Genomic DNA, 57,671 nt, shown 5'->3' with positions numbered 1-57,671 from the left:
CCGAGCGGTAGGCCGCAAGGGGAATGGCGATGACGACAATGTCGCCGAATGCCGCCGCCTCATCGACCGTTCCGACCTCGCAACCTACGGCGTGACGCATACTGAACAAGGTGTGCGGTCCGCGTGAGTTGCTCAACATCACCCGATGGCCCGCGCGAACGGCTAGCTTGCCTATGGCTCTGCCGACAAAGCCCGCACCGATGATTCCAATTTTCATATCTCGTCTCCGTGTTGATGGTGAGAGAGGTTTAATTCATGTCGGATATGCGATAAATCACCATGATGAGATGACATTCCCAACCAGTAAGAGGCAATCATGGATAGGCTCACCAGCATGGCGGTTTTCGTCAAGGCGTCCGAAGTCGGATCCTTCGCCGCCGCCGCAGAGGCGATGGGCATGTCACCGCAAATGGTTGCCAAGCATGTCGTCTTTCTCGAAGACAGGCTCGGCACAACGCTTCTCCACCGCACGACGCGACGACAGAGCCTGACGGACGTCGGTCGCGCCTATTACGACCGCTGCAAGCTGGTTCTGGCAGAGGCCGAGGCGGCGGAAACGCTGGCCCAGGACATGCGGTCTCTGCCGAGCGGCGTCTTGCGGGTCAATGCGCCGATGACCTTTGGCGCTTTTAGTTTGGCACCCTTCGTCACGCGCTATCTCAGGCGATATCCGCAGATGCAAATCGATCTGACACTCAACGACCGGTTCGTCGATCCTTTGGAAGAAGGCTTCGAGGTAATGGTGCGGATCGGGGAGGTCGAGGACACCTCTCTTGTTGCACATGCACTGGCGCCCTATCGGTTGATTGCCTGCGCGTCGCCGGACTATCTAGCCAAACGCGGGACGCCGCGAACACCATCTGAATTTCAGCACCACGATTGTCTGGCCTATGCCTACTGGTCACCCTCCATCCCTTGCCGATGGCAGTTTACGCGCGCAGGGCAGGTCGAAGAAATTCAGGCGACAGGGAGAATCCGTAGCAACGACTGGAAAACGCTTCTGCATGCTGCAGTGGATGGCTATGGCATCACGCTCGGACCGGAGGGCGTCCTCAGCGGCGAAATCGCGGCTGGCAGGCTTGTGCGAGTCCTGCCCGATTACGAGGGCCCCTCCCGCCCCATGCATGTTCTCTATCCCGCAGGGCGTCGTCCCACAGTGAAAGTGAAGAGCTTCATTGACGCCATTGTCGACGAGTTCGGTTTGAAATGAGGTCGTCGATCGCGACGACCCCTTCGTCATCCGATAGATGAGGCAGCATATCTGCTGGAGGGAATTGCTGGAATTATGAGCCAAGACGGTTTGTAATCCGGCGAAAACGCCGTGTTATAAAAGGTCGCAGTGTGTCATCGACACGCGCAGATTATACAACCCAAGAATGTATGAACTACTTCATCAAACATCCAAAAAAGTAAGATTGTCACTAAAACTTTGTTTTTATTGAAGCTCAAACGTTTCAGATTGGGATTTGTTATAGACGCGACGTAAATTGCTAATGTAACTATAAGTAGTTGCTAAAGTGATGGTGAACGAAGTTCGAACAAAGGTGGTACGATCGGGCATTTGCCCTGGTGCCATATAAAAGGGCAGCGCGAGATGCAAATTTACGCATCCTTTTCTGCGCCAGGGAATTCATGCTTTACCCACTACCATCTCGATCTAGAGTTGGATCAGCCACCAAAAGGAGGATGACGATCATGGATCACGACAATTATGCCGACGAGGACATTCGTCGCATTTTGACCGACACGACAACGATCGCGCTGGTTGGCGCTTCTCCAAATTCCGCGCGCCCCAGCCATGGCGTCATGTCGTTTCTTCTTTCAAAGGGCTACAAGGTTTTCCCGGTCAATCCAGGCCATGAGGGCAAGGAAATCCTTGGGCAAAAGGTCTATGCCAAGCTCGCTGATATTCCTGAGCCCGTCGACATGGTCGATGTGTTCCGCGCATCGGAGCATCTCTCCGGCGTCATGGAAGAGGTGATCCACATGTCACCCCGCCCCAAAGTCGTCTGGGCGCAATTGGGCGTGAAGGATTATGATGCCGCGGCGAAGGGGGAGCATTACGGCGTGGAAGTGATCATGGATCGCTGCCCGGCCATTGAGCATCCTCGTCTCAATATCGAACGATAGTTAGGATAGTTCGCACTTATCTTTCGCCGTCGAAGCGATATGATCCTTTCTGTGCTCGTTTAAAAAGACAGTCGGAGGGACACCATGTCAGACCATACGCCGGGCTTTTCTACCCTTGCTATCCACGCCGGTGCGCAGCCAGACCCGACCACTGGCGCGCGCGCCACGCCGATCTACCAGACCACGGCCTACGCGTTCCGTGATTCCGACCATGCGGCAGCGCTTTTCGGCCTGAAGGAGTTCGGCAATATCTATACGCGCATCATGAACCCGACGCAGGCGGTTCTCGAAGAGCGCGTTGCAGCCCTTGAGGGCGGAACCGCGGCGCTCGCCGTGGCGTCGGGCCACGCAGCACAGTTGCTGGTCTTTCACACACTGCTGCAATCCGGAGACAACTTCGTGGCCGCCCGCCAGCTTTATGGCGGCTCGATCAACCAGTTCGGCCACTCCTTCCAAAACTTCGGCTGGCAGGTGCGCTGGGCGGATGCCGCTGATCCTGCGAACTTCGAAGCCCAAATCGATGAGAGGACGAAGGCGATCTTCATCGAGAGCCTCGCCAATCCGGGCGGCGCATTTGTCGATATCTCTGCCATTGCAGAGGTGGCGCACAGGCATGGGCTGCCGCTGATCGTCGACAACACAATGGCGAGCCCCTATCTCATTCGGCCGATCGAACACGGTGCCGACATCGTCGTCCACTCGCTGACGAAGTTTCTCGGAGGCCACGGCAACTCCATGGGCGGCATCATCGTCGATGGCGGTACGTTCGACTGGTCCGCATCGGACAAGTTTCCGGCTCTCTCGCAGCCGCGTCCGGAATATTCGGGTGTCGTCCTGCACCAGACCTTCGGCAATTTCGCCTTTGCCATTGCCACCCGCGTCCTCGGCCTTCGCGATCTCGGCCCGTCGATTTCCCCCTTCAACGCCTTCCTGATTCTCACCGGCATCGAAACGCTGCCGCTGCGCGTCCAGCGCCACTCCGACAATGCGCTTGCGGTTGCCAAATGGCTGAAGGCGCATCCGAAGATCGGTTGGGTGCATTATGCGGGGCTGGAAGACAGCGACAACCACGCTCTGCAACAACGCTTCTCGCCAAAGGGCGCGGGGTCCGTCTTCACCTTCGGTGTGAAAGGCGGATACCAGGCCGGTAAATCGCTGGTGGAAGGATTGCAGCTCTTCTCGCACCTTGCCAATATTGGCGATACCCGCTCTCTCGTCATCCACCCTGCATCGACCACCCATGCTCAGCTGACGCCCGAGCAGCAGGTTGCTGCCGGTGCAGGCCCAGACGTGGTGCGTCTCTCTATCGGCATCGAGGATGTGAAGGACATCATCGCTGACCTGGAGCAGTCGCTGGCGAAAATCTGACGACCGAAAAACTTGAGAAGTCTCAATCTGAAAGGACAAGATCGCCCATGGCCCTGACACTGAATTTCAAGCCTGACGGCGATCTTTCCACCATTCAGCCGGAGGAGGGCGCTCCGGCGCCCGACAGGCTGATTGCTGGCGATCCGAAATTCACCAGCTGGAACCTGGAGGAGGCCGAAGGCGGTCTCTATGCCGGCATCTGGCAATCGACACCCGGCAAGTGGCGGGTGGAGTATGATGAGTGGGAGTACTTCAACATTCTGGAGGGCCACTCGATTCTGACGGTGGATGGTGGAGAGCCAATTCACCTAAAAGCGGGCGATCGCCAGATCATCCGCCCAGGCTTCAAAGGCACCTGGGAAGTGGTGGAGACGACGCGAAAGGACTATGTCGTCCGGCTCTAGACCAGCCGCAGCCACAAGCGTCGTCTCCATCGCTCATCACGACATTGGCTTGCTCAGCGCAGCAGCGGCAGCTTCATGCTCTGCGACCATAGTGGCGTCATCGGCGGTCACTGTCTGCACGCTCTGACGAGCCCCGATGCGATCCATGTATCGCTGAAAAGCCGGACGGGCTTCCACAAGGCCGAACATCGTCGTCCAGGTAAGCGCGATCCCCCACAGAAGATCGGCGGCTGTGAACCGCTCGCCAAGCAGGTAGGGTCCCTTCTCCAGCTGCACTTCCAGCATGTCGATTAGCGAGTCGTAACTCGCATAGGGCGTTTCATTGAGAGAGCCCGGCTCGCGTTTCATGTAGCGGTCGTAGATGGCCGGTTCAAAGCAGCTGCCATAGATGAACAGCCAACGGACATAGGCGCCGCGATCCGGGTCGGTGAGGGAAGGGACGAGCCCGGCTTGTGGGAAGAGGTCGGCCAGATAGAGATAGATCGCGCCCTGTTCGGTGATCAGCGTATCACCGGCGCGCACCGCCGGCACCTTGCCGAGCGGGTTGATGGTCAAATACTCCGGCCGTCTTTGTTCGCCTGCCTTCATGTTCAGGACGTGCAACTCATAAGGCACGTTCAACTCCTCCAGCAAGATGCGGGCACCGGTGGCACGTGTTTGCGGTGAATAGAAGAGTGTTACTTCGTGGTTCGTCGTCATCGGTCGTCTCCCGTGCTGATTAATCTCGCGATTTCGCGATGACCAGAGATTGCGCTTTCATACCTGTCAGATCATGTCAGGTTGGATTAGACATAAATCGAGAAACAGGATTTTTTCGATGCGTGCGAGCCGATTGATCAACATCCTCACCACCCTTCAAGCGAAAGGGCTGGTGACGGCTGAGGTGCTGGCTGCGGAGAACGATGTCTCTGTGCGAACGATCTATCGCGACATCGATGCGCTTTCTCTCTCAGGTGTCCCAGTCTATAGCGAACGAGGCTCGGATGGCGGGTATCGTCTTCTTGATGGTTATCGTGTTCGCCTCAATGGGCTGACACCGTCCGAGGCGGAGGCCATGTTTCTGTCGGGTATTCCCGGCGCTGCCGCAGATCTCGGCTTGGGGGCGCTGATGGCGGGCGCGCAGAAGAAACTGACGGCCGCCTTGCCGGAGGATTTGCGTGAAAGCGCGCGACGCCTGCAGACGAAATTCTATCTTGATGCACCAACTTGGCTCGCCGAAGGTGAGCAGCCGCATTATCTGCAAGCCATTGCCGGTGCCGTCTGGAGTTCCAAGCGCATCCGCATCCGCTATCGGTCATGGACGGCTGAAAAAAAACGGGTCGCAGATCCGCTTGGCATCGTCATGAAGGGGGGTGCCTGGTACGTCGTCGCACGCGTTGAAAACACACCCCGCACCTATCGCATATCCCGCGTCCTCGATCTCATCGTGACCGATGAAGGCTTCGACTGGCCGAAGGGTTTCGATCTGGCGGCCTATTGGAACGAGAACACGAGAAGGCTCGAACTCGATCTTTATCCGAACTGGGCGACGATACGAATTTCACCCCACGGCTTGAAAGAGATCGAGCATACCGCTCCACCTTACGTCCGCGCCAATATCGGTTTCGTTGGAGAGGCCGACGAGGCTGGGTGGCAGACGGTGCGGCTGCCGGTGGCGCATAGGCATATGGCCGTCCATGAAATGTTGAAACTGGGGCCGGAGGTCGAAGTGATCGACCCGCCGGAATTGCGAGACGCCATGCGTCAAGCGATCGAAACGTTGATGCACCGTTACGCGCGGGGAGCAGACGACCTCACCAAGTGAGGTCGAGCCGTTCCAGACCGTGAAAGTGATAGACGTCCTTGACCTTCGGCTGGCTCGCCAGCGTGAGATGCGGCAAGCGCTGGAAGAGCAGAGGCAGGACGATATTCAGTTCCAGCCGCGCCAGGGGTGCGCCGATGCAGAAATGGATGCCCGCACCAAAGGAGAGGTTCGGGGCCTCGGCACGATCCGGCTTGAAGTTGAGGGGATCGCTGAATTTTAGCGGATCGAGATTGGCGGCGGCGAGGATGAGGCTGACCTTGTCGCCTCGCTCGAATTTCACGCCGTCGATTTCCACCGGCTCCAGAGCCCAGCGCTGAAAGATATGGACGGGGGCACCGATTCGAAGCGTCTCTTCCACGGTCCGTTCGGTCGTCTTCTCGTCGCCGAAGAGCGATTGAGGGTCGAGGCCGCTTTCCAGAATGACGCGCAGCGAGTTGCCGATCTGGTGGACGGTCGCTTCATGGCCGGCGTTGAGAAGGACGATTGTTGTGGAGATCAGTTCATCATCGGTCAGAAACTGACCCTTATGCTCCGTATGGATCATGTGGCTGAGCAGATCGTCCTTCGGCTCAGCCCGACGCTCGGCAATCACGCTGCGCACATAATCGGCGAATTCATTGGCCGCACGGTCGGCGGCAAGCTCGTCTTCGCGACTGCGCTTGAACATGTACATGCCGACATAGGCATGCGACCATTTGAGTAGCTGCGGCCCCATTTCCTCCGGAATCCCGATCATCCGGGCAATCATCGTCACGGGAATGATATCGGCAAAAGAGGAGAGAAGCTCCGTCTGACCGTCCTTTTCGAAGCGGTCGATAAGCCCGTGGGCGAGCGTCTCGATCTCAGGCTTCATCTTCTCCACGTGGCGGGAGACGAAGGCGCGGTTCACCAGGGTGCGAAGCCGGGTGTGTTCCGGCGGCTCGATCTCGAGCAGGGAATGACGCTCTGCCGCATCGAAATTCTGAGTGTGTTCGAGCGGCTCGGGCAGGCCAAGTTCTTCTCGTGTGGCGATGTGAAGGATCTGGCGCCCGAAGCGACGGTCACGCAACAGCGCGTTGACGTGATCATAACCGGTGAAGAACCATTGCTTCTGTTCCTCCCAGTAGAAGGTTGGACAGTGTGCGTGGAGAAGAGCGTATGTGGCGTTTGGATTGCCATAAAACGCCGGGTTACGGGCGTCGAGCGAAACGGAGCGCTGTTGCGCGTCGATGTGGATAAAGTCAGGCATCGTGTTCATGTCCAACCTCTACAGCATCGGCCCGAAAATCGGAATCGATTTTCGGAAAGCACGATGCGTAGATTCAAAAAGTTAGAGCGTCCTTTGTGCGTCCTAAAGGACGCACGGCGCTCTAGCGAAAACATAGCTGACGGGAAAGAGAGGCGAGGCTGAGAATAGACAGTCAGTTGTTACCCATCGCCGCGATGCGGTTGAGTGCCGCGACCTGCCGGTCGGCATTATTGTCGTGCGGGTCTTCACCCCGGTCATCAGCCGGGAGCACGACATTGGCAATGCCGTCATTGACGACCGTGCGATTGCGGCCTGCGGATTTCGCTGCATAGAGCGCCCGGTCCGCCATCTTCAGCATCAGATCCAGTTCCGCCTCCGCGATCGGGGCGGAGTAGATGCCGATACTCACCGTGGAGGTAAAGCTTTCCTCTCTCCCCTCGGTGGAAAGACGAGCGAAATAGACACGCACGCCATCGACGATCCTCAGCGCAGCGTTCAGGTCGTCGTGGGGCAGCAGATAGGCAAACTCTTCGCCGCCCATGCGCACGAAGATGCCCTTTTTGCCGACGATGCGATTGACGAGATCGCAGAACTGAACCAGCACCTCGTCACCGCACTGGTGACCATGGCGGTCGTTGATCTTCTTGAAATGATCGATGTCGAACAAAGCAAGCAGGAGTTGCGATGAGCGATGTTCCGGCGCCTTCCTGATCTCAGAATAGGCTTCCATCAGTCCGCGCCTGTTAAGAACGCCTGTCAGATGATCGGTTATTGAAAGACGGTGCAATCGCCGCTCATTGTCCTCCATGAACATCTTCAAGGCAATCATCATCAGCACGACGAAGCTGAAAGCGGCCGAGTAGGCGACCGGTGCTGTCAGCGGCAGCGTCTGGCCGGCAAGCGAATCGTAGGGAATGATCAGGGCTGCGGTCAGAGGACCGATCAGCGCGTGCACAACGAGGGCTACGGCAAAGATCTTGCGCGTCGTTGAGACCGGCTCTTTGGAGGTTAGCACGACGCCGGCGATGGTGACGTAACCGACTGCCGCGCAGCCATGATAGACGAGAACGCGTGCCAGCATGCTGTCGCGCACCGCCGGCAGGAACATGAAGGCCAGCCACAAAAGCGGTGGAATGAAAATCCACCCCTCGATTTTCCGCCGCTCAAGGCGAAGCAGGCCGGCGAGCCAAAAGCCGAAGGCCGAAAGCGCAAGCGTGTTGCCAACGGTGATCGTCCAGAAATCAGCGAGATAACCCCGTTGCGCCACGAGCGCAGAGCCGGCGCCCACCGCCGCAAAACCGCAGGCGAAAAACAGGTGATGTTTCTTGGAGGACGAATGAAGCCAGAGCACGGCCAGCAATGCAGCGAGAGTCGATGTTTCCAACGACCAGAGAAGCATGCCTGTTTGGGCCTGGAACACAGCGCAATCCTAGTTAAATTTCAATGAGTCGCTTCGTCTGACCGTCGAGTGTGATCGAGGAGTAAGGTCGAGAACGCCACTTCGACGTGTAGTCCTGCGACAGGTAACTTTCAACGAAAAACTCTCACGCAAAGTATCTTCCTTACGTTACGTAAAGAATTCGTCACCTCTCGTTCCGCTTAACCGCTTGTTGACCAGTCCGGCTGTTCGTCGTTGATGAGGAACCGGCGCAAGCGATGAGAGACTGGTCTGCAAGGGATTTCATCTTTAAAGCGGCGCAAGAATTGTCCTCGCTATTAAGGATATCCGCTGCCTCAGTCTTGAAGTGCCGACCAAGGACACTCTATGTAGTGAGTTGACGAATAATGATTCCGGGCGCTCGGAGCTTCCGGGCTAGAATTGGATAAAGGACGGACATGACAAATCCAGTTGATACCGCCATGGCTCTGGTGCCGATGGTCGTGGAGCAAACCAACCGCGGTGAGCGCTCCTATGACATCTACTCCCGTCTTCTCAAAGAGCGCATCATCTTCCTGACAGGTCCTGTCGAAGATCACATGGCTTCGCTCGTTTGCGCCCAGCTTCTGTTCCTCGAGGCGGAAAACCCGAAGAAGGAAATCGCGCTCTACATTAATTCCCCGGGTGGTGTCGTAACGGCCGGCATGGCAATCTATGACACGATGCAGTTCATCCGCCCTGCCGTCTCTACGCTTTGCGTTGGCCAGGCGGCCTCGATGGGCTCGCTGCTTCTGGCAGCCGGCGAAAAGGGAATGCGCTTTGCAACGCCCAACGCCCGCATCATGGTTCACCAGCCGTCCGGCGGCTTCCAGGGCCAGGCATCCGACATCGAGCGTCATGCCCGAGACATCATCAAGATGAAGCGTCGCCTGAACGAAGTCTATGTGAAACACACCGGCCGTACGTTGGAAGACGTTGAAAAGACGCTCGATCGCGACCATTTTATGGATGCCGGAGAAGCGAAGGACTGGGGCGTGATCGACAAGATCCTCACTTCCCGCCAGGAAATCGAAGGCGTTTCCGCGAATTAAGGCGACTGCTTGACGATGCCGGTTTATTGGCCTGATCGTAATTCTGGGCTTTAAACCGGCGAATAAAGCGATAATAGTACATATTAAGGCTATGTTGAATTTTTATGACGTAGTCTGAACCAAGCTCTCCCGAACGACGTAAAGCTTTGAGGGAGAGCATCGGAAGACATACCGGAGCACGCGTGTTCCGGGGTTTTAAGGGGAATTCGTTGCCGCCGTGCGTCAGTTCATATATCTGATACGGCTAGTACCCCGGGAACGAAGCGGATGCGAAGGCCCGAAATGGCGGTCGCATTTGCAGGCGGTAAGTTGACCGCGATCCGCTTTGCGGACCTGCGGCGTGCTGGAAGGAAAGAGATATGAGCAAAGTCAGCGGCAGCAACGGCGGCGACTCGAAAAATACACTCTATTGTTCATTCTGCGGCAAGAGCCAGCACGAAGTCCGGAAGCTGATTGCCGGGCCGACAGTGTTCATCTGCGATGAATGCGTCGAATTGTGCATGGACATCATCCGCGAGGAGAACAAGAGTTCGATGGTGAAGTCGCGTGAGGGTGTTCCCACCCCGCAGGACATCATCAAGATCCTCGATGAATACGTCATCGGCCAGAAACAGGCGAAGAAGATCCTGTCTGTCGCCGTTCACAACCATTACAAGCGCCTCGCGCACGCCTCCAAGAACGGCGATGTCGAACTGGCGAAATCGAACATCATGCTGGTTGGCCCGACCGGTTGCGGCAAGACCTATCTTGCCCAGACGCTCGCGCGCATCATCGATGTTCCCTTCACCATGGCGGACGCAACGACGCTGACCGAAGCCGGTTATGTCGGTGAAGACGTCGAAAACATCATTCTGAAGCTGCTCCAGGCTGCCGACTACAATGTCGAGCGCGCCCAGCGCGGTATCGTCTATATCGACGAAGTGGACAAGATTTCCCGCAAGTCGGACAATCCGTCCATCACGCGCGACGTATCTGGCGAAGGCGTTCAGCAGGCACTTCTGAAGATCATGGAAGGCACGGTCGCATCGGTTCCCCCGCAGGGTGGTCGCAAGCATCCGCAGCAGGAATTCCTGCAGGTGGATACGACCAACATTCTCTTCATATGCGGCGGCGCATTTGCTGGCCTCGACAAGATCATCTCCGCCCGTGGCGAGAAGACATCCATCGGCTTCGGTGCAACGGTCAAGGCAGAAGACGATCGCCGCGTTGGCGAAGTGCTGCGTGAACTGGAACCTGAAGACCTGGTCAAGTTCGGTCTCATCCCCGAATTCATCGGTCGTCTGCCGGTTCTGGCAACGCTCGAGGATCTCGATGAGGATGCGCTGATCCAGATCCTGTCCGAGCCGAAGAACGCTCTGGTCAAGCAGTACCAGCGCCTATTCGAGATGGAAGATGTTGAACTGACATTCCACGAGGACGCGCTTCGTGAAATCGCCCGTCGGGCCATCACCCGTAAGACAGGTGCCCGCGGTCTGCGCTCGATCATGGAAAAGATCCTGCTCGACACGATGTTCGACCTGCCGACGCTGGAAGGCGTCCGCGAAGTGGTGATTTCGGACGAGGTCGTCAGCGGCCTCGCTCGCCCGCTCTACATCTACGCCGATCGTCAGGACGAAAAGGCGAATGTGTCGGCCTGATTGCCAGGCTGATCGCAATCAAATGGAAAAGGCTCGCCATTGGCGGGCCTTTTTTCTGTTTTAAACCTCGAAATAGCGAATAACCGTGCCCGTATCCGATTTTGAGTTGGAGCGGATTATGCTTTGCTGATAGAGTCTTACCAGTGCTTTGTGTGATGGTGTGACGTTGTGGTGAAGGTCGCTCATCGAATCCACCTTCGCGGGCCCGGCGGGGGTGGAGAGTAAAAAGCGTATTCACGCCCATCTTTTTTTCAAAGGTATGCGGCCCCACGATAGACAGCGGGTTGCTGGTTTCCGTGACTTGAAAATGACAGTGCGAAACTCCACTTTCAGTCACGAATAAGAATATGCCGGAAACTTCCCAAGACGTCCGGCAAGCGTCCCGAATAGGGACCATGGAAAGGAAATGATATGACGAACATCACGTCTGCTGCATCTGGCGGTACCTATCCCGTACTTCCTCTGCGCGACATTGTCGTTTTCCCACATATGATCGTTCCATTGTTTGTCGGACGCGAAAAGTCCATTCGCGCATTGGAAGAGGTCATGGGCTCCGACAGACAGATCATGCTTGTCACCCAGATCAACGCGAGCGATGACGATCCGGATCCGTCTGCGATTCACAAAGTGGGCACGGTTGCCAACGTTCTTCAGCTCCTGAAGCTGCCCGACGGTACCGTCAAGGTTCTTGTCGAGGGCAAGGGCCGCGCACAGATCGAAGAATACACCGGCCGCGAAGACTTTTACGAAGCAACCGCAACGATTCTGGACGAGCCGGAAGAAGATGCCGTTGAGATCGAGGCCTTGTCTCGTTCCGTTGTGTCCGAGTTCGAAAGCTACGTAAAGCTCAACAAGAAGATTTCGCCGGAAGTGGTTGGCGCTGCTGGACAAATCGACGACTATTCCAAACTCGCCGATACCGTTGCCTCGCACCTCTCCATCAAGATCACCGAAAAGCAGGAAATGCTCGAAACGGTGAGCGTGAAGCAGCGCCTGGAAAAGGCTCTCGGCTTCATGGAAGGCGAAATTTCCGTTCTGCAGGTTGAGAAGCGCATCCGCTCGCGCGTCAAGCGCCAGATGGAGAAGACCCAGCGCGAATATTACCTGAACGAACAGATGAAGGCGATCCAGAAGGAACTCGGCGACGGCGAAGATGGCCGTGACGAGATGGCCGAACTGGAAGAACGCGTCGCCAAGACCAAACTCTCCAAGGAAGCCAAGGAAAAGGCCGAAGCGGAGATGAAGAAGCTTCGCCAGATGAGCCCGATGTCGGCGGAAGCCACGGTCGTGCGCAACTATCTGGACTGGCTGCTCGGTCTGCCATGGGGCAAGAAGTCCAAGGTCAAGGTTGATCTGAACGCTGCCGAGCAGGTTCTGGATCTGGACCACTTTGGTCTCGACAAGGTCAAGGAACGTATCGTCGAATATCTGGCCGTACAGGCCCGTGCGACGAAGATCCGTGGACCGATCCTGTGCCTCGTTGGTCCTCCAGGCGTCGGTAAGACCTCGCTTGCGAAGTCCATCGCCAAGGCAACTGGTCGCGAATATGTTCGCATGGCGCTTGGTGGCGTTCGCGACGAAGCGGAAATCCGCGGTCACCGCCGGACCTATATCGGCTCCATGCCGGGCAAGATTGTCCAGTCGATGAAGAAGGCCAAGAAGGCGAACCCGCTCTTCCTGCTCGATGAAATCGACAAGATGGGCATGGATTTCCGTGGCGACCCATCGTCGGCTCTGCTCGAGGTGCTGGATCCGGAACAGAACTCCACCTTCATGGATCACTACCTGGAAGTGGAATACGATCTGTCCGACGTCATGTTCGTGACAACCGCCAACACGCTCAACATTCCTGGTCCGCTGATGGACCGTATGGAAGTGATCCGTATTGCCGGTTACACCGAAGACGAAAAGCGCGAGATCGCCAAGCGGCACCTGCTGCCCAAGGCAATCAAGGAACATGCCCTGCGTCCGGAGGAGTTCTCCGTGACGGATGGCGCCTTGATGGCCATCATCCAGCAGTACACCCGTGAAGCCGGTGTTCGTAACTTCGAACGTGAGCTGATGAAGCTCGCCCGCAAGGCTGTCACCGAGATCATCAAGGGCAAGACCAAGTCGGTCGAAGTCACGGCTGAAAACATCAACGACTATCTAGGTGTGCCGCGCTTCCGTCACGGCGAGGCCGAGCGTGAGGATCAGGTCGGCGTCGTCACGGGTCTGGCCTGGACCGAAGTGGGTGGCGAATTGCTCACTATTGAAGGCGTGATGATGCCGGGCAAGGGTCGTATGACCGTGACCGGTAACCTGAAGGAAGTGATGAAGGAATCCATCTCGGCGGCGGCGTCCTATGTCCGTTCGCGCGCGGTCGATTTCGGCATCGAGCCTCCACGCTTCGACAAGAGCGACATCCACGTGCACGTGCCGGAAGGCGCAACACCGAAGGACGGTCCGTCTGCAGGTGTCGCCATGGCGACGGCCATCGTCTCCATCATGACAGGTATTCCTGTTTCCAAGGATGTGGCGATGACGGGCGAGATCACGCTTCGCGGCCGTGTCCTGCCAATCGGTGGACTGAAGGAAAAGCTGCTTGCAGCGCTTCGCGGCGGCATCAAGAAGGTGCTGATCCCGGAAGAGAACGCCAAGGATCTGGCGGACATTCCAGACAACGTGAAGAACGGCATGGAGATCATTCCGGTGTCCCGAATGGGTGAGGTTCTTGAGCATGCTCTGACCCGTAAACCCGAGCCGATCGAGTGGGATGGCAGCATCGAAACGCCGGTGATTGCGACTGTTGAGGGTGTTGATGACGGCGGCCAGACGATCGCACATTAAGATTTTGAGCGATCTATGATGCTAAATTAGCACAGAACTTCTGGAAGGCCGGCGGAAATGCCGGCCTTTTTTGTGAAAAAACCACGAGACCTCTTGTTTTTCAGGCGATTCCGTCGCTTTTGGGTGGCGGTGCGCGAATAGAACTCTATTCTGCGCGGACCTGATTTTGAGTCGTTTCATACCACTGAAAGGGATGGAAACATGAACAAGAACGAGCTCGTTTCCGCAGTTGCCGAGAAGGCTGGCCTGTCCAAGGCTGATGCCGCTTCTGCCGTTGACGCCGTATTTGAAACTGTACAGAACGAACTGAAGGCTGGTGGCGACATCCGTCTCGCTGGCTTCGGTAGCTTCAGCGTCAGCCACCGCAAGGCAACCAAGGGCCGCAACCCGGCGACCCGCGAAGAGGTCGATATTCCTGCTCGCAACGTCCCGAAGTTCTCTGCAGGCAAGGGCCTGAAGGACGCGGTCAACAGCTGATCCGTCCCGACCTCATCTCGCATGAGGTCAATGACAATTCGATATCCTGCAAGCCCGGCCTCCGCGCCGGGCTTTCTTTTTGACCATCTTGCGTTGTGGCTTGGCGTACCATATTTCTATTTCGCCGGTCCTTCCGGCATTCGTTCTCAGGGCGGGGTGTAATTCCCCACCGGCGGTGAGAGGGAAACCTCAAGCCCGCGAGCGCCTGTTCTTCGAAAGAGGGCAGGGTCAGCAGATCCGGTGCAACTCCGGAGCCGACGGTATAGTCCGGATGAAAGAGAATGAGGTCAGGCTGCGCTCTCATCTGCGAAAGCAGGGGGAGGCAGTGCGCGTTTCATCGTGTCCTTGCCGATGCGGTTTCCGTCGTCCTCATCTGTCCTGATTTGTGTTGGTCCTTTGGAAAAGGAAACATGACATGAATCAGAGCACTGTTTCGCTCTTCCGCTCCCGGGCCGTTCTCGGCGCCGGTTTTATGGTTCTGGCGGGTATCGCCTTTGCCGCACTCAACGTCGTCACCCAGGAGCTCGCCATGACGCTCGGCTTTCCGCCGGCATCCACGGCGTTCTGGCAATATGGTTTCGCGCTCATCCTTTCGCTGCCCTTGCTGGTTCGGCTAGGCCTGCGCGCAATGAAGACCGATTATCCCTTCCGCCACATCTTCCGTGTCCTGCTTGCCGCTTTCGGTGTTCAGGCCTGGGTGACGGGGCTGGTGACAGTGCCGATCTGGCAGGCGATCGCGCTTGTCATGACCTCGCCCTTCTTCATCATCATCGGCGCTCGGCTCTTCCTGGGTGAAACCGTCGGCCGCGACAGATGGCTTGCAACACTCACGGGCTTCATCGGCGCGATGATCATCCTGCAGCCATGGTCGGACAGCTTTACCATGGCCGCGCTGCTGCCTGTGCTTTCCGCACTGCTGTGGGGTGGATCGTCGTTGATCATGAAGAACCTCACGCATCACGAGCCGCCCGAGACGGTGACCGTCTGGCTCCTCGTCCTGCTGACGCCAATCAATGCGGGCCTCGCCGCAGCTTCTGGCTTTGCTGTTCCGGAAGGTCTTGCGCTCTGGCTGCTGCTTGCGGCAGGGCTGCTGACGGCGCTTGGGCAATATCTCCTGACGCTCGCTTACAACGCCGCTGATGCGGCCTATGTGCAGCCCTTCGACGATCTGAAGCTACCGTTGAACGTTCTTGCAGGCTGGCTGGTGTTTTGCTACGCGCCGAGCGGCTATCTCTGGCTCGGTGCCACTCTTATCCTCGTCGCGTCACTCTTCCTCATGCTGCGTGAAGCGGGCAAGGAAGCGGTGGTCGTCTCGTGACGGAAAATACAACCACACCGGGCGCGCTACGCCCGGTGCCATGGCTAAACGCCTAAGGCATCGGCCCGAAAATCGGAATCGGTGTTCGGAAAAGCACGATGCGCAGAGTCAAAGCGTGAGACGCGTCCTTTGTGGATCCAACAGGAAGCTTGTCGCGCCAAGCGCTTTGTCAGGCGTCGAAGGTGCTCTTCTCCGATGGCATTCGCCGAGGGGAGGGCACGCACAGGACTTGAGCGGCAGCAAACTGTCCACAAGGCATGTGCGAATGACCTTCGATCAGTGCGAAAACGTCTGTCGGAAAGGGCGTAGTTTTTTAAAGTGAGGTGAGTTTCATAGGCTCATCGCTGCTTGTCCTGATTCTCCGAGTCGTACTGAACCCATCGGAAAAAGAAATAAATAGGCAAGGCAATAAGCGCCAGGGTGGCGAGCGTGTGTACTGACATGGTTCATCCCATTACTCGCGTCTTCATCATGAGGACGACGAGATACTTATGGTGCGAAACCTCTTTATAATTCTTGAATCGCTTGATGAGCGAGTTGTCCGATTCTGGGACAGGGCGTGGAGCGACAAACGCGGTCTCAAACTGAGCTGGCTCAAGCATCGCCGGTTGCTCGGATCATCAGCGAGCGACACACAACAGCACCAGCAGAGCTCGACAAAGACAGCGCAACATCAAGGCTGTCGAAGAGGCAGCCATTTAAGTTTTAAGTGGTGACATCTGGGAAGAAAATGGTGGGCGATGAGAGACTCGAACTCCCGACATCCTCGGTGTAAACGAGGCGCTCTACCAACTGAGCTAATCGCCCTTCGCGTCTTGCAGATCGTGTCCGCCGCGTCGGTGGCCGTGATCTATTCGGATCGGATGGAAACCGCAAGAGCCTTTGTGAAGTTTTTTTGTTTTTTCCGATTTTTTGTCGCGGTGCAAAAGGCAAGTGATTTGGCAGCCACGCAAATTTCCTACGCTATATCAGCTCTTTACCACCCAGGGACCGACCAGCTGTTTCTGATAAACCCAACCGCCCGACGCCAGTGACCTTTTAGCCTGCGATAGCGGAGCCACCACTCTATCCTCGGATGGACCTATCTTCCTTTTCCGCGCGATGACGAGTCAGGCCCCAAGAAAATCTGGACGCGCTAAGGTCCGAAACGGCACAATGTTTGGAGGAGAAAAGGGGAGGAGCCCTCGTCATGGATTCGCGTCAAAGGAGGCGACTCGAGAATGGTCTCCAAGAGTAATAGCGCGGTCTGTGGATAAGATGTTTGAGTTGCACAATTGCGGTTGCTTCGTCGATGGCCCGGAAAGCTGGGCTTTTGGAAGCTGGTCCCATGGCAAAATGCACAAGCTTATCCTTTTGTCGTGAAAGCTGCTTGACACCCCCACACGAACGCCTTAGTTAGCCGCTCAACGAACAGCCGAGGCGGTTCGTGCAGCGAGGTGGAAGCCTCCTGTCAGGAGATGCGGGTGTAGCTCAGTCGGTTAGAGTGCCGGCCTGTCACGCCGGAGGTCGCGGGTTCGAGCCCCGTCACTCGCGCCATCCTGTCCCTCGGAACTCTACGAACGCCAAGCGTTCGTCATGCGCGGGTGTAGCTCAGTCGGTTAGAGTGCCGGCCTGTCACGCCGGAGGTCGCGGGTTCGAGCCCCGTCACTCGCGCCACTTTTTTTCTACCTCCATTGATATATCTGCGATCAGCAGGGCGCGGTTTGCACCGCAAGATTTAGTCAATTTCGCCTTACTCAACCGGTCAAATTGTTCCGCCGGAAAGTCCAGTTTTGGCTCTTCCTCGGTGTCATAAAACGTTACCGCACGGCACAAAAATATGTGACGATTTAAAAGAGCGGTTTAAACGATTTTTGTCGATGTTTCTTAAGTATTTAGCTATATGTCGAATGGTCAGAGCATCGGCTGTTTGACATTACCGTGTCTAATCCGTGGCGGGATTGGCGCGAAAAGGTGCTTAAACCCTTGCAGAGATGGCGCGGCTGCGCTAACCACTGCGGCGTTGCAACACAATTCGGCCCTGCGGAACGTCAGTTCCAAATGGGTGCCCGACGCTCGGTCGGGCAAGGAAGAGACAATGACTGAACTCCTCAGTTCCTATATTCCGATCGCAATCTTCATCGGTATCGCACTCGTCATCGGCCTGGCGCTGTTGATCGCGCCTTTCGCGGTTGCTTACAAGAATCCCGATCCTGAGAAGCTTTCCGCATTCGAATGCGGCTTCAACGCGTTTGACGACGCTCGCATGAAGTTCGACATTCGATTCTATCTCGTTTCGATCCTTTTCATCATCTTCGACCTGGAAGTCGCCTTCCTGTTCCCGTGGGCAGTCTCCTTCGGTGAAATCGGCTGGTTCGGTTTCTGGTCCATGATGGTGTTTCTGGCCGTTCTGACCATCGGCTTCATCTATGAATGGAAGAAGGGAGCGCTGGAATGGGCGTAGTTCAAAACGACTCGACGCTTATCGCGCAAAAGCCCAAGGGCATTATCGATCCATCGACCGGCAAGCCGGTCGGTAGCGATGACGCTTACTTCAGCGAAATCAATGACGAATTGGCCGACAAGGGCTTTCTCGTCACCTCGACCGACGAGCTCATCACTTGGGCGCGCACCGGCTCGCTGATGTGGATGCAGTTCGGTCTGGCCTGCTGCGCCGTCGAAGGTCTGATGCAGGCCTCCGGTCCGCGTTACGACATGGAGCGCTTCGGCGTTGCCCCGCGCGCCTCACCGCGCCAGTCGGACGTCATGATCGTTGCCGGCACGCTCACCAACAAGATGGCGCCTGCGCTACGCAAGGTCTATGACCAGATGCCGGAGCCGCGCTACGTCATCTCCATGGGCTCCTGCGCCAATGGCGGCGGCTACTATCACTATTCCTACGCCGTCGTTCGCGGTTGCGACCGTGTCGTGCCAGTCGATATTTACGTGCCGGGCTGTCCCCCCACGGCGGAAGCGCTGCTTTACGGCGTGCTTCTGCTGCAGAAGAAAATCCGCCGCACAGGCACGATCGAGCGTTAAGGGCAGAGGACTGAAGAATGAGCGAAGCTCTTAACGATTTCGCGGCCTATGTGCAGGAAGCGCGCGGCTCTCTTATCGAGTCGCATGCCATCGCTTACGGCGAGTTGACGCTGAACACGACGCCGGCAAACATCATCGCGCTTCTGACTTTCCTGCGTGACGATGTGCAGTGCGGGTTCGTCAACATCATCGATATCTGTGGCGTTGACTGGCCGCAGCGCGAAAAGCGCTTCGATGTCGTCTATCATCTGCTGTCTCCGCGCCAGAACCTGCGCGTTCGCATCAAGCTTCAAGTGGCCGAGGACGAAGGCGTACCGTCTGCGACGTCCGTTTTCTACGGCGCTGAGTGGTTCGAGCGCGAAGCCTGGGACATGTATGGCATTCCGTTTGAAGGCCATTCCGATCTTCGCCGGATCCTGACGGATTATGGCTTCGAAGGTCATCCGCTTCGCAAGGATTTTCCGCTCACCGGTTTCGTCGAAGTGCGCTACGATGACGTCCAAAAGCGCGTTCTTTACGAGCCCGTGGAGTTGAAGCAGGAATTCCGCAGCTTCGATTTCCTCTCGCCTTGGGAAGGAACGGATTACGTTCTTCCGGGTGATGAAAAGGCCAAGCAATGAGCGAAGCAGTTTCCACAGAGCAGGGACAATGTCTTTGCGGCGCCGTTCGCATGCAAGCGACGATCGGCGCCCGGGAAATGGGTGCATGCCATTGCTCCATGTGCCGTCGCTGGTCCGGCGGTGTTTTCCTCGCTGTTGAATGCAAGTCCGTCTCTGTAGAGAATGCCGAGGCGCTCGGCGTCTATTCGTCGTCCGAGTGGGGCGAGCGCTGCTTCTGCAAGACATGCGGCAGCACGGTGATGTGGCGCTCCAAGGATGGCGCGCATTTTGCCGTTTCCGCCCAGCTCTTCAACGATCCGTCCAGCTTCACGCTGGCATCCGAGATTTTCATTGACGAAAAGCCGACAAGCTATTCGTTCGCCGAGGCCACCAAGAAAATGACCGGCCCCGAATTCATCGCCATGATCACGTCGGCGGAGCAACACTGATGACTGAACATAATGTTCGCAATTTTACGATCAACTTCGGTCCGGAACATCCGTCCGCGCACGGCGTGCTGCGTCTCGTTCTGGAACTCGACGGCGAAATCGTTGAGCGCGTCGATCCGCATATCGGCTTGCTGCATCGCGGCACGGAAAAGCTGATCGAAGCCAAGACCTATCTTCAGGCTGTCCCTTACTTCGACCGTCTCGACTACGTCGCGCCGATGAACCAGGAGCACGCCTTTGCGCTTGCCGTCGAACGGCTGCTCGGGCTTGAAATCCCGATGCGCGGTCAGTTGATCCGCGTTCTCTATTCCGAAATCGGCCGCATCCTCTCGCACATCATGAACGTCACGACCCAGGCCATGGACGTTGGTGCCATGACGCCGCCGGTCTGGGGCTTCGAAGAGCGCGAAAAGCTGATGGTGTTCTATGAGCGTGCTTCGGGTGCACGCATGCACGCTGCCTATTTCCGTCCAGGCGGCGTCCACCAGGATATTCCGCAGGAACTGGTCGATGATATCGGCAAGTGGTGCGATCCGTTCATCACGGTTCTCGACAACATCGAGGGCCTGCTCACCGACAACCGTATCTACAAACAGCGTAACGTCGATATCGGCGTCGTGTCGCTCGAAGATGCGTTCGCCTGGGGCTTTACCGGCGTCATGGTTCGTGGTTCGGGTGCTGCCTGGGACCTGCGCCGTGCGCAGCCCTATGAGTGCTATTCCGATCTCGACTTCGATATTCCGGTCGGCAAGAATGGCGACTGCTACGACCGTTACCTGATCCGCATGCAGGAGATGCGCGAATCGGTGAAGATCATGAAGCAGTGCGTCGAGCTTCTCTCGGGCAAGCACCGCATCGGTGCGGTCTCGTCGCTCGATGGCAAGGTCGTGCCGCCGAAGCGTGGTGAGATGAAGCGTTCGATGGAAGCACTGATCCATCACTTCAAGCTCTATACCGAAGGCTATCACGTTCCGGCTGGCGAAGTGTATGCGGCCGTCGAAGCGCCGAAGGGCGAATTCGGCGTCTATGTTGTGGCGGATGGCACCAACAAGCCGTATCGTTGCAAGATCCGCGCCCCGGGCTATGCCCACCTGCAGGCGATGGACTTCCTCTGCAAGGGCCACCAGCTCGCTGACGTGACCGCCGTTCTCGGCTCTCTCGACATCGTGTTCGGGGAGGTCGATCGCTGATGATGCGTCTGCCGCTCGCCATATCGGCTTTGCTTGCAGCCACGGGACCGCTCTTCGCCCAAACGGCGACGAACGAGGTTTCGTCAGGCGCCAGCGGCGGCAGTTCCACCATCAAGCAGCTGCTGGATCTGGGATACGAGATCAAGTCCTCGCTTCCCAACGGCAGCAAATTCATTGTGTTTATGCAAAAAGACAAAGCGGCTTATGCTTGCGAGTTCGTCACGGTGGCGAGATCGCGGTGTGAGTCGTTAAATTGATGAGGCGTGAGGAAGTATGTCCGTTCGTCGACTAGCCGAAGATCAGGTCCAGCCCGCAAGCTTCGCATTCAATGCGGAGAACACGACGTGGGCGGAAAAGACGATCCAGAAATATCCGGAAGGACGCCAGCAGTCTGCGGTCATCCCGCTGCTGATGCGCGCCCAGGAGCAGGACGGCTGGGTCACCCGCGCCGCCATCGAGAAGGTCGCCGAGATGCTGGATATGGCCTATATCCGCGTTCTCGAAGTGGCGACATTCTATACGCAGTTCCAGATCAAGCCGGTGGGCACCAAGGCTCATATTCAGGTCTGTGGCACGACGCCTTGCATGCTGCGTGGCTCTGAAGCGCTGATGGATGTCTGCCGCCACAAGATCCACCACGATCCGCTGCACACCAATGAAAGCGGCACGCTCTCTTGGGAAGAAGTGGAATGTCAGGGCGCCTGCGTCAACGCGCCGATGGTCATGATCTTCAAGGACGCCTATGAGGATCTGACGCCTCATCGCCTGGAAGAGATCATCGATGCCTTCGAAGCAGGCAAGGGCGATACCGTCAAGCCCGGTCCGCAGATCGACCGTCATCTGTCGGCACCTGTTGGTCCGCTGACGACGCTGACGGAAGAGACCAAGCCGGATCGCTCCAATCTCGACAAGAAGGACGAGCCCGCGCCAGACGCTGCGCAAACGCCGCCTTCCAACGCCGCAAAGCCGAAGACGGATACGCCGGAAACAGATCCGAAGCTGAAGACACCTGCGACGGAGCCTAAGGCTGCAGCGGAAAATGCCAAGGCTGCCGACACCAACAGCGATGCCAAGAAGTCGCAGTGAGAGGTTGAACCATGCTGAAAGATCAAGATCGTATCTTCACCAATCTCTACGGCCTTAAGGACAAGTCGCTTAAGGGCAACATGGCGCGCGGCCATTGGGATGGCACAAAGCAGATCATCGAAAAGGGCCGTGACTGGATCATCAACGAGATGAAGGCTTCTGGCCTTCGTGGTCGTGGTGGTGCAGGCTTCCCGACCGGCTTGAAGTGGTCCTTCATGCCGAAGGAAAGCGATGGCCGCCCGCACTACCTCGTCGTCAATGCTGACGAGTCCGAGCCCGGCACCTGTAAGGACCGCGAAATTCTGCGCCACGATCCGCATACGCTGATCGAAGGCTGCGTGATTGCCGGTTTCGCCATGGGCGCTCACACGGCTTATATCTATGTGCGCGGCGAATATATGCGTGAACGCGAAGCGCTTCAGGCAGCCATCGACGAGTGCTATGACGCCGGCTTGCTTGGTGTAAACAACAAGAACGGCTGGGATTTCGATATCTACGTTCACCACGGCGCAGGTGCCTATATCTGCGGTGAAGAAACCGCTCTGCTCGAAAGCTTGGAAGGCAAGAAGGGTCAACCGCGCCTGAAGCCGCCATTCCCGGCGAATATGGGTCTCTATGGCTGCCCGACCACGGTCAACAACGTCGAGTCGATTGCCGTTGCGCCAACGATCCTGCGTCGCGGTGCCTCCTGGTTCTCGTCGATCGGCCGTCCGAACAATGTCGGCACCAAGCTGTTCATGGTCTCCGGCCATGTCGAGCGCCCATGCACCTTCGAGGATGCACTGGGTGTGTCCTTCAAGGAACTGATCGAGCGTCACTGTGGCGGTATTCGCGGCGGCTGGGACAATCTTCTCGGCGTCATTCCAGGCGGCGCATCCTGCCCCATCGTTCGCGGTGAGGACATGAAGGACGCCATCATGGACTTCGACGGCATGCGCGAAGTGAAGTCGTCCTTCGGTACCGGCGGCATGATCGTCATGGACAAGTCGACCGACGTCATCAAGGCGATTGCCCGTATCGCGGCCTTCTTCAAGCATGAGAGCTGCGGCCAGTGCACCCCTTGCCGTGAAGGCACGGGCTGGATGTGGCGTGTTCTTGAGCGCATGGTCAAGGGCAACGCACAGAAGCGCGAAATCGACATGCTGTTCGAAGTGACGAAGCAGATCGAAGGCCACACCATCTGCGCGCTCGGCGATGCGGCCGCGTGGCCGGTTCAGGCGCTGATCCGTAATTTCCGTCCGGAAATCGAAAAGCGCATCGACCAATATACCTACAGAGCCATGGATGATGGCGCTGTAATGGAAGCTGCCGAGTAACGTGTACGGCGGCTGACAAGGCCAGGGACCGGGTTTCACCGATCCCGAAAATCATTTAAGCATCCGGTCGAATCTTAGTGATGCGGCAGGATGCGATCGGGATTTGTCGTGGACCGCGGTTTTGGCGGGACGGACAGGCAACAGGACGTAAGTAGAACCATGACAAAGCTCAAGGTTGACGGTAAAGAGATCGAGGTTCCGGATCATTTCACGCTGCTTCAGGCGTGTGAGGAGGCTGGTGCCGAAGTTCCGCGCTTTTGTTTTCATGAGCGTTTGTCGGTAGCCGGTAACTGCCGCATGTGTCTGATCGAGGTGAAGGGCGGACCACCCAAGCCAGCAGCCTCCTGCGCCATGGGTGTGCGCGATATTCGCGGCGGCCCGAATGGCGAACTGCCGGAAGTGTTCACCAACACGCCGATGGTCAAGAAGGCCCGCGAAGGCGTGATGGAATTCCTGCTCATCAACCACCCGCTGGATTGCCCGATCTGCGACCAAGGCGGTGAGTGCGACCTGCAGGACCAGGCCATGGCCTTTGGTATCGCCGGTTCGCGCTACTCTGAAAACAAGCGTGCGGTCGAAGACAAATATATCGGCCCGCTCGTCAAGACGGTGATGAACCGCTGCATTCACTGCACGCGCTGCGTTCGTTTCACCACGGAAGTTGCCGGCATTTCCGAACTCGGCCTGATCGGTCGCGGCGAGGATGCCGAGATCACCACCTATCTCGAGCAGGCCATGACCTCCGAGCTGCAGGGCAACGTCGTTGACCTCTGCCCGGTCGGCGCCTTGACCTCCAAGCCCTTCGCCTTCACGGCGCGTCCATGGGAACTCGGCAAGACCGAAACCATCGATGTGATGGATGCGCTTGGCTCTGCAATCCGTGTGGATACTCGCGGTCGTGAAGTCATGCGCATCATGCCGCGCGTCAACGAATCGATCAATGAAGAGTGGATTTCCGACAAGAGCCGCTTCATCTGGGACGGCTTGAAGACGCAGCGTCTCGATCGTCCTTATGTCCGCAAGGATGGGCGTTTGCAGCCTGCCACCTGGGGCGAAGCCTTTGGTGCGATCAAGGCTGCCGTTTCGGCGACGTCTGGCGAAAAGATCGGCGCCATTGCCGGCGATCTTGCCTCCGTTGAAGAAATGTTTGCGCTGAAGTCGCTTCTTGCGTCGCTCGGCTCGACCAATGTCGATTGCCGTCAGGACGGTGCAGCACTCGATCCGTCGCTTGGTCGTGCAAGCTACATCTTCAACACGACCATCCAGGGTATCGAAAAGGCCGACGCGCTGCTGATCATCGGTTCCAACCCGCGCTTCGAAGCGGCCGTCCTCAACGCTCGCATCCGCAAGCGCTGGCGCCGTGGCGGCTTCCCGATCGGCGTGATCGGCGAAGCGGGCGAACTGCGTTACGACTACGAATATCTTGGTGCTGGCACCGATACGCTGACCGATCTGGTCAATGGCTCGGGAAGCTTCCTCGAGAAGCTGAAGCTGGCCAAGAACCCGATGATCATCGTCGGCCAAGGCGCTTTGACGCGCGAAGATGGTGCAGCAATTCTGGCCGATGCGGCAAAGCTTGCTGGCAACATCGGCGCTGTCTCCGAAGCCTGGAACGGCTTCTCCGTTCTGCACACGGCAGCATCGCGCGTCGGTGGTCTCGATCTTGGTTTCGTTCCGGCGGACAAGTCCGCGAACACTGCTTCTATCGTTGCCTCTTCCGACGTGCTCTTCCTGCTTGGCGCGGATGAGATCGATCTTTCGGACAAGACTGCAAAGCTCACCGTCTATATCGGTTCGCATGGCGACAATGGCGCGATGAATGCCGACGTGATCCTGCCGGGTGCTGCCTATACCGAAAAGTCCGGTATCTGGGTCAACACCGAGGGTCGCGTCCAGCTCGGTAACCGCGCGGGCTTTGCTCCCGGCGAAGCGCGCGAAGACTGGGCGATCCTGCGTGCGCTGTCCGATGTTCTCGGCAAGAAGCTGCCATTCGACAGCCTGTCTGGCCTGCGCGCACAGCTTTACATTGCACATCCGCATTTTGCCGATACCGATGAGATTGCTGCGGGCAACGTCCACGACCTCACGGCGCTCTCTGGCAAGACCGGCGCTCTTAACAAGGCGGGTTTTGCAACGCCGGTTAAGGATTTCTATTTGACGAACCCGATTGCGAGAGCGTCCGCCGTGATGGCCGAATGCTCCGCATTGGCCCGCAACAATTTCAAGGCTGCGGCAGAGTAAGGGTAGGGGATTATGGACTCGTTTTTCTGGAGCTATGTCTGGCCAGCGCTGATTATTGTCGGCCAGTCTCTGCTGCTTCTCGTTATACTTCTGGTCGCGATTGCGTTCCTGCTTCTGGCGGACCGCAAGATCTGGGCTGCCGTTCAGCTGCGCCGTGGCCCGAACGTCGTTGGTCCCTTCGGTCTCTTCCAGTCCTTTGCCGACTTGTTGAAGTTCATCCTCAAGGAGCCGGTCATTCCGTCCGGTGCCAACAAGGCAGTCTTCCTGCTTGCGCCACTCGTCGCAGTGACGCTCGCTCTAGCCACGTACGCCGTCATCCCGTTCAACCAGGGTTGGGTGATTGCCAACATCAATGTCGGCATTCTCTACATCTTCGCGATTTCGTCGCTCGAAGTGTACGGCATCATCATGGGTGGCTGGGCGTCCAACTCGAAGTACCCGTTCCTCGGCGCGCTGCGTTCCGCCGCGCAGATGGTGTCCTACGAGGTCTCGATCGGTCTCGTCATCGTGACCGTTCTGCTGTGCGTTGGCTCGTTGAACCTGACGGATATCGTCAATGCCCAGCATTCGGGTATCGGTACATCGCTCGGTCTGCCGGCATCGTTCCTCGACTGGCACTGGCTGCCGCTCTTCCCGATGTTCATCGTTTTCTTCATTTCGTCGCTGGCTGAGACCAACCGTCCGCCTTTCGATCTGCCGGAAGCGGAATCGGAACTTGTGGCCGGTCACATGGTGGAGTATGGCTCCACCCCGTACATGATGTTCATGCTGGGCGAATATGCCGCCATCGTTCTGATGTGCTGCCTGACGACCATCCTGTTCCTTGGCGGCTGGCTGCCGATCGTCGATGTGTGGTTCCTGAACTGGGTTCCGGGCATTGTCTGGTTCGTGCTGAAGGGCGTCATGGTGTTCTTCATGTTCGGTCTGGTGAAGGCATTCGTCCCGCGTTACCGCTATGACCAGCTGATGCGTCTCGGCTGGAAGGTCTTCCTTCCGCTGTCGCTTGCCATGGTCGTGATTGTTGCATTCGTACTCAAGCTGACGGCAGGGGCATGATGATGTCTGAATTCCGCGCTTGCAGATTTGGAGGTTGAGATGGCCAGTCTTTCCCAAGCCGTCAATTCGCTGTTCCTCAAGGAATTCGTCGGCGCGATCTTTTTGACCATGCGCCACTTCTTCAAACAGAAGGCAACGGTGAACTATCCTTTCGAAAAAGGCCCGGTCAGCCCGCGCTTCCGTGGTGAGCACGCTCTGCGTCGCTATCCGAACGGCGAAGAGCGCTGTATCGCCTGCAAGCTGTGCGAAGCGATCTGTCCCGCTCAGGCGATCACCATCGAAGCCGGCCCGCGCCGCAACGATGGCACACGCCGCACGGTTCGTTACGACATCGACATGGTGAAGTGCATCTATTGCGGCTTCTGCCAGGAAGCCTGCCCGGTGGATGCGATCGTCGAAGGCCCGAATTTCGAGTTTGCGACGGAAACCCGCGAAGAGCTCTATTTCGACAAGCAGAAGCTTCTCGACAATGGCGATCGCTGGGAACGTGAAATCGCGCGTAACCTCGCTCTGGATGCGCCTTATCGTTAAGGCTCACTCCATGTCTTCGGAGCTTTTCTCCGGGGATCAAAAAAGATGAAATGCCTGTCGGCGATCGCTGGCGGGAACGAAACGGGCAGGGCGGTCTGAAGGCCGCTTTTGTCCGGTGAGGACAAAAAGGCACCAACATGGGTCTGCACGCTGTATTCTTCTACATCTTCGCTTTCGTCGCCGTGGCGTCTGCGTTTCTGGTCATTGCATCCAAGAACCCGGTTCACTCGGTTCTGTTCCTGATCCTGACCTTCTTCAACGCGGCGGCGCTCTTCCTGCTGACGGGCGCCGAATTCCTCGGCATGATCCTGCTGGTCGTTTATGTCGGCGCTGTGGCGGTGTTGTTCCTCTTCGTCGTCATGATGCTGGATGTGGATTTTGCCGAGTTGCGTTCCGGCGTGCTGCAATATGCGCCGATCGGTGCCTTGATCGGGGTTATCCTGGCGGCGGAACTGATCGTTGTCATTGGCGGCAGCGTGCTGAATCCGGAGGCGGCGAAGTCGATTACGATGCCGATCCCGAACCCGGTCGAACGCGCAAACACTGCCGCTCTGGGTGACGTCCTCTACACGAACTACATCTACTTCTTCCAGCTGGCAGGTCTCGTGCTGCTTGTGGCAATGATCGGCGCCATCGTGCTGACGCTGCGTCACCGCACGGACATCAAGCGTCAGGACATTTCAACGCAGGTGGCCCGCGATCCGAAGACCGCCGTTACGACGGTCAAGGTCAAGCCGGGTCAGGGCCTCTGAGGCGCGAACGGATCCAAGGAACATAGAATATGGAAATCGGTCTTTCCCATTACCTGACGGTCAGCGCGATCCTCTTCACGATCGGCATCTTCGGTATCTTCCTCAACCGGAAGAACGTCATCGTCATCCTCATGTCGATCGAACTCATCCTTCTGGCGGTGAACCTCAACCTCGTCGCCTTCTCGTGGGTGCTCAACGACATGGTTGGTCAGGTCTTCGCCCTGTTCATTCTGACTGTTGCTGCTGCAGAAGCGGCCATCGGTCTTGCAATACTCGTAGTCTTCTACCGCAACCGCGGATCGATCGCCGTGGAAGACGTCAATATGATGAAGGGCTGATAAGGCTATGATCTACAAGGCTATCGTCTTTCTTCCGCTGATCGGCTTCCTGATCGCTGGTCTCTTTGGCCGGTCCATTGGCGCCAAGGCCTCGGAATATGTCACCACCGGCCTCATGGTCGTGGTGGCGATCCTCTCCTGGATCGTGTTCTTCGACGTCGCGCTTCTGACCCATGAGGCCGGTGAGGTCATCAAGGTGCCGGTGCTGCGCTGGATCCAGTCCGGCGGCATCGACGTCGAGTGGGCGTTCCGCATCGACACGCTGACCGCGGTCATGTTCGTCGTGGTCAACACGGTGTCCTGTCTCGTGCATCTGTACTCCATCGGGTACATGCATCACGATCCACATCGTCCGCGCTTCTTCGCCTATCTCTCGCTCTTCACATTCGCCATGCTGATGCTGGTGACCTCCGACAACCTGCTGCAGATGTTCTTCGGCTGGGAAGGTGTAGGTCTGGCGTCCTATCTGCTGATCGGCTTCTGGTTCAAGAAGCCGTCCGCATCGGCTGCCGCCATGAAGGCCTTCATCGTCAACCGCGTCGGTGACTTCGGCTTCATTCTCGGTATTTCCGGTCTCTTCGTCCTGTTCGGCTCGATCAACTTCGAAACGATCTTCGCGGCTGCTGGTTCCTACCTGCCTGCCGATGGCGCAGCCTCTACCGAAGCGGTCATCAACCTCTTCGGTATGCAGCTCGACAAGGCGCATGCACTGACGGCGGTCTGCCTGCTGCTGTTCATGGGCTCGATGGGTAAGTCGGCTCAGTTCCTGCTGCACACCTGGCTGCCGGACGCCATGGAAGGCCCGACGCCTGTGTCGGCGCTGATCCATGCCGCAACCATGGTGACGGCCGGCGTGTTCCTGGTCGCGCGCATGTCGCCGGTCTTCGAACTGTCGCCGAACGCTTTGATGTTCGTCACGCTGATCGGTGCCATCACGGCCTTCTTTGCAGCGACCGTTGGTCTGGTGCAGAACGATATCAAGCGCGTCATTGCCTATTCGACCTGCTCGCAGCTCGGTTACATGTTCGTGGCGCTCGGCGTCGGCGCTTACGGCGCGGCTATTTTCCACCTCTTCACGCACGCATTTTTCAAGGCATTGCTGTTCCTTTGCGCTGGTTCCGTTATCCACGCGGTTGATGGTGAGCAGGACATGCGTCACATGGGTGGTCTGCGCAAGCATATCCCGATCACCTTCTGGACGATGACCGTTGGCAATCTGGCACTGACAGGCGTCGGTATCCCCGGAACGATGATCGGCTTTGCCGGCTTCTTCTCCAAGGACGTGATCATCGAGTCGTCGTTTGCGTCGCATAGCCCGCTTGCAGGTTTTGCGTTCACCATGCTGGTCGTCGCAGCGCTGTTCACCAGCTTCTACTCCTGGCGCCTGGCGTTTATGACCTTCTTCGGCAAGCCGCGCGCTTCCGCTGATGTCATGCACCACGTCCATGAATCGCCTATGGTGATGCTGATCCCGCTTTTCGTGCTGACGATCGGTGCGATCTTCGCCGGTGTCGTGTTCGAAGGCTACTTCTTCGGCCATGAATATGCGGAGTTCTGGAAGGGTGCGCTCTTCACGCTTCCCTCCAATGAAATCCTCGAAGAGTTCCACCACGTGCCGCTTTGGGTCAAGTGGAGCCCCTTCATTGCCATGGTTCTCGGTTTCGTCACAGCCTGGTATTTCTACATCAAGTCGCCGGAAACGCCGAAGCGTCTGGCAGAGACCCACCGCGGCCTTTACCAGTTCCTCTTGAACAAGTGGTACTTCGACGAACTCTACGACTTCCTCTTCGTTCGTTCCGCAAAGGCGCTCGGTCGCTTCCTGTGGAAGAAGGGCGACGTGGCCGTCATCGACGCCTATGGCCCCAACGGTATTGCAGCGCGCGTGGTTGATGTGACCAACCGTGTCGTCCGTCTGCAGTCCGGTTACCTTTATCACTATGCCTTCGCGATGCTGATCGGCATCGCAGCACTAGTCACCTGGATGATGCTCGGGAGTGCCCTCTGATGACCGATTGGCCCATTCTTTCCACGGTCACCTTCCTGCCGCTCGTCGGCGTGGTGCTCCTGCTTCTGACCAATGAGAACGGCCCCTTCGGGCGCCGCAACATTCTCAATGTCTCGCTTCTGACGACGGTGTTCACCTTCATCGTCTCGCTTTTCATCTGGATCGGTTTCGACAATTCGAACCCCGGCTTCCAGATGATCGAGAAGCACAACTGGTTCGGCAACATTGCCGCCTATCATCTGGGCGTCGATGGCATTTCCATGCTCTTCGTCATCCTGACGACGTTTCTCATGCCGTTTTGCGTTCTCGCAAGCTGGGATTCCGTCCAGAAGCGCCTGAAGGAATACATGATCGCCTTCCTCCTTCTGGAAGTCGTCATGGTCGGCGTGTTCGTTGCGCTGGACACCGTTCTCTTCTACGTCTTCTTCGAAGCGACGCTGATCCCGATGTTCATCATCATCGGCGTCTGGGGCGGCAAGGATCGCGTCTACGCATCCTACAAGTTCTTCCTCTACACGCTTCTCGGCTCGGTTCTCACCATGCTCGCCATCATGGCGATGTACTGGCAGGCTGGGACGACGGATATGACAGAGCTTCTCAAGCACGGCTTCCCGGCTGGCATGCAGACCTGGCTATGGCTTGCCTGCTTCGCGGCCTTTGCCGTCAAAATGCCGATGTGGCCGGTTCATACCTGGCTTCCGGATGCACACGTTCAGGCGCCGACCGCAGGTTCGGTCATTCTGGCGGGCGTCATGCTGAAGCTCGGTGGTTACGGTTTCATCCGTTTCTCGCTGTCGATGTTCCCACTGGCGTCCGAGCATTTCGCGCCCTTCGTCTTCACGCTGTCGGTCCTTGCCATCATCTACACTTCGCTGGTGGCGATGATGCAGGAAGACATCAAGAAGCTGATTGCCTATTCCTCGGTTGCCCATATGGGTTACGTAACGATGGGTATCTTCGCGGCCAATGTGCAGGGTCTGCAGGGCGCGATCTTCCAGATGCTGTCTCACGGCATCGTGTCGAGTGCACTCTTCCTCTGCGTCGGCGTTGTCTATGACCGCCTCCACACCCGTGAGATCGCGGCCTATGGTGGCCTGGTCAACAACATGCCGAAATACGCCGTGGCTTTCATGGTCTTCACCATGGCCAATGTCGGCCTGCCTGGCACCTCGGGCTTCGTCGGCGAATTCCTGACCATCATTGGCGTTTTCCGCGCCAACACCTGGGTGGCCCTCTTTGCCGCAACGGGCGTCATTCTCTCGGCATCCTACGCGCTGTGGCTCTATCGCCGCGTGATTTTCGGTGCGCTTGAGAAGGAAAGCCTGAAGGCGATGCTCGATCTCAACACCCGTGAAAAGGTCATCCTTTATCCGCTGGTGGTGCTGACGATCTTCTTCGGCGTCTACCCGGCACCGGTCTTCGATGCGACGGCGGCATCGGTGGATCTCGTGATCAATAATTATACCGCCGCATTGCAGGCAGCGCAGAATGTTGCGCTCTCGCTGAACTGACGACAGGACCCGTTGGATATGACCGCTGAACTTCTTTTTGCCAGTCTGCGCATCGCGACGCCCGAGCTGATCCTTGCGGTCGGTGCGCTGGCGCTGCTCATGATCGGCGTCTTCTCCGGCGACAAGTCGACCAACACTGTGACGGGTCTCGCCGTCGCGCTCTTGGTCGTCGTCGGCCTGTGGATCATCTTCGCTCCTGCAAGCGGAGAAGCCTTTGGTGGCGTCTACGTCGCCGATGCCTTCGGCAACTTCATGAAGATCCTGGCGCTGATCGGTTCCATCGTCGCCATGATCCTCGCGGTTGGCCACAGCCGTGTCGAGCCGATCGGTCGTTTCGAATATCCGGTGCTTCTGGTTCTGGCGACACTTGGCATTCTGCTGATGATCTCCGCCAACAACCTGATCTCGCTTTACATGGCGCTGGAGCTGCAATCGCTGGCACTCTACGTCATCTGCGCGATCAACCGTGAGAGCCTGCGCTCGACCGAAGCCGGTCTGAAATATTTCGTTCTTGGCGCGCTGTCTTCGGGCATGCTGCTTTACGGCATGTCGCTGATCTACGGCTTCACGGGCAATACTGGCTTCCAGGAAATCGCGGCTGTACTGTCCGCCGAAACCCGTTCGCTTGGCGTCGTCTTCGGTCTGGTCTTCGTGCTGGCCGGTCTGGCATTCAAGATTTCCGCCGTTCCCTTCCACATGTGGACGCCGGACGTCTATGAAGGCGCGCCGACCCCGGTCACGGCCTTCCTTGCCGCAGCCCCGAAGATCGGTGCCATGGCGATTTTCGTTCGCGTCGTTGTCGACGCATTTCAGCCTGTCTTCGCGGACTGGCAGCAGATCGTCGTTTTCGTGTCGATCGCATCCATGCTGCTCGGCTCCTTTGCCGCAATTGGGCAGAAGAACATCAAGCGCCTGATGGCCTATTCGTCGATCGGTCACATGGGTTACGCCCTTGTCGGTCTCGCTGCCGGAAACGAATCTGGTGTCGCCGGCGTGCTGATTTACATGGCTGTTTACATGGGCATGACGCTTGGTACCTTTGCCTGCATTCTTGCAATGCGTCGCAAGGAAGTCGGCAATGTCGAGAATGTCGACGATCTGGCCGGGCTTTCTTCGACCAACCCCTTCATGGCGCTGGTTTTGACGGCTCTGATGTTCTCGCTGGCCGGCATTCCGCCGCTCGCAGGCTTCTTTGCCAAGTACTATGTCTTCCTCGCAGCCATCGAAGCCAAGCTCTATGCGCTGGCGGTTATCGGCGTCGTCGCATCGGTCGTCGGTGCCTACTACTATCTGCGCATTGTCAAGCTCATGTGGTTCGATGATGCCAAGGGTGGCTTTGAAAAGGCTGCTGGCGAGTTGCGGATCGTTTACGCACTCTCCGGCCTCTTCGTCATCGCCTTCATCTTCTTCGGTGGCATGCTCGGCAACGCCGTGACAGCTGCGGCAAAGACGTTCTTTTGAGCGAAAACGCTATGAAACAGCGCCGGATGTCTCTCGATGACTTCCGGCACGAGGCATTGGTGGAGACATCCTCCACCAATGTCGAATGTCTCGCCCGGGCGCGCTCGGGCGATAGCGGCAATCTGTGGATGACCGCAGTCCGCCAGAGCGGCGGCAAGGGCCGCCGAGGCAGGCCATGGGTGTCCGAGCCCGGCAATCTCTACGCCTCTCTTCTTCTGATTGATCCCGCACCGGCGGACCGTCTTGGTTCCTTGCCTCTTGCCTTTGCGCTTGCCGTCTACCGCGCGATCCGCGCCGTGCTGCCCTTCGGTGGTGCGCCACTGGAAATCAAGTGGCCTAATGATATTCTCATCGGCAGAATGAAGACCTGCGGCATTCTAATGGAAGCGGAGCAACTTGCCGATGGGCGCCGCGCGATCGTCATCGGCATCGGCATCAACATCGCCCGCAAGCCCGAAAATCCGCTCTATCCCGTCACCATGCTGTCGGAGCATGGCGCGTCGTGCGGACCGGACGAGCTCTTTGCTCATCTTTATCGCGAGACCGCCGAGGTTCTCTCGGTCTGGAACGAGGGCAGGGGCGTGAGTGACATCATGAGGGACTGGCGTGCAGCCGCCTGCGGTATTGGTGAGCATATCACCGTGAACTTTCCAGATCGCTCCATCGGCGGACGCTTTGCCGGGATAGACGATCACGGTTTTCTGTTGCTGGACGAGGATGACGGCCCGAGACGGGCGATCGCCGCCGGCGACGTTTTCTTTGGCTGAAGCCTTTCGCGCGATCGAACTGCGCGGCCTCGGCTTTTGAGTTTGGAGCATCCCTGCTGCTCGTAGAATCAGGGCGTCCATCCGGTCCGCGTCGGCCCGGCATCTCGGCGTTTCATCAAGTCCGGCGCGGTTTAAGGCAATGGTGGAGCGTGGCGCAAGCGCGCGGCCATTGCCTGTTGCAGATTGGATAATGACATGTCTCAACAAGACGAACTGGTCTTCCTGCCGCTTGGTGGCGTCGGCGAAATCGGCATGAATCTGGCGCTCTATGGTTATGGTCCTGCCGCGAAGCGGCAATGGATCATGGTGGATTGCGGCGTCACCTTCGCGGGCCTCGATCTGCCCGGCGTCGATCTTGTTCTGCCCGATATCCGCTTCATCGAGGCGCAGCGACAGAACCTCAAGGGTATCATCATCACCCATGCCCATGAGGACCATTACGGCGCGCTGAACGATCTCTGGCCTGGCCTCAACGTCCCGGTCTATGCGTCGGGCTTCACCGCGGGCATGCTGGAAGCCAAGCGTAACTATGAGGGCACGCGCGCCGAGATCCCGATCTCGCCATTCAAGGCGGGCGATCGCATCAATCTCGGCCCGTTCGAGATCGAGGCCATCGGCGTCAACCACTCGATCCCCGAACCCATGTCGCTCGTCATCCGCACGCCGCTTGGCAATGTCGTTCACACAGGCGACTGGAAGATCGATGACGCGCCGTCGCTTGGGCCGCTGACAGATGAGGCACGCTTCCGCGCCGTTGGCGAGGAAGGCGTTCTGGCGCTTCTTTGTGACAGCACCAATGCTGTGCGCGATGGTGTATCTCCGTCGGAGGAACAGGTTTCCGAGGGGCTGCGCCAGATCATTGAGAATGCCGAAGGGCGCGTGGCGATCACCACCTTCTCGTCCAATGTCGGCCGTATCCGCTCGATCGCCCAGGCTGCGGAGCGCGCGGGTCGCGAAGTGCTGCTGCTCGGCTCGTCGCTGAAGCGTGTCGTCAACGTCTCGCAGGATCTCGGCATCATGGAAGGCATCAAGCCGTTCCTGGCCGAAGATGAGTATGGTTATATTCCCCGCGACAAGGTGGTGGTCATTCTCACCGGCTCGCAGGGTGAGCCGCGTGCGGCACTTGCAAAACTGTCACGCGATGAGATGCGTAATGTGGCGCTCGCCAAGGGCGACACGGTGGTCTTTTCCTCGCGCGCCATCCCTGGCAACGAAAAGGCCATTCTCGATATCAAGAACGGTCTGATCGAACAGGGCATCCACATCATCACCGACAATGAAGCTCTGGTGCACGTTTCCGGCCACCCCCGCCGCAACGAGCTGCTGCGCATGTATGAGTGGACCAAGCCGCAAATCCTCGTGCCGGTGCATGGCGAAGCAGCGCATCTCGTGGCGCAGAAGGAACTGGCTGAGCAGGCCGGTATCAAGCAGGTCCCCAAGGTCCGCAACGGCAACGTCCTGCGTCTGGCGCCTGGCCCTGCCGAAGTCATCGACGATGCTCCGCATGGCCGCGTCTTCAAGGACGGCCGTCTGGTTGGCGATTTCGAAGAAATGGGCATCGGTGACCGCCGCAAGCTCTCCTTTGCTGGTCACGTCTCGGTCAATGTCGTTCTGGACAGCCGTTACGACTTCCATGGCGATCCGGATGTCGTACCCTTCGGTCTGCCTGAATTCGACGACGAGGGCGAGGCAATGGAGGACACGCTCTATGACGCCGTTCTCGGCGCCATTGAAAGCATCCCGCGCGCACGCCGCAAGGATCTGGAACTGTTGCGCGAAGCGGTCCGCCGGGCCGTTCGTGCTGCCGCCAACCAGACCTGGGGCAAAAAGCCGATCGTCACGGTATTCGTGACGAAGATTTGACGATAGGTTCGGTACTGCACGTATCAGCATAGGTGCAGTACCGGAAGACGCTTCGTTCTGCGCGATATGTCGCTATGTTCGGCTGAGAAATTGGGAGGATGACCATGCTTGGACGGATCAACCACATCGCCATTGCAGTGCCCGACCTCGCGGCAGCGACTGCCACCTATCGCGATGTGCTCGGTGCTGCGGTCTCGCAAGTGCAGACCCTGCCGGACCACGGGGTGAGGGTGGTGTTCGTCAACCTGCCAAACAGCAAGGTCGAACTGCTTGAGCCACTGGATGGCAACTCCCCGATCGCGGCTTTTCTCGAAAAGAATTCGTCCGGCGGCATGCATCATATCTGTTACGAGGTGGAGGACATCATCTCCGCACGCGACAGTTTGAAAGGCGCCGGCGCACGCGTACTTGGCGATGGGGAGCCGAAGATCGGCGCCCATGGAAAACCTGTCCTCTTCCTCCATCCGAAGGACTTCTGCGGCACGCTGGTGGAGTTGGAAGAGATTTGATCGCGGGCCGCGTGTCTCCTTGGACGCACAAAGTATGCTATCTGCTTTGATCTAAACATCGTGCTTTCCGAAAATCGATTCCGATTTTTGGACCGATGCTGTAGGAATCGTTTGCCGCTGCTCTGTCTGTTTCTTGCGCTTCTCCAAGCCTTGAATGAGACAAGAGATGCGGGTTCTGCTCGGGGAGGTCTACATGCAGTGGCTGTCGGTTGTTGCCGTTTTTTTCATCGTCTGGTGGACGGTTCTGTTTGTCGTGCTGCCGATTGGGCTCAGAACGCAAATGGAAGACGGTGACGTGGCGCTGGGAACCGTGGCAAGCGCGCCAACGCGTTTCCAGGGTGCGAAAATCCTGATCGCCACCACGCTGATCTCGATATTGCTCTGCGCGATTTGGTACGGCGCCACCTGGTACTTCGGCGTTAGCCTCGATGATCTGCCCCGTATTATCCCGGTTTATGACTGAGTTGAGCAGGTGAACGGGCCGCGCCCACCCGCTGCGGCGTCACCGTCTGTCATAAGAATGTTGCATTTGGTTGGACGGTGATTCGCGTAGAAGCCACAAGCGGGACGCCGATGGATGAGCTGTCTTCCGCCAACCCACTGAAAGACAATCGATTTCAGGGCAAAAAAAAACAAGGCGATTAAGCCTTGTTTTTCAGTTTCGCGTGATCTGTTTCCGTTTCCGGGGCTGCGAACAAGCGCGCCTAAGATCTCATCCTCCCAAGACTGACCGCGAAGACGGCAGAAATTTAAACTCCCTGCCTCTTTTGTGAGCTAAAACTAGCCCAAAGATTCCACCTTGTCACCACGTTTTTTGCATTTTTGTTACAGTCAGCAAAAAATTTCCTCATGAACATTATGTCGCAGGTGCCCAGCAAAATTATTTCTCCTGAAACCGTTCAGGAGCGAACGTCCTGTTCTCACGCGGATGTGAATGGTGTTTTTGGGGCGCCGATCGTGCGGGTTTCCTTCTGCAGGAGAAACGGTTATGTACGGCGCAAATATCCTTTAATTCTGACGATTCCCGGTAGATGGCGAGTCGTCGCACTCAGGACATAGTCATGCGTCTCAGCCGTTATTTTTTGCCCATCCTGAAGGAAAATCCCAAGGAAGCTGAAATCGTCTCTCACCGCCTCATGCTGCGTGCGGGCATGATCCGTCAGCAGAGCCAGGGCATCTACTCCTGGCTGCCGCTCGGCAAGCGCGTGATGGACAAGGTGAACCGCATTATCCGGGAAGAGCAGGACCGTTCCGGCGCGATCGAGCTTCTGATGCCGACGTTGCAATCGGCGGAGCTTTGGCAGGAAAGCGGTCGTTATGACGACTACGGCAAGGAGATGCTGCGCATCAAGGACCGCCAGGACCGTCAGATGCTCTACGGCCCGACGAATGAGGAGATGATCACTGACATCTTCCGCTCCTACGTGAAGTCCTACAAGAACCTGCCGCTGAACCTCTATCATATCCAGCTGAAGTTCCGCGACGAAGTGCGCCCGCGTTTCGGCACGATGCGCTCGCGCGAGTTCCTGATGAAGGATGCCTATTCCTTCGACCTGACGAAGGAAGCTGCGATCCATTCCTATAACAAGATGTTCGCTGCCTATCTGCGTACCTTCTCTCGCCTTGGCCTGCGCGCCATTCCGATGCGCGCCGATACCGGCCCGATCGGTGGCAACCACAGCCACGAATTCATCATTCTGGCCGATACGGGTGAATCGGAAGTCTTCTGCCACAAGAGCTTCCTGGAGCAGGGCATTCCCGGCGACGACACCAATTTCGATGACGTTGCTGGTCTGCAGGGCATTTTCGATACATGGACCGCGGACTATGCCGCAACCTCGGAGATGCACGACGAGGCTGCCTTCGACGCGATCCCCGAGGGCGATCGTCTTTCCGCGCGCGGTATCGAAGTGGGCCACATCTTCTATTTCGGCACGAAGTATTCTGAGCCGATGGGTGCCAAGGTTCAGGGTCCCGATGGCAGGGAACATCCCGTCCACATGGGATCCTATGGCATTGGTCCGACACGCCTTGTTCCTGCCATCATTGAAGCCTCGCATGACGAGAACGGAATCATCTGGCCGGCGTCGGTTGCTCCTTTCGATGTCGTCATCATCAACATGAAGGCTGGCGATGCAGCCTGCGACGCGGCATGCGAGAAGCTCTATTACTCGCTGTCCAACGCTGGCAAGGATGTTCTCTACGACGATACCGACGACCGCGCAGGTCAGAAGTTCGCGACGGCCGATCTCATCGGCGTACCTATGCAGATCATCGTCGGACCGCGCAGCATTGCTGCCGGTGAAGTCGAGGTGAAGGACCGCAAGACGGGCGCACGTGAGAACGTCACGGTCGAAGCGGCAATGAACAGGGTTCTCGGCTGAAAAGCCGACAAGGAGTGGACATGGCAAAAGCCGAGGCTGACAACGGTGCAGTTGCATCCGTGAAGGATGGGGCGGCACGGCCGTTTTCGGCTTTCGAACGCATGGTGGCCTGGCGCTACCTGCGTTCGCGCCGCAAGGAAGCCTTCATATCGGTCATCGCAGGCTTCTCGTTCGTTGGCATCATGCTGGGTGTGGCGACGCTGATCATCGTCATGGCGGTGATGAACGGTTTCCGCACCGAACTGATCTCCCGAATTCTCGGCATCAACGGTCACATGATCGTTCAGCCGATCGATCAGCCCTTCAACAATTACGATGAACTGGCGAAGAAGTTTGGCGCTATTCCCGGCGTGACGATGGCCTTGCCGCTCGTGGAAGGCCAGACGCTGGCCTCCGGACGCAACGGCGCAGGCAGCGGTGCTCTGGTGCGTGGCGTGCGTCCGGAAGATCTCGAAAAGATCAAGGAGATATCCAGCAACGTCAAAGCCGGCGATCTCGTCGGCTTTATGTCGGGGCAGGGTGTTCTGGTCGGCTCGAGGCTCGCCGCACAGCTCGGCGTGACGGTGGGAGATCAGATCACCCTCATTTCACCGGAAGGTGACGTGACGCCCATGGGTGTCAATCCGCGGGTAAAGTCCTACCCAATCTCCGGTGTCTTCGAGATTGGTATGTCTGAATATGACGCGTCGATGATCTACATGCCGCTTACCGAAGCGCAGCTCTATTTCAATTCCGAGGGCATCGTCCAATCCATCGAGCTCTTCGTCAGCCATCCCGACGATGTCGATAGCATTCGTCCGCTGGTGGAAACAGCGGCGGGGCGGCAGGTCTATATCACCGACTGGAGACAGCGCAACCAGACCTTCTTCTCAGCGCTTCAGGTGGAGCGCAACGTCATGTTCATGATCCTGACGCTGATCGTTCTGGTCGCCGCGCTCAACATCATTTCCGGCCTCATCATGCTGGTGAAGGACAAGGGCAGCGACATCGCTATTCTGCGCACCATGGGGGCAACCTCCGGCGCTGTCATGCGTATCTTCTTCATGACCGGGGCTGCGATCGGCATCGTCGGCACATTTGCGGGTGTGGCGCTTGGCGTTCTCGTCTGTCTGAATGTGGAATCGATTCGCCAGTTCTTCTCCTGGATTACCGGAACCGTTCTCTTTGATCCGCAGCTCTATTTCCTGAGCCAGCTGCCGGCGGAGATGGATTTGAGCGAAACGATCACCGTCATCGTCATGGCGCTAACCCTGTCCTTCCTGGCAACGATCTTCCCCGCCTGGCGTGCGTCGAAGCTCGACCCCGTCCAGGCCCTGAGATACGAATAGGACCCGCTTCACACCATGGCAAAGAAAATGGCTCTACAGCTTACCGGCGTGGAACGGACCTATGGTCAGGGCGAAACGAGCCTTTCCATTCTGAAAGACGCGAATTTCGAATTGAGAAGCGGCGAGATCGTCGCGCTTGTCGCGCCATCTGGCACGGGCAAGTCGACGCTGCTGCATCTGGCGGGACTGCTGGAGCATCCGGACGCGGGCGAGGTGTTCATCAGTGGCAAGCCCTGCGGTACGCTTTCCGATGAGGAGCGCACTTCCATTCGCCGCAGCGATATCGGCTTCGTCTACCAGTTTCACCATCTGCTTCCGGAGTTCTCGGCACTTGAGAATATCATGATGCCACAGATGATCGCCGGTCTCGCGCCGAAGGAAGCACAGGTGCGGGCCAAGGCGTTGCTGGATTATATGCGCATCGGCCACAGAGGCGATCATCGTCCGGCGGAACTGTCCGGCGGTGAACAGCAGCGCGTGGCGATTGCAAGAGCCGTTGCCAACGCGCCGCTTCTGCTTCTGGCAGATGAACCGACCGGCAATCTCGACCCCGAGACCGCTTCCTACGTTTTCGATGCCTTGGAAGCGCTGGTGCGCCAGTCGGGCCTTGCGGCCCTCATCGCGACTCATAATCACGATCTAGCAGCACGCATGGATCGCCGCGTGACGCTGTCCGAAGGCAAGATCGTCGAGTTCTGATCGATCGCACGATGCGTTGATCCAAAAATGTGAAGGGTCCCTTGTGCGTCTGATAGAACGCACGGCGTTTTAAGTGCCCTTATCCCCATCAACCCCGTCTGGCCCGCCAGGCGGGGTTTTGTTTATGCGTTGATTCGCTTGAGGCGGAACTAAGGAACCGGATTGAGTCGCATCACGTTGGCAATATGCCAGCCCAAAAAAGCTGTTGACACGGAAACAAAATGAGAACAAAGTTGGAACATAACAAGTAAGGAGAGACAAATGACCGATTTTATCCGTGACCTTGCCGCCTTTGCCTCCATCGCTCTCTTTGTTGCGAGCTTCTCTGTAATCCTCACATCCATGTGACTTGAGACCCTTTGGTCTTTCCGGCGATAGCGGTGCACAGGCATCCTTTGCCGGTGGACTTTGCTGCTCGAAGGGATCAAAATCAGCCCGATTCAGAATGACGGGAATGCAGCACAATGGGCGATCATCTTACGGAGCAAAACCACTCGGGCATGCTCTTGAAATCTCCCGGCTTTGTGCACTTGCGTGTTCATTCCGCCTATTCCCTGCTCGAGGGCGCGCTTCCCCTTAAAAAGATCATGGCGAAGGCTGTCGGCGATTCACAGCCTGCCATCGCCATCACGGACACCAACAATCTTTTCGTTGCGCTGGAATTCTCAGAGAAGGCGCGAGAAGAGGGGCTGCAGCCGATCATAGGGTGCCAGCTTTCCATCGACATGCAAGATGCCGTCGAGGACAGGAGAGGCGGCAACAACCTCTCCAAGCTTCCTTCCATCGTGCTGCTTGCCGCAGATGCGGAGGGCTATGAGCGCCTGGTGGATCTGATTAGCCGTGCCTATCTCGATGGCGAGGGCAGTGGTCACGCCGTCAACATTGCCAAGTCTTGGCTGGAGGAGGCCAGCAATGCTGGATTGATCGCATTGACAGGCGCGTCCGGCGGCCCTGTCGATATGGCACTGAGAGAAGGACATGCGGCTCAGGCAAAGAGCCGGCTTCTTGCGCTGAAGGACATATTCGGGGATCGGCTCTATATCGAGTTGCAGCGCCAGGGCAATTTTGACCGTGCCCATGAACGTCGCATGATTGCGCTTGCTTACGAGCACGACATTCCACTCGTCGCAACCAACGAGGCCTTCTTTCCATCCAGGTCAGATTATGAGGCGCACGACGCTCTGATGGCGGTAGCGCACAACGCCATGGTTTCGGATGACAGCCGTTTCCGTCTGACGCCTGACCATTATCTGAAGAGCCGCGACGAGATGGTGGCGCTCTTCAAGGACATTCCCGAGGCAATCGAAAATACCGTCGAGATCGCCCAGCGCTGCTCCTACGTCTTGAAAAAGCGTGGCCCCATTCTGCCGCGCTTTACCGGTGCGAGTGACGACCCGGAAGAGGCAGAACGCGCCGAGTCACTGGAGTTGCGACGCCAGGCTGTCGAAGGGCTGGATATGCGCCTTGCCGCTCTCGGTATGGCCCCTGGCTACACCGAGCAGGAGTATCGGGATCGTCTGGATTTCGAACTCAGCGTTATCGAGCGCATGAAGTTTCCCGGCTACTTCCTGATCGTTGCCGACTTCATCAAATGGGCAAAGCAGCATGATATTCCGGTCGGCCCTGGTCGTGGTTCGGGTGCGGGATCGCTGGTCGCCTATGCGCTGACGATTACCGATGTCGATCCGCTACGCTTCTCGCTGCTCTTCGAACGCTTCCTCAACCCGGAACGCGTGTCGATGCCCGACTTCGATATCGACTTCTGCCAGGATCGCCGCGAAGAGGTGATCCGCTATGTTCAGCGCAAGTATGGGCGTGAGCAGGTGGCGCAGATCATCACCTTCGGTTCGCTCCAGGCACGCGCAGCCTTGCGTGACGTGGGCCGCGTGCTGGAAATGCCTTATGGCCAGGTGGACCGCATCTGTAAGCTTGTGCCGAACAATCCGGCCAACCCCACCCCTCTCTCCAAGGCCATCGAAGAAGAGCCACGTCTTCAGGAAGAGGCGGACAAGGAACCGGTCGTCGCGCGGCTCCTGGATATTGCCCAGAAGATCGAAGGTCTTTATCGCCACGCCTCGACCCACGCCGCCGGTATCGTCATCGGCGACCGCCCGCTGTCGAAGCTTGTCCCGATGTACCGCGATCCGCGCTCCGATATGCCGGTCACTCAATTCAACATGAAATGGGTTGAAAGCGCCGGTCTCGTCAAGTTCGACTTTCTCGGCCTCAAAACCCTGACGGTGCTGAAGGTCGCGGTCGACTTCGTTGCCAAGCGTGGCATCCATGTCGATCTTGCAGCCATTCCGCTGGATGATCAAAAGACGTATGAGATGCTATCGCGTGGCGAGACCATCGGCGTCTTCCAGGTGGAAAGCGCCGGCATGCGCAAGGCGCTGATCGGCATGCGTCCAGACTGCATCGAGGACATTATCGCGCTCGTGGCGCTCTACCGCCCGGGCCCTATGGAGAACATCCCGGTCTATAATGCCCGCAAGCACGGCGAAGAAGAAATCGAGTCGATCCATCCGACGATCGACCACCTCCTGAAGGAGACGCAGGGCGTTATCGTCTACCAGGAACAGGTGATGCAGATCGCCCAGGTTCTGTCCGGCTATTCGCTCGGCGAAGCCGATCTTTTGCGCCGCGCCATGGGCAAGAAGATCAAGGAGGAAATGGACAAGCAGCGCGAGCGCTTCGTTGAAGGTGCGATCCGCAACAATGTGTCCAAGGCCCAGTCCGACACGATCTTCGATCTTCTGGCCAAGTTCGCCAATTACGGCTTCAACAAGTCTCACGCCGCGGCCTATGCGATCGTCTCCTACCAGACCGCCTATATGAAGGCGCATTACCCGGTGGAATTCCTCGCTGCGTCGATGACGCTCGATATGGCGAACACCGAAAAGGTCAACGACTTCCGCCAGGATGCGGCGCGTATGGGGATCGAGATCGTCGCGCCTTCCGTACAGACATCCTTCCGGCGTTTCGAAACCGGTGAGAACCGCATCTATTATTCGCTGGCTGCCTTGAAGGGCGTCGGTGAAGGTGCGGTCGATCACATCGTTGAGGTGCGCGGCGACAAACCTTTCGCCAGCCTCGAGGATTTCTGCCAGCGGATCGATCCGAAGCAGGTCAACCGCCGCGTTCTGGAAAGCCTGATCAATGCCGGTGCCTTCGATAGCTTCGGCAGAGATCGTTCCGAACTGATCGGCGGCCTCGATCGTATCATCGGATATTCCCAGCGTGCGCAGGAAAGCCGAGTCACCGGCCAGCACGACATGTTCGGCTCAGGGGCCGCGACTGGGCCGGAAAAGCTGGTGCTGCCTGCCTATCAGCCCTGGCTCGCCTCGGAAAAGCTACTGCGTGAGTATCAAGTGCTTGGCTTCTATCTCACGGCCCATCCGCTCGACACCTATCGCGCCGTGCTCGACAAGCTTCGGGTGCAAAGCTTTGCCGATTTCTCCGCGGCGGTGAAGCAGGGGGCAACTGTTGGACGCCTCGCCGGCACGGTCACCGGCAAGCAGGAACGCAAGACCCGCACCGGTAACAAGATGGGTATCGTGACCTTTTCGGATGCGTCGGGTCAGTATGAGGCCGTTCTGTTTTCAGAAGGGCTTGGGCAATATCGCGACCTGCTCGAAGTCGGCAAGTCGTTGGTCATTACAGTTCAGGCGGAAGAGCGGCCCGAGGGGATCGGTCTGCGCATCCAGACAGCCCAGTCGCTTGAGGAGAAATCCGTTCAGATGCAGAAGGCGCTCCGCGTCTATGTGCGCGATTCCGGTCCTCTGAAAACCGTTGCGCGACACCTGAATGCCAAGGGCGATGGCTCGGTTTATTTCGTCGTTATCAAAGATGATGGGCAGCGCGAGATCGAAGTTGAACTGACGGAGAAATACCGCATCTCACCGGAGATCGCAGCCGCGCTTCGCTCGGCTCCCGGTGTGGTGGACGTCGAGCTTGTATGATTGATGGGCGGGCGAACATGGTTCACCCGCACCACGATTATTGTATGTTGCGTGAGCCTCTGCAGCGGTTCCGCGAGAACGACGTACGATAAAGCGAAGAGCTCAAGCGTAAGGCACGTATCTGAAAGATCGTGAAGCTTTAGAACAGGCTGTTTGCCGGGTAGGCGTAAGCACCGTTATCGATGAAGCCGTGGCGCGAGAGGCAGGCGCGTAAAGCCGCGTTATGATAATAGGAATTGGTGAATGTCGTGCCGCGTGGTGACACGCTCGCCTCGACGTTGCATCGTGCAAGCGCGTGGTGGAAGACGTTCAGGATGACGGGGTCGCTATCGACGGCCGGGCCACCGTAGACGCTGTAATTTTTCGGTGCTTCAGCAGCAGACACACAGGCAAGCGCGACGACAGCGGCGCCAAGATATTTCACGTTCATAGGCAGGCTCCCCAAACAGGCTTGATGAGCCTTTAAACGTTAACGCGACGCAGTTGTTCCTTGCGCGGCCGCGCCGGTATCGTCGGCCCGAGGTCGGCACCGATCCTTGAGAGGCGCGATGCCCAGATACCAGCACTGCTTTCTGTATCGAAGCCTCAGTCGCGCGTGATGGTGACGAAGTCAGTGCCTTGACCGGTTTCCAAGCCGTGGCTGAGATCGGAAACGGTGATAGAGCTTCCGACAGCAAGCTGCTCCTCAAGTCGTCCACGAACGTCTGCCGGAATGTCGATACGATCAAGCACCGCGCGCAACTGATCATAACCGCCTGGGGCATCCGCGACGTCGATCCCGAGACGCTTTCGTGCGGCAATTGGGATGTGGTTTTCCAGTGTCAGTCCGTTCCACTCCGCTCTGTCGCCTTCAATGTCGATGACTTCGAAGAAATGCGTACCGAGCGCCACCTGCGGGTCTTTGATGTGGATCGGCGCTTCGAAGAGCGGTTTGAAGTTCTGTCGCACCATGAGTTGCCCATTGGGCGGTGCATCGGCGCCTGTGGATGCATAAAGCGCGTCGAGGAACTCGTCGGTGACGAGGGGGCCGGTGGTCTTGATGCCCTTCCAGCGCTTGTAGCCGTTGACGGCATTGATCGTCATCTGACCCGAATAGCCATCGGCCACACCTGCGTCAAAGCCGATGCTGGTCAACAGACGCTGAACATCCATGATCTTCTCCCGTTCGCCACGCCGGGTAATCAAAATCCGCAGTGGCGCACCTGTCACCTTGGATGTGGCCTCGGCGGGAACGGAGCTGGTCTTCTCATTGACTGCGACTTCCACCAGCTTCAGCGACGCATCGAAGGTGGCAGGCCGCATCTCGATATCGGAAAGCAGACGGCCTTCGTCAGCTGCCTTGGGTTGAAGAAGGGTGGGGTGGTCGATGCGCTGCAGAGAGACATCCGCGCTCGAAATGATCACGTGAACGCCGCGGCTCGTCATGCCGTAAAGCGACTTTGCGAATTTTGCGGGCAGGCGAATGCAGCCATGCGATGCCGGATAATTCGGGACATTTCCCTCATGCAGGGCGATGCCGGACCAGGTCAGCCGCTGCATGAACGGCATGGGGGCCGCAGAATAGATATTCGACTCGTGATATTTGCGCTTATCCAGAATCGAGAAGATGCCGCTCGGCGTCTCGTGGCCGGACTTGCCTGTGGATACGCGCGATGTGGCGACGACCTCTCCGTCTTCATAAAGGGACAGCGACTGGTCGTTCTTCGAGACGACGACCTGCAGACTGCGCGCATCACCGGCGATTGCCGCTTGCACGAGAACGGAGGTGGAAAGGAGACAGGCTCCCACAAAGCTACGCAACATCATGTTTGCTCCAACGCGATACACAACATGCCGCCAAGGAGGCAGCGGCAAGGGAGACTTACGGCGCGCTTGAAACCGCGCCAGTCAGAAGGCCAAGCATAGGCTTGGCTATTTAAGGAAGCTTTTAAATGCGGTCACGAAGCCGTGTGATCACTCATTTTTTCGCGCCGAATGTATAGCCGGTTTCCACCGTGCCCTTGCCGAACTTTTCTCTCAGCTTGTCCATCGCCGCTTCCGCTGCGGCCCTTCTGCCAGCCGTTTTGTCTACAAGATCGGGAGGATCCGCTTGGGCCGGATCGCACAGATCGGTCACGCCAATGCCGATCAGGCGAAATTTCGTGCCGTCCGTTTCTCTTTCCAGAAGCGAAAGGCCTGTCCGAAAAATTCGGTCTGCCAGTTGGGTCGGATCTTCCAGCCTCTTGTTACGCGTGCGGGACTTGAAGTCCGCGGTCTTCATCTTCAACACCACGGTCTGCCCGGCTGTGGCATTCTTTTTCAGCCTCCACGCGACCTTCTCGGACAGGGAGCGCAAGACAGGCACGAGATCTTCATAGCGTGAGATGTCGTTGAAGAAGGTCGTCTCGGCGGAAACGCTTTTTGCCGGATCATTGGTGTGAACCTCACGGTCATCGATGCCGCGCGAAAGCCGATAGAGACGCTGCCCCATCGTGCCGTAACGGCGCATCAGGTCCGTTTCCTCCATCTCCTGCAACTGGGAGATCATGCGAATGCCGTCGGCCTCCAGCGTGGCCGCAAAGGCCTTGCCGACGCCCCAGATGGTGGTGACAGGACGCGTCGCAAGAAAACGGGTGGCCTCCCTTTCACCGATCACAGAGAAGCCGCGGGGCTTTTGCAGGTCGGACGCGACCTTTGCCAGAAACTTGCAATAGGAGAGGCCGACGGAAACCGTGATGCCTATTTCCTTTTCCACCCGGCGTGCAAACTGCGCCAGCACCCGTGCCGGCGGATCGTGGTGCAGTCGCTCGGTACCGGATAGATCAAGAAAGGCCTCATCGATCGAAATCGGCTGCACCAGTGGCGTCAGATCCTGCATCATCATTCGGACCTGGCGCCCGACCTGGCTGTACTTCTCCATATTCGGCTTGATGACCACTGCGTCCGGGCACGCTTCGAGCGCCTTGAACATCGGCATGGCGGAGCGAACGCCATGGATGCGGGCGATGTAGCATGCCGTGGAAACGACGCCACGCTTGCCGCCACCGATAATCAGCGGCTTGTCGATGAGATCCGGATTGTCGCGTTTCTCCACCGAGGCGTAGAAGGCATCGCAATCGATATGGGCGATGCTGAGATCGTAGAGTTCATCATGGTAGAGGAGGCGGGGGCTGCCGCACTGACGGCATCGTTTTGTTCCCTCCGGCTGGCCAGCCAGACAGTCACGACAGAAACCGGGATGGTCGTTCGACATTGCAGCCATGGCCAAGAAACAAAAAGAGAACGACCATGACCATAGTGGTAAATCAGAAGTCGCTCAAGAGCACGACTTGATGCTATACATCTCAGTAGACCCCGGAATCGAGACCGGGGCCGGAATATTTATGCCACGCGGCCTGCACGTCTTCCGGCTTGAACCCGGAGGCTTCACAAAAAGCCATGAGGTCTGGCTCGTGGTTCATGATGAAATCCGTAAGCCCTGCCAGAAAGCCGGTGTCTTGTATGGCCGCGCGTAGCATGTTTGGCTGCAGTCCGGAGAGCGCCAGAAAGCGGGCGAGAATATCCGGTTCGTTTGCCAACCATCCGAGAATGGCGGCAACGGTTTCTTCGGGGTCTTTGACGACTGGTTTGCCGTATTTCATCTCACACCGCATTTCTTGCCGGAAGTTACCTATTTTTCAACCAAATCGCTTTAACCTCCCTCAACAGGGGATAATGGAATCGGTTCTTCGGCAACTTATATGTCAGGCGGACGGTTTCAAAGCGTAACAAGGACTGCCGCCATGCCCAAACAGGTCATGATAGTTGAAGACAATGAGCTGAACATGAAGCTCTTTCGTGATCTGATTGAGGCATCCGGTTACACGACCATACAGACACGCAATGGTATGGAAGCCCTTGAGCTTGCTCGTAAGCATAGACCCGACCTTATTCTTATGGATATTCAACTACCGGAAGTATCTGGACTTGAAGTCACCCGATGGCTCAAGGAAGATGACGAACTTCATGTGATTCCCGTGATTGCCGTCACAGCCTTTGCTATGAAGGGAGACGAAGAGCGCATCCGCCAAGGTGGTTGCGAAGCTTATGTTTCCAAGCCAATATCTGTTCCGAAGTTTATCGAGACGATCAAGACATATTTGGGCGATGCTTAAGGTAATAGGGGCGACCGAATGACTGCTAGAATCCTGGTCGTCGATGACATTGTAGCCAATGTGAAGTTTCTGGAAGCCCGTTTGCTGGCCGAATACTTCGACGTCGTCTGCGCCGATAATGGCCGTGATGCGCTGGCAATCTGCGCGGATGGTCAGGTCGATGTCATTCTTCTCGATATCATGATGCCGGAAATGGATGGCTTCGAGGTCTGCGAGCGGCTGAAGGCAAACCCGGCGACAGCCCACATTCCCGTCGTCATGGTCACGGCGCTCGATCAGCCGGCCGATCGCGTCCGAGGATTGAAGGCTGGCGCGGATGATTTTCTGACAAAGCCCGTGAACGACCTCCAACTCATTTCGAGGGTCAAGAGCCTTGCGCGTCTCAAGACCATGAGCGACGAGCTGCGCGGTCGTATGATGACCGCAGAAACCATGGGCATCCAGGAATCGATCGGGGTCGACGGCCATATCGAAAAGCCTGGTCGCGTTCTCCTTGTCGATGGCAGGGCCAGCTCGCAGGAGCGTATCGTCAAGGCATTGAAGCCGGTTGGCGAGGTGATCGCTTGGAGCGATCCTGCCAACGTTATTTTCGAGGCCGCGGAAAACGCCTATGACCTCGTCATCATCAATTCCAACTTCGATGACTGCGATCCTCTAAGGCTTTGTTCGCAGTTGCGCTCGCTCGAGCGAACGCGTTTCCTGCCGCTTCTGATCATCACCGAGCAGAACGATGATGCCATGGTGGTCCGGGCGCTGGATCTCGGCGTCAATGATTACATCATTCGTCCGATCGATCCCAATGAGCTGGTGGCGCGCACGCTTTCGCAGATCAAGCGCAAGCGCTTCAATGACAGGCTGCGCGAGAATCTGGCTCAGACCATGGAGCTTGCGGTTATCGATGGGCTCACCGGCCTCAACAACCGCCGCTATCTCGATCTTCATCTAAAGACCTTGTTCAACCGTGCGGCCCTCCGAGGCCGTCATCTGTCCGTCTGCATGACGGATATCGACCGCTTCAAGCAGGTCAATGATCTCTACGGCCACGAGGCCGGCGACGAGGTGCTGCAGGAGTTTGCCGCCCGGTTGCGCTCCACGGTGCGCGGTGCGGATCTGGCCTGCCGTTACGGCGGTGAAGAGTTCGTGGTGGTGATGCCGGACACCTCGGTGGAGGCTGCCTCGGTGGTGGCCGAGTCCCTGCGCTCGATCATTGAGGATACCGTTTTTGTGCTGCGCTCCGGGCAATCCTTGAAGATTACCGCGTCGCTCGGTATCGCTTCGAATGCAACGGGCGTCGAAAGTCCGGAGCAGTTGATGCGACAGGCAGATCGGGCACTCTATGAGGCGAAGAGAAGCGGCCGAAACCGCGTCGTTGCTGCCGCAGCCTGAGTAAAGTTCCAGAGATTGATCGACCCTTGATGCTTCGTCAGTAGCGCGTTGCTGCGGCTAAGCTGGCTTTGCGTCTCTGTCCCGGCATGGCACACTTAACCATATTTCAAAGCAAGAATGGCTGCACCTTAATAAAGTGTTGAACTTTTAGGCGTCTTGAGCGAAACTTTGTTCATACAAATAACTTTATGCCGACATATCAGTTGATAGAAGGCACTAGCACTTTAACAGACCGCTCGGTTCTATTTTCAAGGGAGCCGTGCACGAAATACCCCTTGATGCTCAGGTCCGCCGCATCTCCTGGGTCTTGGGGTCGGTCGGCCGGCGATGCCAATTGATGGTTCCTCGTGCTATCGCGGTTATCCCGGCCGACCCCACGCCATCACGATCTCTCAAGTTACACGTAGTATAACTCGACCGTCTGCGTTGCGCGGCTTCTCTTGACGCGTCCGGCAGCCGTGTCCAGGTCTCGCATTCTAGGATCGGCCTGAAAATACGTTCGCACTTAAAGAATGGTCCAGGCAAAACTGAGCAGCGGTTTTGCGATAAGGGCATGCGACAAAACAATGACCTGAAGCGTAAGGAGCGACTCCGAAAGATCGCGACAGGCTCTAGGTCGAGTTTTTAAACGACCGCCCAAAACCAAAAAACGCGCCTCAAGGGCGCGTTCTTTAAGGAGAAAATCAAGTTGATTACTTGATCTTGGTTTCCTTGAATTCGACGTGCTTGCGAACGACCGGGTCGTACTTGGTCTTCGTCATCTTGTCCGTGAATGTACGGCTGTTCTTCGTGGTGACGTAGAAAGTACCTGTGTCGGCCGTCGACAGCAGCTTGATCTTGATTGTTGTAGCTTTCGCCATGGTCGTCCTGCCTTTAACAAGTAAGTGAGCCGCGGACCTGTTCGATCCCGGCTAAATCTGGCGCGAAACTACGGATCGCGCCCGAAAAGTCAAGTCTGTTTTGAGCCGAAAACCGAACGCCCAATGGAAAGAACGACATAGAAGCCGAAAAACAGCGCCAATGCCCAGGCAAAGCCGTGGCTTCCGGAGATATCCATCGCAATACCAACCGTCTGTGGACCGGCAATCGTGCCCGTCGCATAGCAGAATATGAAGGCCGCATTGGCCGCCACAAGGTCGGACCCAGTGAGTCGCGAACCGAGGTGCGTTAGTCCGACCGTATACATGCCCGAGACGAGGCCGCCCCACAGTAGCAGCAGTACCGCGACCAATATCCAGTTGTTGACGAGGAGCGGCAGCGCGAGCGTGCCGCAAAGACCGATAAAGGCCATGACGCCAAGCAGCAGACGGCGATTGGTGATGCGGTCGGAGAGCAGGCCGATCGGGATCTGGAAGGTCATGTTGCCGATTGCCATGACGGTCAGGAGAAGCGCTGCTTGCGATTCATTAAAGCCTTCACGCGTGGCATAGATCGGGAAGAGCGAGAGCCCACCGGCCTGTACCGCGCCGAAAACGAAGGCGGCAGCAGAGGCCATGGGCACAAGCCAGATATACCGTACGAAATGGTGGGCCGGTTTTTCGTCCAGCGCAGGGCTTTCCTTGCGCGCCAGAAAAATCGGAATTGCAGCCAGGAGGATGATGGCACAGCCGACGAGAAACGGTGTGATGCCCTCACTTCCTACGGTGGAAAACAGGAGGGGTCCGACCGCAAAGCCGACTGCGAGCCCTGTCGCATATACGCCAAGCACGAGCCCGCGTTTGCGCGGCGGCGCTGCGGCATTGATCCAGAATTCCGACAGGATGAAAAGCGTGGTCGTCGCGCCATGAAAGACGATTCTGAGCGGAAACCACATCCAAAAGTCTGCCGCATAATAAAAGCCCATGGCGCTGACGGAGGAGATGACCACCGCCGTCAACATGGTCCTGGCAACGCCGAAGTCATGCGCAAGCTTGCTGGTGATGGGCGCTGCAATCATGGCAGCGACACCGGCCATGGCAGAGTTCAATCCGATCATGCTGGACGAAATGCCCCGACGCTCGAGGATGAGGCTCAAGAGCGGCAATCCGAGGCCGATGGCGATGCCCACGGCGCTGATGGCGGATATGGCGGCAATAAGCGATGGCCAGTGGATATTGTCGGCGTCGCAGTTGGGATGTGACATGGAGACCTTTTACAGAAAGCCGCGAATGAATGTGCCGCGACGCTCGAAGTAAAGTCGCACCCGGCTTTCAAATTGTAGTGGCTGATCACCTATCATGAAGTTTGTGACATCTTCGAGAACCATCCGTGTAATCGCCGCCATGTTCACACCGGAACTGTCGCGCATGTCAAGCCATTGAAGGTCTTGCAGCTCGGCAGAGTCTTTTATATTTGCCGGCTCAATGCCGACGTCGTCGGTGAAGCAGAAAAAGAATCGCGTGTCGAATCGCCTGATGCGCCCCGGCGGCGTGATCGCACGCGCGACATAACGCAGTGGTGAGAGGTCCGGTCCCTGTCGCGCGCGCTCGGTTCGAAAGCAAAGCCCCGTCTCTTCTTCCAATTCGCGCACTGCCGCCAGAGCCAAGGCCCGAGCCCCTGCAACCGTCATGACACGCGAGGCAGAGCGCCTGAGCTTGTCGATAACGAGAGGATCAAGGTCGACACCAAAGGGCAGGGCGTGATCGCGTGGGTCGCGCCGGCCACCGGGAAACACATAGACGTCCGGCATGAAGACGTGGCCGCTGCTGCGCTTGCCGACGAGCACACGTGGAGAGCCGTTCGAACGATCGACCAGGATCAGGCAGGCCGCATCCCTCGGACGCAGGTAGGGTGATTTTTCAGCTTGGGATTCAGCAGGCAAGGGAGTGATCGCCTGTCAGTGTGATGACCCGTCAATCTGCGTCTTCTCAGGCTCATTGCTGAAGCCGTGCATCCTTAGCGCCCATTGCAGGCCAATGACGCCACCCTTGATCGGCTGGATCGTCAGCAAGGCCACGAGAATCGTGATCGGCACCCAGATGGCAAAATGCACCCACATTGGCACCATGAGGATCAGGTCAGTCATCAAAAAGCCGCCCACCGCCACGTGTCCGAGAATCATGATCGAGATATAGGGCGGCAGATCGTCAGATCGCTGGTGATGGAGGTCTTCGCCGCAGGCGGCGCATTGATCCACCGGCTTCAGCCAGGCCTTGAACAACCGACCGGTGCCGCAGGCGGGGCATCGGCACGAGATGCCGCGCATGATCGAGCGTCCCAGCGGACGTTCCTGCTTCTCGCCGCCATAGTGCACTGTCTGCGTCTCGCTCATGACCGTTCCTCCAAATGATTGCGGCGCTGAAGCATCGCTGCAAGATCCTGCTCGATCTCGCTACGAAGCTCGTTCAGCGTTTCCTGCGCGGCGGCCTCGTTCCCGGTGTCGCCGTGCGCCCCCCACCCCGGCGCGCCGTCTTGTGGAAGGATCGTGTTGCTGTGGGCATCTTGCGCCCCTCGCTCAACATCTCAAAGCGGAGCGCGCCTGCCAGCGGTACGGCTTCTGCCAGACGAACCTGAACCGTGTCGCCAAGCTGGAAGCCGAGACCGGTCTTCTCACCCGTCAGTGCCTGATGCGCTTCGTCATAGATGAAGTAGTCGGTCCCAATCGTAGATATAGGAACGAAGCCGTCTGCGCCAAATTGCGGAAGCGCGACAAATAGTCCCGCCTTGGTGACACCCCCGATGCGCCCTTCAAACTCTTCTCCCACGCGCTCGGAAAGATGGTGGGCGATCAGACGGTTGATCGTGTCGCGTTCGGCCGCCATCGCGCGGCGCTCGAAGGTGGAAATTTCGGCGGCGATATCGTCGAGCGTGGCCTCTTCCTGTGGCGTGATGCCGCCTTCGCCAAGTCCCAGAGACCCGACGAGCGCACGATGGACGATCAGGTCGGCATAACGGCGAATGGGGGAGGTGAAGTGGGCGTACTTCATCAGGTTCAGACCGAAGTGCCCGATATTCTCGGGGCTGTAGATCGCCTGGCTCTGGGAGCGCAACACCATCTCGTTGACCATGATCTGATGTTCAGTGTCTTGCGCGCGTGCCAGAATTCCGTTGAAGGAATTGGCGCGAACCTCTCCGCCCTTGGCCATGGAGATACCAAGCGTCGCGAGGAATTCACGCAGCGTCTCCTGTTTGGCAAGCGTGGGGGCATCATGAATGCGGTAGACGAGCGGCTGTTTCTTCTTTTCCAACGTTTCTGCGGCTGCGACGTTGGCCTGGATCATCATTTCTTCGATCAACTTATGGGCGTCGAGACGTTCGGGAATGATGACCTTGTCCACGGTGCCGTCGGCACGCAGCAGAATCTTGCGCTCGGGCATGTCGAGTTCGAGCGGCTGGCGACGGTCGCGACCACGCTTCATCACCTCATAGGCATGCCAGAGAGGCTTCAGGATCGGCTCAAGCATCGGGCCGGTCTTGTCATCAGGCTTGCCATCGATGGCCGCCTGCGCCTGCTGATAGGAGAGCTTGGCCGCACTCTTCATCATGATGCGATGGAAGGTGTGAGACGCCTTGCGGCCTTCCTTCGAAAACACCATGCGCACCGCAAGGGCAGGGCGATCGACACCTTCCTTCAGTGAGCAGAGATCGTTGGAAATCCGTTCCGGCAGCATCGGGACGACGCGGTCGGGGAAGTAGACGGAGTTGCCGCGCTTAAGCGCTTCGCGATCGAGCGGCGCACCCGAGCGCACGTAGTAAGAGACATCGGCAATCGCAACGGTGACGATCACGCCATCGGGGTTGTCCGGCGACGGATCGGGCTCCGCATAGACGGCATCGTCATGGTCCTTGGCGTCCGCCGGGTCGATGGTGATGAGCGGCAGATCGCGCCAGTCTTCCCGATGCGCCATGCTGGCGGGCTTCGCCTTATCGGCTTCTGCAAGAACATCCTGCGGGAAGATATGCGGGATGCCGTGCCCGTAGATCGCGATCATCGAAATGGCTTTTTCCGACGCGACCGAGCCGATGACGGAAAGCACACTGGCGCGCTTCAGACCGTAGCGCCCGCTGTTGCGCGAGACTTCGACTTCGATCAGATCGCCATCCTTGGCATCGTTGACGCCATCGGGGTCGATCACCAGTTCTTCGCCGCGCCGGTCCACCGGCATCAAACGACCACCGCCGCCCGGGTTTTCCTTGAAGACACCGATCAGCGCATTTTGGCGGCGATCAATAAGCTTGATGACGCGGGCGGTATAGGCCGGCCCGGCACGATCCTTGGAGGGGAAAATCTTGGCAAGCACACGGTCATTCAAACCGGCCGCCGGTCCTTTTTTGCCGCGGTCCTGCGATGACTGGCGGATAAGGACGGCGGGTGCCGCACCCTGATCTTCCGGCCACTCTGCAGGGCGGCCGATCAATTCGCCATCCTTGTCACGCGTGGTGATATCGAGAACCGTGACAGGCGGCAGGCCGCCTGGTCGCATCAGCGACTTGCGGTTCTTCTGCACCATGCCGTCAACTTCAAGTTCCTTCAACAGCGCCTTCAGCACCACGCGGCTGTCGCCCTTCAGGCCAAAAGCCTTGGCGATCTCGCGTTTGGAGGCCTGTTGCGGATGTTCGGCAATGAACTTCAGCAGCACTTCGCGCGAAGGCACTTCTCCATGGATGATGCCTTCGCCTTGGTTCACGCGCTTTGAGCGAGCGGTGCGTCCGAAACCGTCATTGGCGGAATTCTGTTTCTGACGCGGTGTCTTGCTCACGATGCTGCCTTCTTGGTTTTTGCTGCTGTCTTGGGCTTTGCCGCTGCCTTAGGCTTGGCCGCAGCCTTGGTCTTGCTTGCCGCTTTTGCCTTTGTCGGCTTGGCGTCTGCATCGCCTTCGGTCTTCTTCTTTGCCGGAGCCTTCTTGGCCTTGACCGGCTTGCCGCCGGTCTTGGCAATGCGCTCTGCAATCAGCACCAGCGCTTCGTCCAGCGTCACCGTATCGGGAGCTTGCGCCTTGGGGATCGTCGCATTGACCTTGCCCCAGTTCACATAGGGACCAAAACGGCCGTCGCGAACGGTAATGGCGCCGCCATCGGGATGGTCACCAAGCGACTTGAGCGCAGCAGGCGTGGAGGAGCGTCCACGACCGGGCGCTGCCTTCTTCTCGGCAATCACCGTCACGGCGCGATTGAGGCCGATGGAGAACACGTCTTCCACGCTCTCCAGATTGGCGTAGCCGCCATCATGCATCAGGAAGGGACCATAGCGGCCTATGCCGGCCGAAATCATCTTGCCGGTTTCCGGATGCTTGCCGATGTCGCGCGGCAGGTTGATCAGCGCCAGCGCCTTCTCATGATCGATTTCTTCAGGCTTCCAGCCCTTTGGCAGGGATGCGCGCTTGGCTTCCTTGCCGTCGCCACGCTGGATATAGGGCCCGAAGCGACCGGAGCGGAGCGTCAATTCTTCGCCCGTCATCGGATCGGCGCCAAGCGCCTTCGGCTCGTTCAGCGCTGCGGCTTCGGATTCCGCGCCATCCGAGGTCAGCTGGCGGGTATAGTTGCAGTCAGGATAGTTCGAGCAACCGACGAAGGCACCGTATTTGCCGAGCTTCAGAGACAGGTTGCCGGTACCGCAGACCTGGCAGATGCGCGGATCGGAGCCGTCTTCGCGCTTGGGAAACACCAGCGGTGCAAGCACTTCGTTCAACGCGTCGAGTACGTTGGTGACGCGCAGTTCCTTGGTGTCTTCGATCTGGGCGAAGAAGTCCTTCCAGAAGTCGCGGAGAACCTGCTTCCAATCGAGTTCGCCGGCCGAAATCCGGTCGAGCTTCTCTTCCAGGTCGGCCGTGAAATCATATTCCACATAGCGGGTGAAGAAGCTTTCGAGGAAAGCCGTCACGAGCCGACCGCGCGAATGCGGGATCAGCTTGCGCTTGTCGACGACGATATATTCGCGGTCGCTGAGTGTCTTCAGCGTCGCGGCATAGGTGGAAGGACGACCGATGCCGAGCTCTTCCATCTTCTTGATGAGCGATGCTTCGGAATAGCGTGGCGGCGGCTCGGTGAAGTGCTGGCTCGCATTGATCTTCTGCTTGGCGAGGTTCTCACTGGCATTGATCTGCGGCAGACGTCCACCGTCTTCGCTATCGTCGCTCTGTTCGCCGTCTTCCTTCTGGTCCGTATAGGCGGCAATAAAGCCATCGAAACGGATGACGGAGCCGACGGCGCGAAGACCGGCCTTCTCGCCCTTGTTTTGGGCAAGGATTTCAACCGTTGTGCGCTCGATCTCGGCCGAAGCCATCTGGCTTGCAATGCCGCGCTTCCAGACAAGGTCGTAGAGACGAAGCTGATCGGAATCGAGGTAACGCTTCACCTTGTCCGGCGACCGATTGAAGTCCGTCGGGCGGATCGCCTCGTGGGCTTCCTGGGCGTTCTTGGCCTTGGTCGAATAGAAACGCGCCTTCTCCGGCACGTAGCGATCGCCGAACTGGTCGCCGATGGCGCTGCGTGCGGCGTCGATCGC

At 57.8% G+C, this 57,671-nt stretch carries 49 protein-coding genes, 3 tRNA genes, 1 pseudogene and 1 riboswitch (2 of these 54 cut by a window edge); of the genes and pseudogenes, 38 read left to right on the top strand and 15 right to left on the bottom strand.

All coding sequences use genetic code 11. From position 1 onward, the window contains the following. Positions 1–253, bottom strand: the beginning of a protein-coding gene (locus PVA19_RS17795) for an NADPH-dependent F420 reductase (RefSeq protein WP_274103803.1). Its footprint begins 425 nt before the window's first position; 253 of the gene's 678 nt are visible here — the first part of the coding sequence; its start codon is at positions 251–253; its stop codon lies off the left edge, out of view. Between the two features lie 63 nt (positions 254–316). Here PVA19_RS17795 and PVA19_RS17790 point away from each other — a divergent pair, with 63 nt between their 5' ends. The 4 genes from PVA19_RS17790 (at position 317) to PVA19_RS17775 (ending at position 3,902) form a co-directional block, all read left to right on the top strand. After that, positions 317–1,210 carry a LysR family transcriptional regulator gene (locus PVA19_RS17790; protein WP_274103720.1) on the top strand — a complete coding sequence of 298 codons (894 nt, stop codon included), beginning with the start codon at positions 317–319 and terminating at the stop codon, positions 1,208–1,210. 485 nt (positions 1,211–1,695) lie between these two features. Continuing rightward, positions 1,696–2,130 (top strand): CoA-binding protein, encoded by a 435-nt coding sequence (locus tag PVA19_RS17785; protein WP_274103719.1) that lies wholly within the window; start codon positions 1,696–1,698, stop codon positions 2,128–2,130. An 84-nt stretch (positions 2,131–2,214) separates the two neighbouring features. Then, entirely contained in the window at positions 2,215–3,498 is a 1,284-nt protein-coding gene (locus PVA19_RS17780) for an O-acetylhomoserine aminocarboxypropyltransferase (RefSeq protein ID WP_274103718.1), read from the top strand. A 47-nt stretch (positions 3,499–3,545) separates the two neighbouring features. Then, positions 3,546–3,902 carry a cupin domain-containing protein gene (locus PVA19_RS17775; RefSeq protein ID WP_130977420.1) on the top strand — a complete coding sequence of 119 codons (357 nt, stop codon included), beginning with the start codon at positions 3,546–3,548 and terminating at the stop codon, positions 3,900–3,902. Between the two features lie 36 nt (positions 3,903–3,938). On the opposite strand, the gene PVA19_RS17770 is transcribed toward PVA19_RS17775, so the two are convergent. Beyond that, positions 3,939–4,601 carry a glutathione S-transferase family protein gene (locus tag PVA19_RS17770; RefSeq protein ID WP_274103717.1) on the bottom strand — a complete coding sequence of 221 codons (663 nt, stop codon included), beginning with the start codon at positions 4,599–4,601 and terminating at the stop codon, positions 3,939–3,941. Between the two features lie 118 nt (positions 4,602–4,719). On the opposite strand from PVA19_RS17770, the gene PVA19_RS17765 reads away from it, so the two are divergent. Further along, the gene (locus PVA19_RS17765) at positions 4,720–5,706 is read left to right on the top strand and encodes a helix-turn-helix transcriptional regulator (RefSeq protein WP_274103716.1); all 987 of its coding nucleotides are present in this window, start codon (positions 4,720–4,722) and stop codon (positions 5,704–5,706) included. Here the strand turns inward: PVA19_RS17765 and PVA19_RS17760 are convergent. Continuing rightward, positions 5,696–6,943 carry a cytochrome P450 gene (locus PVA19_RS17760; RefSeq protein WP_274103715.1) on the bottom strand — a complete coding sequence of 416 codons (1,248 nt, stop codon included), beginning with the start codon at positions 6,941–6,943 and terminating at the stop codon, positions 5,696–5,698. The genes PVA19_RS17765 and PVA19_RS17760 overlap by 11 nt on opposite strands. A 163-nt stretch (positions 6,944–7,106) precedes the next feature. Beyond that, positions 7,107–8,354 carry a GGDEF domain-containing protein gene (locus tag PVA19_RS17755; RefSeq protein WP_274103714.1) on the bottom strand — a complete coding sequence of 416 codons (1,248 nt, stop codon included), beginning with the start codon at positions 8,352–8,354 and terminating at the stop codon, positions 7,107–7,109. A 416-nt stretch (positions 8,355–8,770) separates the two neighbouring features. Here PVA19_RS17755 and clpP point away from each other — a divergent pair, with 416 nt between their 5' ends. The 5 genes from clpP (at position 8,771) to PVA19_RS17730 (ending at position 15,664) form a co-directional block, all read left to right on the top strand. Continuing rightward, positions 8,771–9,403, top strand: a complete 633-nt coding sequence (clpP, locus tag PVA19_RS17750; protein ID WP_062437784.1) for an ATP-dependent Clp endopeptidase proteolytic subunit ClpP — start codon at positions 8,771–8,773, stop codon at positions 9,401–9,403. Between the two features lie 359 nt (positions 9,404–9,762). Beyond that, entirely contained in the window at positions 9,763–11,040 is a 1,278-nt protein-coding gene (gene clpX, locus PVA19_RS17745; RefSeq protein WP_062425546.1) for an ATP-dependent Clp protease ATP-binding subunit ClpX, read from the top strand. Positions 11,041–11,451: 411 nt separating this feature from the next. Beyond that, positions 11,452–13,869: an endopeptidase La gene (lon, locus tag PVA19_RS17740; RefSeq protein ID WP_274103713.1), complete on the top strand. Its 2,418-nt coding sequence runs from the start codon at positions 11,452–11,454 to the stop codon at positions 13,867–13,869. Positions 13,870–14,070: 201 nt separating this feature from the next. After that, positions 14,071–14,346 carry a DNA-binding protein HupB gene (gene hupB, locus PVA19_RS17735; RefSeq protein ID WP_062425544.1) on the top strand — a complete coding sequence of 92 codons (276 nt, stop codon included), beginning with the start codon at positions 14,071–14,073 and terminating at the stop codon, positions 14,344–14,346. Positions 14,347–14,484: 138 nt separating this feature from the next. Next, positions 14,485–14,633: riboswitch (FMN riboswitch) on the top strand. Positions 14,634–14,761: 128 nt separating this feature from the next. Further along, complete coding sequence (locus tag PVA19_RS17730; RefSeq protein WP_274103712.1) at positions 14,762–15,664, top strand: DMT family transporter; 903 nt, start codon at positions 14,762–14,764, stop codon at positions 15,662–15,664. Positions 15,665–16,395: 731 nt separating this feature from the next. On the opposite strand, the gene PVA19_RS17725 is transcribed toward PVA19_RS17730, so the two are convergent. Beyond that, positions 16,396–16,471, bottom strand: a tRNA-Val gene (locus PVA19_RS17725). Between the two features lie 652 nt (positions 16,472–17,123). Between PVA19_RS17725 and PVA19_RS17720 the strand changes: the two genes are divergently transcribed. The 26 genes and pseudogenes from PVA19_RS17720 (at position 17,124) to dnaE (ending at position 44,729) form a co-directional block, all read left to right on the top strand. Further along, a tRNA-Asp gene (locus PVA19_RS17720) sits at positions 17,124–17,200 on the top strand. A gap of 43 nt (positions 17,201–17,243) precedes the next feature. Then, positions 17,244–17,320, top strand: a tRNA-Asp gene (locus PVA19_RS17715). Between the two features lie 421 nt (positions 17,321–17,741). Continuing rightward, on the top strand, positions 17,742–18,107 hold the full coding sequence (locus tag PVA19_RS17710) for an NADH-quinone oxidoreductase subunit A (protein ID WP_062425542.1): 366 nt from the start codon (positions 17,742–17,744) through the stop codon (positions 18,105–18,107). Beyond that, complete coding sequence (locus PVA19_RS17705; RefSeq protein ID WP_274103711.1) at positions 18,098–18,682, top strand: NuoB/complex I 20 kDa subunit family protein; 585 nt, start codon at positions 18,098–18,100, stop codon at positions 18,680–18,682. Before PVA19_RS17710 ends, PVA19_RS17705 begins: the two co-directional genes overlap by 10 nt. Before the next feature lie 17 nt (positions 18,683–18,699). Continuing rightward, positions 18,700–19,302 (top strand): NADH-quinone oxidoreductase subunit C, encoded by a 603-nt coding sequence (locus PVA19_RS17700; RefSeq protein WP_111847870.1) that lies wholly within the window; start codon positions 18,700–18,702, stop codon positions 19,300–19,302. Next, the gene (locus PVA19_RS17695) at positions 19,299–19,730 is read left to right on the top strand and encodes a GFA family protein (protein ID WP_062437776.1); all 432 of its coding nucleotides are present in this window, start codon (positions 19,299–19,301) and stop codon (positions 19,728–19,730) included. The genes PVA19_RS17700 and PVA19_RS17695 overlap by 4 nt, the downstream gene beginning before the upstream one ends. Next, positions 19,730–20,920, top strand: a complete 1,191-nt coding sequence (locus tag PVA19_RS17690; protein ID WP_062425538.1) for an NADH-quinone oxidoreductase subunit D — start codon at positions 19,730–19,732, stop codon at positions 20,918–20,920. Before PVA19_RS17695 ends, PVA19_RS17690 begins: the two co-directional genes overlap by 1 nt. Positions 20,921–20,922: 2 nt before the next feature. Next, a complete protein-coding gene (locus PVA19_RS17685; RefSeq protein ID WP_062426132.1) occupies positions 20,923–21,177 on the top strand; it encodes a hypothetical protein in 255 nt (84 codons plus the stop codon). A gap of 16 nt (positions 21,178–21,193) precedes the next feature. Continuing rightward, positions 21,194–21,997 (top strand): annotated as a pseudogene (gene nuoE / locus PVA19_RS17680) (NADH-quinone oxidoreductase subunit NuoE); the annotation flags it as partial. Positions 21,998–22,017: 20 nt separating this feature from the next. Further along, the gene (gene nuoF / locus PVA19_RS17675; protein ID WP_062425536.1) at positions 22,018–23,322 is read left to right on the top strand and encodes an NADH-quinone oxidoreductase subunit NuoF; all 1,305 of its coding nucleotides are present in this window, start codon (positions 22,018–22,020) and stop codon (positions 23,320–23,322) included. 159 nt (positions 23,323–23,481) lie between these two features. Then, positions 23,482–25,563, top strand: coding sequence for an NADH-quinone oxidoreductase subunit NuoG (gene nuoG / locus PVA19_RS17670; protein ID WP_274103710.1), 2,082 nt, complete (start codon positions 23,482–23,484; stop codon positions 25,561–25,563). A 12-nt stretch (positions 25,564–25,575) separates the two neighbouring features. Continuing rightward, positions 25,576–26,619 carry an NADH-quinone oxidoreductase subunit NuoH gene (nuoH, locus tag PVA19_RS17665; RefSeq protein ID WP_062425534.1) on the top strand — a complete coding sequence of 348 codons (1,044 nt, stop codon included), beginning with the start codon at positions 25,576–25,578 and terminating at the stop codon, positions 26,617–26,619. A 39-nt stretch (positions 26,620–26,658) separates the two neighbouring features. After that, a complete protein-coding gene (gene nuoI, locus PVA19_RS17660) occupies positions 26,659–27,150 on the top strand; it encodes an NADH-quinone oxidoreductase subunit NuoI (protein WP_003502385.1) in 492 nt (163 codons plus the stop codon). Positions 27,151–27,287: 137 nt separating this feature from the next. Then, positions 27,288–27,902, top strand: coding sequence for an NADH-quinone oxidoreductase subunit J (locus PVA19_RS17655; protein ID WP_274103709.1), 615 nt, complete (start codon positions 27,288–27,290; stop codon positions 27,900–27,902). Positions 27,903–27,931: 29 nt separating this feature from the next. After that, the gene (gene nuoK, locus PVA19_RS17650) at positions 27,932–28,240 is read left to right on the top strand and encodes an NADH-quinone oxidoreductase subunit NuoK (RefSeq protein WP_062425532.1); all 309 of its coding nucleotides are present in this window, start codon (positions 27,932–27,934) and stop codon (positions 28,238–28,240) included. Positions 28,241–28,247: 7 nt separating this feature from the next. Beyond that, positions 28,248–30,245, top strand: coding sequence for an NADH-quinone oxidoreductase subunit L (gene nuoL, locus PVA19_RS17645; RefSeq protein ID WP_062437769.1), 1,998 nt, complete (start codon positions 28,248–28,250; stop codon positions 30,243–30,245). Beyond that, positions 30,245–31,756: an NADH-quinone oxidoreductase subunit M gene (locus tag PVA19_RS17640; protein ID WP_062425530.1), complete on the top strand. Its 1,512-nt coding sequence runs from the start codon at positions 30,245–30,247 to the stop codon at positions 31,754–31,756. Before nuoL ends, PVA19_RS17640 begins: the two co-directional genes overlap by 1 nt. A gap of 18 nt (positions 31,757–31,774) precedes the next feature. Next, on the top strand, positions 31,775–33,217 hold the full coding sequence (nuoN, locus tag PVA19_RS17635; protein WP_062426130.1) for an NADH-quinone oxidoreductase subunit NuoN: 1,443 nt from the start codon (positions 31,775–31,777) through the stop codon (positions 33,215–33,217). A gap of 26 nt (positions 33,218–33,243) precedes the next feature. Further along, positions 33,244–33,984 carry a biotin--[acetyl-CoA-carboxylase] ligase gene (locus PVA19_RS17630; RefSeq protein WP_274103802.1) on the top strand — a complete coding sequence of 247 codons (741 nt, stop codon included), beginning with the start codon at positions 33,244–33,246 and terminating at the stop codon, positions 33,982–33,984. 195 nt (positions 33,985–34,179) lie between these two features. Next, positions 34,180–35,847 carry a ribonuclease J gene (locus PVA19_RS17625; RefSeq protein WP_274103708.1) on the top strand — a complete coding sequence of 556 codons (1,668 nt, stop codon included), beginning with the start codon at positions 34,180–34,182 and terminating at the stop codon, positions 35,845–35,847. A gap of 104 nt (positions 35,848–35,951) precedes the next feature. Then, positions 35,952–36,356 (top strand): methylmalonyl-CoA epimerase, encoded by a 405-nt coding sequence (gene mce, locus PVA19_RS17620; RefSeq protein WP_274103707.1) that lies wholly within the window; start codon positions 35,952–35,954, stop codon positions 36,354–36,356. 193 nt (positions 36,357–36,549) lie between these two features. Then, positions 36,550–36,819 (top strand): DUF1467 family protein, encoded by a 270-nt coding sequence (locus PVA19_RS17615; protein ID WP_062425528.1) that lies wholly within the window; start codon positions 36,550–36,552, stop codon positions 36,817–36,819. Positions 36,820–37,417: 598 nt separating this feature from the next. Continuing rightward, positions 37,418–38,740, top strand: a complete 1,323-nt coding sequence (gene proS / locus PVA19_RS17610) for a proline--tRNA ligase (RefSeq protein ID WP_274103706.1) — start codon at positions 37,418–37,420, stop codon at positions 38,738–38,740. Positions 38,741–38,760: 20 nt separating this feature from the next. Further along, complete coding sequence (locus tag PVA19_RS17605; RefSeq protein ID WP_062437764.1) at positions 38,761–40,068, top strand: lipoprotein-releasing ABC transporter permease subunit; 1,308 nt, start codon at positions 38,761–38,763, stop codon at positions 40,066–40,068. Between the two features lie 15 nt (positions 40,069–40,083). Beyond that, a complete protein-coding gene (locus PVA19_RS17600; protein WP_062437763.1) occupies positions 40,084–40,767 on the top strand; it encodes an ABC transporter ATP-binding protein in 684 nt (227 codons plus the stop codon). 464 nt (positions 40,768–41,231) lie between these two features. Then, a complete protein-coding gene (gene dnaE / locus PVA19_RS17595; RefSeq protein ID WP_274103705.1) occupies positions 41,232–44,729 on the top strand; it encodes a DNA polymerase III subunit alpha in 3,498 nt (1,165 codons plus the stop codon). Positions 44,730–44,868: 139 nt separating this feature from the next. Here the strand turns inward: dnaE and PVA19_RS17590 are convergent, their stop codons facing one another. The 4 genes from PVA19_RS17590 to PVA19_RS17575 form a co-directional block, all read right to left on the bottom strand. Then, positions 44,869–45,159: a hypothetical protein gene (locus PVA19_RS17590; protein WP_274103704.1), complete on the bottom strand. Its 291-nt coding sequence runs from the start codon at positions 45,157–45,159 to the stop codon at positions 44,869–44,871. A 155-nt stretch (positions 45,160–45,314) separates the two neighbouring features. Continuing rightward, on the bottom strand, positions 45,315–46,535 hold the full coding sequence (locus PVA19_RS17585) for a L,D-transpeptidase family protein (RefSeq protein ID WP_440598630.1): 1,221 nt from the start codon (positions 46,533–46,535) through the stop codon (positions 45,315–45,317). Between the two features lie 151 nt (positions 46,536–46,686). Further along, a complete protein-coding gene (locus PVA19_RS17580; RefSeq protein WP_440598631.1) occupies positions 46,687–47,961 on the bottom strand; it encodes a DNA polymerase IV in 1,275 nt (424 codons plus the stop codon). Between the two features lie 91 nt (positions 47,962–48,052). Beyond that, on the bottom strand, positions 48,053–48,361 hold the full coding sequence (locus tag PVA19_RS17575) for a DUF3572 domain-containing protein (protein WP_062425521.1): 309 nt from the start codon (positions 48,359–48,361) through the stop codon (positions 48,053–48,055). A 129-nt stretch (positions 48,362–48,490) separates the two neighbouring features. On the opposite strand from PVA19_RS17575, the gene PVA19_RS17570 reads away from it, so the two are divergent. Next, positions 48,491–48,862 carry a response regulator gene (locus tag PVA19_RS17570; protein ID WP_062425520.1) on the top strand — a complete coding sequence of 124 codons (372 nt, stop codon included), beginning with the start codon at positions 48,491–48,493 and terminating at the stop codon, positions 48,860–48,862. 18 nt (positions 48,863–48,880) lie between these two features. Further along, positions 48,881–50,248, top strand: a complete 1,368-nt coding sequence (locus tag PVA19_RS17565; protein ID WP_112952412.1) for a PleD family two-component system response regulator — start codon at positions 48,881–48,883, stop codon at positions 50,246–50,248. Between the two features lie 692 nt (positions 50,249–50,940). Here the strand turns inward: PVA19_RS17565 and rpmG are convergent. The 6 genes from rpmG to topA form a co-directional block, all read right to left on the bottom strand. Further along, entirely contained in the window at positions 50,941–51,108 is a 168-nt protein-coding gene (rpmG, locus tag PVA19_RS17560; RefSeq protein WP_003496403.1) for a 50S ribosomal protein L33, read from the bottom strand. A gap of 89 nt (positions 51,109–51,197) precedes the next feature. Further along, on the bottom strand, positions 51,198–52,370 hold the full coding sequence (locus tag PVA19_RS17555; protein WP_274103700.1) for an MFS transporter: 1,173 nt from the start codon (positions 52,368–52,370) through the stop codon (positions 51,198–51,200). A gap of 9 nt (positions 52,371–52,379) precedes the next feature. Beyond that, positions 52,380–53,057 (bottom strand): NUDIX hydrolase, encoded by a 678-nt coding sequence (locus PVA19_RS17550; RefSeq protein WP_274103801.1) that lies wholly within the window; start codon positions 53,055–53,057, stop codon positions 52,380–52,382. A gap of 6 nt (positions 53,058–53,063) precedes the next feature. Next, positions 53,064–53,498 carry a DUF983 domain-containing protein gene (locus PVA19_RS17545; RefSeq protein WP_274103699.1) on the bottom strand — a complete coding sequence of 145 codons (435 nt, stop codon included), beginning with the start codon at positions 53,496–53,498 and terminating at the stop codon, positions 53,064–53,066. 73 nt (positions 53,499–53,571) lie between these two features. Next, positions 53,572–55,926: a ribonuclease R gene (gene rnr, locus PVA19_RS17540; RefSeq protein WP_274103698.1), complete on the bottom strand. Its 2,355-nt coding sequence runs from the start codon at positions 55,924–55,926 to the stop codon at positions 53,572–53,574. Further along, on the bottom strand, positions 55,923–57,671 hold the 3' portion of the coding sequence (gene topA / locus PVA19_RS17535; RefSeq protein ID WP_274103697.1) for a type I DNA topoisomerase. 942 nt of this gene lie beyond the right edge of the window; 1,749 of the gene's 2,691 nt are visible here — the last part of the coding sequence; the start codon falls outside the window, past its right edge — the gene reads right to left on this strand; its stop codon occupies positions 55,923–55,925. The genes rnr and topA overlap by 4 nt, the downstream gene beginning before the upstream one ends.

Origin of the sequence: Agrobacterium sp. CNPSo 3708, assembly GCF_028674915.1 — a bacterium.
Lineage (GTDB): Bacteria > Pseudomonadota > Alphaproteobacteria > Rhizobiales > Rhizobiaceae > Agrobacterium > Agrobacterium cavarae.
Note: the sequence above shows the minus strand (reverse complement) of the source record. Positions and strands in the feature narration are given on the sequence as shown.

Bases quoted from the DNA above. Each gene is read 5' to 3' on its own strand.
- PVA19_RS17685 (WP_062426132.1), top strand. From the start codon at position 20,923: ATGCGTCTGCCGCTCGCCATATCGGCTTTGCTTGCAGCCACGGGACCG.
- PVA19_RS17690 (WP_062425538.1), top strand. From the start codon at position 19,730: ATGACTGAACATAATGTTCGCAATTTTACGATCAACTTCGGTCCGGAA.
- nuoF (WP_062425536.1), top strand. From the start codon at position 22,018: ATGCTGAAAGATCAAGATCGTATCTTCACCAATCTCTACGGCCTTAAG.
- nuoK (WP_062425532.1), top strand. From the start codon at position 27,932: ATGGAAATCGGTCTTTCCCATTACCTGACGGTCAGCGCGATCCTCTTC.
- PVA19_RS17785 (WP_274103719.1), top strand. From the start codon at position 1,696: ATGGATCACGACAATTATGCCGACGAGGACATTCGTCGCATTTTGACC.
- PVA19_RS17565 (WP_112952412.1), top strand. From the start codon at position 48,881: ATGACTGCTAGAATCCTGGTCGTCGATGACATTGTAGCCAATGTGAAG.
- PVA19_RS17585 (WP_440598630.1), bottom strand. From the start codon at position 46,535: ATGATGTTGCGTAGCTTTGTGGGAGCCTGTCTCCTTTCCACCTCCGTT.
- PVA19_RS17590 (WP_274103704.1), bottom strand. From the start codon at position 45,159: ATGAACGTGAAATATCTTGGCGCCGCTGTCGTCGCGCTTGCCTGTGTG.
- PVA19_RS17655 (WP_274103709.1), top strand. From the start codon at position 27,288: ATGGGTCTGCACGCTGTATTCTTCTACATCTTCGCTTTCGTCGCCGTG.
- proS (WP_274103706.1), top strand. From the start codon at position 37,418: ATGCGTCTCAGCCGTTATTTTTTGCCCATCCTGAAGGAAAATCCCAAG.
- PVA19_RS17580 (WP_440598631.1), bottom strand. From the start codon at position 47,961: ATGTCGAACGACCATCCCGGTTTCTGTCGTGACTGTCTGGCTGGCCAG.
- PVA19_RS17600 (WP_062437763.1), top strand. From the start codon at position 40,084: ATGGCAAAGAAAATGGCTCTACAGCTTACCGGCGTGGAACGGACCTAT.
- rpmG (WP_003496403.1), bottom strand. From the start codon at position 51,108: ATGGCGAAAGCTACAACAATCAAGATCAAGCTGCTGTCGACGGCCGAC.
- PVA19_RS17545 (WP_274103699.1), bottom strand. From the start codon at position 53,498: ATGAGCGAGACGCAGACAGTGCACTATGGCGGCGAGAAGCAGGAACGT.
- PVA19_RS17775 (WP_130977420.1), top strand. From the start codon at position 3,546: ATGGCCCTGACACTGAATTTCAAGCCTGACGGCGATCTTTCCACCATT.
- lon (WP_274103713.1), top strand. From the start codon at position 11,452: ATGACGAACATCACGTCTGCTGCATCTGGCGGTACCTATCCCGTACTT.
- clpX (WP_062425546.1), top strand. From the start codon at position 9,763: ATGAGCAAAGTCAGCGGCAGCAACGGCGGCGACTCGAAAAATACACTC.
- PVA19_RS17555 (WP_274103700.1), bottom strand. From the start codon at position 52,370: ATGTCACATCCCAACTGCGACGCCGACAATATCCACTGGCCATCGCTT.
- nuoN (WP_062426130.1), top strand. From the start codon at position 31,775: ATGACCGCTGAACTTCTTTTTGCCAGTCTGCGCATCGCGACGCCCGAG.
- nuoH (WP_062425534.1), top strand. From the start codon at position 25,576: ATGGACTCGTTTTTCTGGAGCTATGTCTGGCCAGCGCTGATTATTGTC.
- PVA19_RS17705 (WP_274103711.1), top strand. From the start codon at position 18,098: ATGGGCGTAGTTCAAAACGACTCGACGCTTATCGCGCAAAAGCCCAAG.
- PVA19_RS17695 (WP_062437776.1), top strand. From the start codon at position 19,299: ATGAGCGAAGCAGTTTCCACAGAGCAGGGACAATGTCTTTGCGGCGCC.
- PVA19_RS17575 (WP_062425521.1), bottom strand. From the start codon at position 48,361: ATGCGGTGTGAGATGAAATACGGCAAACCAGTCGTCAAAGACCCCGAA.
- clpP (WP_062437784.1), top strand. From the start codon at position 8,771: ATGACAAATCCAGTTGATACCGCCATGGCTCTGGTGCCGATGGTCGTG.
- PVA19_RS17765 (WP_274103716.1), top strand. From the start codon at position 4,720: ATGCGTGCGAGCCGATTGATCAACATCCTCACCACCCTTCAAGCGAAA.
- nuoI (WP_003502385.1), top strand. From the start codon at position 26,659: ATGGCCAGTCTTTCCCAAGCCGTCAATTCGCTGTTCCTCAAGGAATTC.
- nuoG (WP_274103710.1), top strand. From the start codon at position 23,482: ATGACAAAGCTCAAGGTTGACGGTAAAGAGATCGAGGTTCCGGATCAT.
- PVA19_RS17625 (WP_274103708.1), top strand. From the start codon at position 34,180: ATGTCTCAACAAGACGAACTGGTCTTCCTGCCGCTTGGTGGCGTCGGC.
- dnaE (WP_274103705.1), top strand. From the start codon at position 41,232: ATGGGCGATCATCTTACGGAGCAAAACCACTCGGGCATGCTCTTGAAA.
- hupB (WP_062425544.1), top strand. From the start codon at position 14,071: ATGAACAAGAACGAGCTCGTTTCCGCAGTTGCCGAGAAGGCTGGCCTG.
- PVA19_RS17770 (WP_274103717.1), bottom strand. From the start codon at position 4,601: ATGACGACGAACCACGAAGTAACACTCTTCTATTCACCGCAAACACGT.
- PVA19_RS17790 (WP_274103720.1), top strand. From the start codon at position 317: ATGGATAGGCTCACCAGCATGGCGGTTTTCGTCAAGGCGTCCGAAGTC.
- nuoL (WP_062437769.1), top strand. From the start codon at position 28,248: ATGATCTACAAGGCTATCGTCTTTCTTCCGCTGATCGGCTTCCTGATC.
- PVA19_RS17630 (WP_274103802.1), top strand. From the start codon at position 33,244: ATGTCTCTCGATGACTTCCGGCACGAGGCATTGGTGGAGACATCCTCC.
- PVA19_RS17640 (WP_062425530.1), top strand. From the start codon at position 30,245: ATGACCGATTGGCCCATTCTTTCCACGGTCACCTTCCTGCCGCTCGTC.
- PVA19_RS17570 (WP_062425520.1), top strand. From the start codon at position 48,491: ATGCCCAAACAGGTCATGATAGTTGAAGACAATGAGCTGAACATGAAG.
- PVA19_RS17615 (WP_062425528.1), top strand. From the start codon at position 36,550: ATGCAGTGGCTGTCGGTTGTTGCCGTTTTTTTCATCGTCTGGTGGACG.
- PVA19_RS17710 (WP_062425542.1), top strand. From the start codon at position 17,742: ATGACTGAACTCCTCAGTTCCTATATTCCGATCGCAATCTTCATCGGT.
- PVA19_RS17700 (WP_111847870.1), top strand. From the start codon at position 18,700: ATGAGCGAAGCTCTTAACGATTTCGCGGCCTATGTGCAGGAAGCGCGC.
- PVA19_RS17760 (WP_274103715.1), bottom strand. From the start codon at position 6,943: ATGAACACGATGCCTGACTTTATCCACATCGACGCGCAACAGCGCTCC.
- PVA19_RS17605 (WP_062437764.1), top strand. From the start codon at position 38,761: ATGGCAAAAGCCGAGGCTGACAACGGTGCAGTTGCATCCGTGAAGGAT.
- PVA19_RS17730 (WP_274103712.1), top strand. From the start codon at position 14,762: ATGAATCAGAGCACTGTTTCGCTCTTCCGCTCCCGGGCCGTTCTCGGC.
- PVA19_RS17780 (WP_274103718.1), top strand. From the start codon at position 2,215: ATGTCAGACCATACGCCGGGCTTTTCTACCCTTGCTATCCACGCCGGT.
- mce (WP_274103707.1), top strand. From the start codon at position 35,952: ATGCTTGGACGGATCAACCACATCGCCATTGCAGTGCCCGACCTCGCG.